At 70.3% G+C, this 56,466-nt stretch carries 50 protein-coding genes and 4 pseudogenes (2 of these 54 cut by a window edge); 25 read left to right on the plus strand and 29 right to left on the minus strand.

The features are described from left to right. Positions 1 to 43: the final stretch of a thiamine pyrophosphate-binding protein gene (locus tag AQJ91_RS15505; RefSeq protein WP_067021342.1), read on the plus strand. 1,646 nt of this gene lie to the left of the window's left edge; only the last 43 of its 1,689 coding nucleotides appear in the window; its start codon lies off the left edge, out of view; its stop codon occupies positions 41 to 43. 273 nt (positions 44 to 316) lie between these two features. On the opposite strand, the gene AQJ91_RS15510 is transcribed toward AQJ91_RS15505, so the two are convergent. After that, on the minus strand, positions 317 to 1,387 hold the full coding sequence (locus tag AQJ91_RS15510; protein ID WP_079084936.1) for a LacI family DNA-binding transcriptional regulator: 1,071 nt from the start codon (positions 1,385 to 1,387) through the stop codon (positions 317 to 319). Between the two features lie 852 nt (positions 1,388 to 2,239). Here AQJ91_RS15510 and AQJ91_RS15515 point away from each other — a divergent pair. Together AQJ91_RS15515 and AQJ91_RS55590 are read left to right on the plus strand one after the other, a co-directional pair. Further along, positions 2,240 to 3,274, plus strand: coding sequence for a LacI family DNA-binding transcriptional regulator (locus tag AQJ91_RS15515; RefSeq protein WP_067021345.1), 1,035 nt, complete (start codon positions 2,240 to 2,242; stop codon positions 3,272 to 3,274). Between the two features lie 546 nt (positions 3,275 to 3,820). After that, complete coding sequence (locus AQJ91_RS55590) at positions 3,821 to 6,499, plus strand: RICIN domain-containing protein (protein WP_067021347.1); 2,679 nt, start codon at positions 3,821 to 3,823, stop codon at positions 6,497 to 6,499. Between the two features lie 60 nt (positions 6,500 to 6,559). Here the strand turns inward: AQJ91_RS55590 and AQJ91_RS15525 are convergent, their stop codons facing one another. Beyond that, positions 6,560 to 7,204, minus strand: coding sequence for an SGNH/GDSL hydrolase family protein (locus AQJ91_RS15525; RefSeq protein ID WP_067021349.1), 645 nt, complete (start codon positions 7,202 to 7,204; stop codon positions 6,560 to 6,562). A 130-nt stretch (positions 7,205 to 7,334) separates the two neighbouring features. On the opposite strand from AQJ91_RS15525, the gene AQJ91_RS15530 reads away from it, so the two are divergent. Further along, a complete protein-coding gene (locus tag AQJ91_RS15530) occupies positions 7,335 to 8,045 on the plus strand; it encodes a cupin domain-containing protein (protein WP_067021351.1) in 711 nt (236 codons plus the stop codon). Here the strand turns inward: AQJ91_RS15530 and AQJ91_RS15535 are convergent. The 4 genes from AQJ91_RS15535 to AQJ91_RS15550 all read right to left on the minus strand — a co-directional run bounded on the left by AQJ91_RS15535 (position 8,033) and on the right by AQJ91_RS15550 (position 12,242). Then, complete coding sequence (locus AQJ91_RS15535) at positions 8,033 to 9,466, minus strand: MFS transporter (RefSeq protein WP_324618006.1); 1,434 nt, start codon at positions 9,464 to 9,466, stop codon at positions 8,033 to 8,035. The two genes, AQJ91_RS15530 and AQJ91_RS15535, sit on opposite strands and share 13 nt — an antisense overlap. 478 nt (positions 9,467 to 9,944) lie before the next feature. Next, positions 9,945 to 10,520: a transposase gene (locus AQJ91_RS15540; RefSeq protein WP_067021355.1), complete on the minus strand. Its 576-nt coding sequence runs from the start codon at positions 10,518 to 10,520 to the stop codon at positions 9,945 to 9,947. Further along, positions 10,514 to 10,867, minus strand: coding sequence for a helix-turn-helix domain-containing protein (locus AQJ91_RS15545; protein ID WP_324618007.1), 354 nt, complete (start codon positions 10,865 to 10,867; stop codon positions 10,514 to 10,516). Before AQJ91_RS15545 ends, AQJ91_RS15540 begins: the two co-directional genes overlap by 7 nt. Before the next feature lie 346 nt (positions 10,868 to 11,213). Beyond that, complete coding sequence (locus AQJ91_RS15550) at positions 11,214 to 12,242, minus strand: LacI family DNA-binding transcriptional regulator (RefSeq protein WP_067021359.1); 1,029 nt, start codon at positions 12,240 to 12,242, stop codon at positions 11,214 to 11,216. Between the two features lie 184 nt (positions 12,243 to 12,426). Between AQJ91_RS15550 and AQJ91_RS15555 the strand changes: the two genes are divergently transcribed. The 4 genes from AQJ91_RS15555 (at position 12,427) to AQJ91_RS15565 (ending at position 15,024) form a co-directional block, all read left to right on the plus strand. Further along, positions 12,427 to 12,714 (plus strand): carbohydrate ABC transporter permease, encoded by a 288-nt coding sequence (locus AQJ91_RS15555; RefSeq protein WP_067021361.1) that lies wholly within the window; start codon positions 12,427 to 12,429, stop codon positions 12,712 to 12,714. Beyond that, positions 12,711 to 12,884 (plus strand): hypothetical protein, encoded by a 174-nt coding sequence (locus tag AQJ91_RS53580; protein ID WP_159054566.1) that lies wholly within the window; start codon positions 12,711 to 12,713, stop codon positions 12,882 to 12,884. The genes AQJ91_RS15555 and AQJ91_RS53580 overlap by 4 nt, the downstream gene beginning before the upstream one ends. An 89-nt stretch (positions 12,885 to 12,973) precedes the next feature. Beyond that, positions 12,974 to 14,089: a Gfo/Idh/MocA family protein gene (locus AQJ91_RS15560; protein ID WP_067021363.1), complete on the plus strand. Its 1,116-nt coding sequence runs from the start codon at positions 12,974 to 12,976 to the stop codon at positions 14,087 to 14,089. Continuing rightward, on the plus strand, positions 14,086 to 15,024 hold the full coding sequence (locus AQJ91_RS15565) for a DUF6807 domain-containing protein (RefSeq protein ID WP_067021365.1): 939 nt from the start codon (positions 14,086 to 14,088) through the stop codon (positions 15,022 to 15,024). Before AQJ91_RS15560 ends, AQJ91_RS15565 begins: the two co-directional genes overlap by 4 nt. A gap of 100 nt (positions 15,025 to 15,124) precedes the next feature. On the opposite strand, the gene AQJ91_RS15570 is transcribed toward AQJ91_RS15565, so the two are convergent. The 4 genes and pseudogenes from AQJ91_RS15570 to AQJ91_RS15585 form a co-directional block, all read right to left on the minus strand. Continuing rightward, on the minus strand, positions 15,125 to 15,928 hold the full coding sequence (locus AQJ91_RS15570) for an endonuclease I family protein (RefSeq protein WP_067021367.1): 804 nt from the start codon (positions 15,926 to 15,928) through the stop codon (positions 15,125 to 15,127). Between the two features lie 222 nt (positions 15,929 to 16,150). Next, positions 16,151 to 16,534: pseudogene (locus AQJ91_RS15575) on the minus strand (mannosyltransferase YkcB-related protein); the annotation flags it as partial. Between the two features lie 247 nt (positions 16,535 to 16,781). Then, positions 16,782 to 16,997, minus strand: coding sequence for a DUF397 domain-containing protein (locus AQJ91_RS15580; RefSeq protein ID WP_067021371.1), 216 nt, complete (start codon positions 16,995 to 16,997; stop codon positions 16,782 to 16,784). Continuing rightward, the gene (locus tag AQJ91_RS15585; RefSeq protein ID WP_067021373.1) at positions 16,990 to 17,787 is read right to left on the minus strand and encodes a helix-turn-helix domain-containing protein; all 798 of its coding nucleotides are present in this window, start codon (positions 17,785 to 17,787) and stop codon (positions 16,990 to 16,992) included. The genes AQJ91_RS15580 and AQJ91_RS15585 overlap by 8 nt, the downstream gene beginning before the upstream one ends. Before the next feature lie 373 nt (positions 17,788 to 18,160). Here AQJ91_RS15585 and AQJ91_RS15590 point away from each other — a divergent pair, with 373 nt between their 5' ends. After that, complete coding sequence (locus AQJ91_RS15590; protein WP_407696862.1) at positions 18,161 to 18,487, plus strand: hypothetical protein; 327 nt, start codon at positions 18,161 to 18,163, stop codon at positions 18,485 to 18,487. 14 nt (positions 18,488 to 18,501) lie between these two features. Here the strand turns inward: AQJ91_RS15590 and AQJ91_RS15595 are convergent, their stop codons facing one another. Further along, positions 18,502 to 18,825, minus strand: coding sequence for a PIN domain-containing protein (locus AQJ91_RS15595; protein ID WP_234382286.1), 324 nt, complete (start codon positions 18,823 to 18,825; stop codon positions 18,502 to 18,504). Positions 18,826 to 18,884: 59 nt separating this feature from the next. Next, positions 18,885 to 19,148, minus strand: coding sequence for a hypothetical protein (locus tag AQJ91_RS15600; protein ID WP_067021378.1), 264 nt, complete (start codon positions 19,146 to 19,148; stop codon positions 18,885 to 18,887). Between the two features lie 134 nt (positions 19,149 to 19,282). Between AQJ91_RS15600 and AQJ91_RS15605 the strand changes: the two genes are divergently transcribed. The 4 genes from AQJ91_RS15605 (at position 19,283) to AQJ91_RS15620 (ending at position 26,587) form a co-directional block, all read left to right on the plus strand. Beyond that, positions 19,283 to 20,137, plus strand: a complete 855-nt coding sequence (locus AQJ91_RS15605; RefSeq protein ID WP_067021380.1) for a serine hydrolase — start codon at positions 19,283 to 19,285, stop codon at positions 20,135 to 20,137. 291 nt (positions 20,138 to 20,428) lie between these two features. Beyond that, entirely contained in the window at positions 20,429 to 24,154 is a 3,726-nt protein-coding gene (locus AQJ91_RS15610) for an ABC transporter ATP-binding protein (protein ID WP_067021382.1), read from the plus strand. Between the two features lie 423 nt (positions 24,155 to 24,577). Next, positions 24,578 to 24,943: a hypothetical protein gene (locus AQJ91_RS15615; protein ID WP_067021634.1), complete on the plus strand. Its 366-nt coding sequence runs from the start codon at positions 24,578 to 24,580 to the stop codon at positions 24,941 to 24,943. Positions 24,944 to 25,093: 150 nt separating this feature from the next. Beyond that, the gene (locus tag AQJ91_RS15620; protein WP_067021384.1) at positions 25,094 to 26,587 is read left to right on the plus strand and encodes an alpha/beta hydrolase family protein; all 1,494 of its coding nucleotides are present in this window, start codon (positions 25,094 to 25,096) and stop codon (positions 26,585 to 26,587) included. A 28-nt stretch (positions 26,588 to 26,615) separates the two neighbouring features. On the opposite strand, the gene AQJ91_RS15625 is transcribed toward AQJ91_RS15620, so the two are convergent. Beyond that, complete coding sequence (locus tag AQJ91_RS15625) at positions 26,616 to 27,251, minus strand: hypothetical protein (protein ID WP_067021386.1); 636 nt, start codon at positions 27,249 to 27,251, stop codon at positions 26,616 to 26,618. Positions 27,252 to 27,389: 138 nt separating this feature from the next. Beyond that, positions 27,390 to 29,186, minus strand: coding sequence for a glycoside hydrolase family 3 protein (locus AQJ91_RS15630; RefSeq protein WP_067021388.1), 1,797 nt, complete (start codon positions 29,184 to 29,186; stop codon positions 27,390 to 27,392). Between the two features lie 429 nt (positions 29,187 to 29,615). Between AQJ91_RS15630 and aroA the strand changes: the two genes are divergently transcribed. Next, positions 29,616 to 30,845, plus strand: coding sequence for a 3-phosphoshikimate 1-carboxyvinyltransferase (gene aroA, locus AQJ91_RS15635; protein WP_067021390.1), 1,230 nt, complete (start codon positions 29,616 to 29,618; stop codon positions 30,843 to 30,845). A 21-nt stretch (positions 30,846 to 30,866) separates the two neighbouring features. Beyond that, a pseudogene (locus AQJ91_RS15640) lies at positions 30,867 to 31,497 on the plus strand (GNAT family N-acetyltransferase). A gap of 838 nt (positions 31,498 to 32,335) precedes the next feature. Here the strand turns inward: AQJ91_RS15640 and AQJ91_RS15645 are convergent. Both AQJ91_RS15645 and AQJ91_RS15650 read right to left on the minus strand, forming a co-directional pair. After that, on the minus strand, positions 32,336 to 32,509 hold the full coding sequence (locus AQJ91_RS15645; protein WP_067021392.1) for a DUF397 domain-containing protein: 174 nt from the start codon (positions 32,507 to 32,509) through the stop codon (positions 32,336 to 32,338). Then, positions 32,506 to 33,324, minus strand: coding sequence for a DUF5753 domain-containing protein (locus AQJ91_RS15650; RefSeq protein ID WP_067021394.1), 819 nt, complete (start codon positions 33,322 to 33,324; stop codon positions 32,506 to 32,508). Before AQJ91_RS15650 ends, AQJ91_RS15645 begins: the two co-directional genes overlap by 4 nt. Before the next feature lie 126 nt (positions 33,325 to 33,450). Here AQJ91_RS15650 and AQJ91_RS15655 point away from each other — a divergent pair, with 126 nt between their 5' ends. Further along, entirely contained in the window at positions 33,451 to 33,849 is a 399-nt protein-coding gene (locus AQJ91_RS15655) for an ATP-binding protein (protein WP_234382290.1), read from the plus strand. Positions 33,850 to 33,851: 2 nt separating this feature from the next. Here the strand turns inward: AQJ91_RS15655 and AQJ91_RS15660 are convergent, their stop codons facing one another. After that, entirely contained in the window at positions 33,852 to 34,796 is a 945-nt protein-coding gene (locus tag AQJ91_RS15660; protein ID WP_067021398.1) for a LysR family transcriptional regulator, read from the minus strand. 51 nt (positions 34,797 to 34,847) lie between these two features. Between AQJ91_RS15660 and AQJ91_RS15665 the strand changes: the two genes are divergently transcribed. Beyond that, positions 34,848 to 35,429, plus strand: coding sequence for an RBBP9/YdeN family alpha/beta hydrolase (locus AQJ91_RS15665; protein WP_067021400.1), 582 nt, complete (start codon positions 34,848 to 34,850; stop codon positions 35,427 to 35,429). On the opposite strand, the gene AQJ91_RS15670 is transcribed toward AQJ91_RS15665, so the two are convergent. Then, positions 35,413 to 36,213, minus strand: coding sequence for a sugar phosphate isomerase/epimerase family protein (locus AQJ91_RS15670; RefSeq protein ID WP_067021402.1), 801 nt, complete (start codon positions 36,211 to 36,213; stop codon positions 35,413 to 35,415). The two genes, AQJ91_RS15665 and AQJ91_RS15670, sit on opposite strands and share 17 nt — an antisense overlap. A gap of 16 nt (positions 36,214 to 36,229) precedes the next feature. Further along, positions 36,230 to 36,367 (minus strand): annotated as a pseudogene (locus tag AQJ91_RS55595) (MarR family transcriptional regulator); the annotation flags it as partial. An 8-nt stretch (positions 36,368 to 36,375) separates the two neighbouring features. Here AQJ91_RS55595 and AQJ91_RS15675 point away from each other — a divergent pair. Further along, positions 36,376 to 36,717: an SRPBCC domain-containing protein gene (locus AQJ91_RS15675; RefSeq protein ID WP_079084940.1), complete on the plus strand. Its 342-nt coding sequence runs from the start codon at positions 36,376 to 36,378 to the stop codon at positions 36,715 to 36,717. Here the strand turns inward: AQJ91_RS15675 and AQJ91_RS15680 are convergent. Beyond that, entirely contained in the window at positions 36,692 to 38,269 is a 1,578-nt protein-coding gene (locus tag AQJ91_RS15680) for a DUF2336 domain-containing protein (protein ID WP_234382293.1), read from the minus strand. The two genes, AQJ91_RS15675 and AQJ91_RS15680, sit on opposite strands and share 26 nt — an antisense overlap. Before the next feature lie 140 nt (positions 38,270 to 38,409). Between AQJ91_RS15680 and AQJ91_RS15685 the strand changes: the two genes are divergently transcribed. Further along, positions 38,410 to 39,003, plus strand: coding sequence for a DinB family protein (locus AQJ91_RS15685; RefSeq protein ID WP_067021636.1), 594 nt, complete (start codon positions 38,410 to 38,412; stop codon positions 39,001 to 39,003). Positions 39,004 to 39,041: 38 nt separating this feature from the next. Here the strand turns inward: AQJ91_RS15685 and AQJ91_RS53585 are convergent, their stop codons facing one another. Beyond that, complete coding sequence (locus AQJ91_RS53585) at positions 39,042 to 39,179, minus strand: hypothetical protein (protein WP_159054567.1); 138 nt, start codon at positions 39,177 to 39,179, stop codon at positions 39,042 to 39,044. Between the two features lie 23 nt (positions 39,180 to 39,202). Here AQJ91_RS53585 and AQJ91_RS15690 point away from each other — a divergent pair, with 23 nt between their 5' ends. Together AQJ91_RS15690 and AQJ91_RS15695 are read left to right on the plus strand one after the other, a co-directional pair. After that, positions 39,203 to 39,979 (plus strand): DinB family protein, encoded by a 777-nt coding sequence (locus AQJ91_RS15690; RefSeq protein ID WP_067021404.1) that lies wholly within the window; start codon positions 39,203 to 39,205, stop codon positions 39,977 to 39,979. A gap of 4 nt (positions 39,980 to 39,983) precedes the next feature. Further along, positions 39,984 to 40,277 carry a DUF1905 domain-containing protein gene (locus tag AQJ91_RS15695; protein ID WP_067021406.1) on the plus strand — a complete coding sequence of 98 codons (294 nt, stop codon included), beginning with the start codon at positions 39,984 to 39,986 and terminating at the stop codon, positions 40,275 to 40,277. 319 nt (positions 40,278 to 40,596) lie between these two features. Here the strand turns inward: AQJ91_RS15695 and AQJ91_RS15700 are convergent, their stop codons facing one another. Beyond that, positions 40,597 to 41,643: a LacI family DNA-binding transcriptional regulator gene (locus AQJ91_RS15700; RefSeq protein ID WP_067021408.1), complete on the minus strand. Its 1,047-nt coding sequence runs from the start codon at positions 41,641 to 41,643 to the stop codon at positions 40,597 to 40,599. 322 nt (positions 41,644 to 41,965) lie between these two features. Here AQJ91_RS15700 and AQJ91_RS15705 point away from each other — a divergent pair, with 322 nt between their 5' ends. Genes AQJ91_RS15705 through AQJ91_RS15715 form a run of 3 tightly spaced genes read left to right on the plus strand, consistent with a single transcriptional unit; the run spans position 41,966 to position 45,098 of the window. Then, positions 41,966 to 43,123 (plus strand): Gfo/Idh/MocA family protein, encoded by a 1,158-nt coding sequence (locus AQJ91_RS15705; protein ID WP_067021410.1) that lies wholly within the window; start codon positions 41,966 to 41,968, stop codon positions 43,121 to 43,123. Further along, a complete protein-coding gene (locus tag AQJ91_RS15710) occupies positions 43,120 to 44,271 on the plus strand; it encodes a dihydrodipicolinate synthase family protein (RefSeq protein WP_067021412.1) in 1,152 nt (383 codons plus the stop codon). The genes AQJ91_RS15705 and AQJ91_RS15710 overlap by 4 nt, the downstream gene beginning before the upstream one ends. Next, complete coding sequence (locus AQJ91_RS15715; protein WP_234382303.1) at positions 44,268 to 45,098, plus strand: sugar phosphate isomerase/epimerase family protein; 831 nt, start codon at positions 44,268 to 44,270, stop codon at positions 45,096 to 45,098. Before AQJ91_RS15710 ends, AQJ91_RS15715 begins: the two co-directional genes overlap by 4 nt. Positions 45,099 to 45,114: 16 nt before the next feature. Here AQJ91_RS15715 and AQJ91_RS15720 read toward each other — a convergent pair whose 3' ends face one another. The 5 genes from AQJ91_RS15720 to AQJ91_RS15740 form a co-directional block, all read right to left on the minus strand. Next, positions 45,115 to 46,275 carry a hypothetical protein gene (locus AQJ91_RS15720; RefSeq protein ID WP_067021414.1) on the minus strand — a complete coding sequence of 387 codons (1,161 nt, stop codon included), beginning with the start codon at positions 46,273 to 46,275 and terminating at the stop codon, positions 45,115 to 45,117. Positions 46,276 to 46,311: 36 nt separating this feature from the next. Continuing rightward, the gene (locus tag AQJ91_RS15725) at positions 46,312 to 47,334 is read right to left on the minus strand and encodes a hypothetical protein (protein WP_159054568.1); all 1,023 of its coding nucleotides are present in this window, start codon (positions 47,332 to 47,334) and stop codon (positions 46,312 to 46,314) included. Further along, complete coding sequence (gene fxsT, locus AQJ91_RS15730) at positions 47,327 to 51,241, minus strand: FxSxx-COOH system tetratricopeptide repeat protein (RefSeq protein WP_159054569.1); 3,915 nt, start codon at positions 51,239 to 51,241, stop codon at positions 47,327 to 47,329. Before fxsT ends, AQJ91_RS15725 begins: the two co-directional genes overlap by 8 nt. Next, positions 51,238 to 52,539, minus strand: a complete 1,302-nt coding sequence (fsxC, locus tag AQJ91_RS15735; protein ID WP_159054570.1) for an FxsC protein — start codon at positions 52,537 to 52,539, stop codon at positions 51,238 to 51,240. Before fsxC ends, fxsT begins: the two co-directional genes overlap by 4 nt. A 220-nt stretch (positions 52,540 to 52,759) precedes the next feature. Beyond that, on the minus strand, positions 52,760 to 53,920 hold the full coding sequence (locus tag AQJ91_RS15740) for an FxsB family cyclophane-forming radical SAM/SPASM peptide maturase (protein WP_234382310.1): 1,161 nt from the start codon (positions 53,918 to 53,920) through the stop codon (positions 52,760 to 52,762). 259 nt (positions 53,921 to 54,179) lie between these two features. Here AQJ91_RS15740 and AQJ91_RS15745 point away from each other — a divergent pair, with 259 nt between their 5' ends. Next, entirely contained in the window at positions 54,180 to 55,268 is a 1,089-nt protein-coding gene (locus tag AQJ91_RS15745) for a TIR domain-containing protein (protein ID WP_067021424.1), read from the plus strand. Between the two features lie 187 nt (positions 55,269 to 55,455). Here the strand turns inward: AQJ91_RS15745 and rbsD are convergent. Continuing rightward, positions 55,456 to 55,845, minus strand: a pseudogene (gene rbsD, locus AQJ91_RS15750) (D-ribose pyranase); the annotation flags it as partial. After that, positions 55,842 to 56,466, minus strand: partial view of a ribokinase gene (locus AQJ91_RS15755; RefSeq protein WP_067021426.1) — the 3' portion only. Its footprint extends 278 nt past the window's final position; the window shows 625 of its 903 coding nt (coding positions 279–903); the start codon falls outside the window, past its right edge — the gene reads right to left on this strand; it ends in the stop codon at positions 55,842 to 55,844. The gene AQJ91_RS15755 and the pseudogene rbsD, both read right to left, overlap by 4 nt.

Consider the following 56,466-nt stretch of genomic DNA (forward strand, 5'->3'; position numbering starts at 1 on the left):
GGCGGTGTTGCGGATGTTCGCGGCGACGCACCTGGACGGCTGACGCTGCTTCGTGGTCGAGGGCCAGGACGACAGGCTGCGGCAACGCCCACGCGAGAACCGCGTTGACTGCGTCGGTCATGCCGATGGCATCGTGATCCGAATATTTCCGCATCAGTGATCCAGGCCGCTACGCCGGCCGCCGGGTAGCGGGTCGTCAGCACGACGGTGGGTCGCACGAACTCGCGCACACGACCGTACGGCGGCGCACCCCCGTACTTAGTTCTCCGGCCTGCGCCACCGCGAGCCGGAACCACCATCGCCGGACGACGGCACGTCATCGACGGGGTGTGCTTCCCCGCAGGACGACGTTCGTGGAGACCGGCACGATCCGCGAGGCGTGGTCGTCGGAGAGCGCGAGCTCCATCGCGTGGAGGCCGACCCGCCGCAGAGGGACGGTCACGGAGGTCAGCTCCGGGACGACGTCCACCGCCGGGCCGATGTCGTCGAAGCCGGCGACGGCGACGTCCTGGCCGGGGACCAGCCCGGCGTCCCGGAAGGCGGTCATCACGCCGATCGCCATGACGTCGTTGACGGCGAAGACGAGTTCTGTGCCGTCCAGTCCCCGCCGGACCAGCTCGCGGGCTGCCGCACTACCGCCTCGGCGGTTGAACTCGGCCTTGACCACGAACCGCTCCTCGATGTCGATGTTGAACTCGCCCAGGCCGTCCATGAAGCCATCGCACCGGTCACGGGAGGTCTTGAGCCCGACGTGCGCGCGCACCATCGCGAACCGTCGGTACCCAAGGCCCACCAGGGCACGGGCCAGCTGCCGCGCTCCGCCATAGTTGTCGATGCTGACGGTGTGGAACGGCAGGTCGTGCTGGCTGATCAGGACGACGCTGCCGCCTGCTTCCCGGTAGGCGTCGAGCTCTTGGGCGAGAGCGTCGCGGGTGCCGGGATCGTCGATGCGGCTGCCGGCCAGGATGATGGCGCGGGGCCGCATGCCGCGCAGCGTCCTGACGATCTGGAGTTCCCGCTCGGGGGAGCGGTCCGCGACCGCCATGGTCACGATGAGCCCGGCCGCCTCCGCCGCCTCGGTCACCCCGCCCGCGATGGAGGAGAAGTACGGGTCGTCGACACCGCTGACGACCAGCGCGGCGGTGTTCGTAGACCCCCGGGCGATCGCCTGGGCGGACAGGTGCGGCGTGTAGTCGAGTTCCGCGGCCGCGGCGAGTACACGGTCGACGTTCTCCTGCCGGACGTTCCGGATGCTGCCGTTGAGTACGCGCGACGCCGTCGCCTGCGAGACACCCGCCGCCCGTGCCACATCACGCAGGGTCGCCTGGCGCTCCCCGGATACGGTCTTCTGGCGCCGCCGCGGTGGCGCTGCCGACGCATCGTCCATGCCGCACATTGTGCACCGAGCTGCATGGTGCCTCGGCGGTGGCGGAGCGGTCACGGAGGGTCACTCCTCCCCTGTGGTCCGCTCACCCGCCTCGGAATGCGATTTCCGGACCTGAGGCCACCCCTATACCTGTTCCGTGGCCCCGCAACGGGGCGCCTGGCCCCCGGGTCCGGTATGGCTGTGTGCCCCCTGTCGTACGGATGACCTGGGGCGTGTTGCCGCCGGGCTTCGGGGCACCGCTTGACCGCTGATGTACGAACCCAGCACCCCACGCCTCACGATGGCGTCCCGCCGGGTGGTGTAGCCGATCAAGTCGCCGGAATCCGCAGGTCGGCGGCGGTGGCTCCGCACGACCGGTCGCTCAACTCGCCCCAGCAGGACACCTCGTGGACCGCTGGCTCGGCGAAGATCACCTGGAGCCTCGTACTGGAACGCCCAACGCTTGATCCCCTACACCACGACGCGGGACGCGACCCGCCTCACTCGACGAAGACACTGAGGCCCCCGCGCGCCGGGCATGAGCCCTGAAACGCGCATGCCTGGAGGAGCACCCGGGCCACCACACCGGGTCGACACGGCCACGTTCCGGCGACGACCCCACCCGGCCGTGTACGTCCCGCTGACGGGATCCCACTCGCCGTCCGCCCACCCGGGCCTCGCCCTCGGGTGCGGCGTCGGCCGCGAACACACCGACACGTCACTCTGCCGGGGAGTGCCTGCCCAAAGCTCCTCAGGCACCGTCGAGCCGCCGACACCGTCCGCGTCCCCGTCCCCGTCCGGCCACGGATATCCTCCGGTAGCGTCGACAGCAGCCATCTCTCGTGGTGCGGGAGGACGGGAGGGAACGGCACGATGCCCCATCCAGCCAGATCGACCGTCACCCTGCGCGACGTGGCGGAGGCCGCCGGCGTCTCGGTCGCGACCGCGTCACGCGTCCTGGGCGGCAGTTCCCGGACGGTCGCGCCCGAATATCATCAAAGGGTCCTCACCGCCGCCGCCGCGCTGCGCTACACCGCGGACGCCTCGGCCCGGGCGATGCGACGCGCGAACGACTCGATCGCGGTCGTCGCCGACGACCTCACGACCCCGTCGATGGGGATGGCCGCCGCGGCGATGGAACGGCAGGCACGCGACGCCGGGGCGTTCGTCACCGTCTCCTCGACCCACGGCACCGCCGAGCGCCAGCTGGAAACCGTCCGGCTGCAGCGTGCGCTCCGGCCGCGTGCGCTCATCCTGACCTCGAGCCGCCTTGCCGCGAACGCCCTGGGCGGGCGCCTGCTCGACGAGCTGCTCGGCTACGAACGTGAGGGCGGCCGGGTGGTGATCGTCGGCGACACAGACATGCCGTTCCACGCCATCGTCTTCGACAATCACGGTTCCGCGAAGGAACTCGCCACCCATGTCGCCGCGTCGGGCCACCGGCACGTGGCGATTCTCGCCGGGGCACGCGGGCGTGGGAACGTCTCCGCCCGCACCGCGGGCTTCGTGGCCGGGCTCCGTGAGAACGGCGTCGAGGAGCGGCACATCCGGATCTTGCACGGTGCGGTGAGCCGCCAGGGGGGATTCGACGCGGCGCGTCGGCTGCTCGCCGAGGGGCTCGAGCCGCCCCACGCGGTCCTTGCCGCCAACGACACCATCGCCATCGGTGCGATGTCCGCGTTCCGGGCTGCCGGGGTGGCGGTGCCGGCGGACGTCTCGGTGACCGGTTTCGACGACATCGAGCTCGCGACCGACGTGACACCGCGGCTGACGACCGTGTCGTTGCCGCTGGCCCAGGCAGGTGCCGAAGCGGTCCGCCTCGCACTCACGGCTCGTGCCGACGCCGCGCGTCTGATGATGCGCGGGCAGGTCGTGGTGCGCGACAGCACGGCGGTCCGCGCCGGCTGACCTGCTCCTGGTGCGGGCCCTCCACACCGCCGCCGGGTTCATCTGCTCGAAACCTTGACGCCCTCGATCACCGCTGGGCACACTGCGCGGAATGCGTTTTCCCAGTGCGACCTGAGGGGCATGCGTGAGGACTCCTGGCGAACTTCAGCCGTTGCGCGTCAGTGCCGACGACATGCCGCGCGCACGCGACAACAAGGCCGCCTTCGACCTCCCGCCGCTCTCGTGTACGGGTCTGTGCCCCAGCATGGTCGGGCCGTTCGTGGCGCCGCTGACGCCGGGGTTCACCGACCACCACCTGATCCGGCGGCCGGGGTGCGCCGAGCTCCCGGAGCCGCCTTCGAGCCCGGCTCCCGATGGGGCATATCGGGCCGAATCAGTCCTCATGTCGTCGCGTACCTGCACCCTTTCGTGTGTCCGACCCACGGACCCCATCCGCCCGCGCCCTGAGCCGTTACGCGATGTCTCGGCTGGAGGCGTCACGACGGGAGCCGGTACCGCCCAACCACAGAGGACAAGAAGAGGACAATGATTGCCAACCGAAGACTTGTGTCAAGAGCGACCGCAGCCGCACTCTGCGCGCTGGCCGTCGTGCTCGCGTCGATCGTGCTCATCCCCGCGCAGCGGGCTTACGCCGCAGGCAGCACGTACTACGTGAGCGCGAGCGGCAACGACAGCAACGCCGGAACCAGCAGCAGCGCGCCTTGGCGCTCGCTGAGCAAGGTGAACTCGACGACGTTCCAGCCCGGCGACACCATTCGCTTCGAGTCCGGTGACAGCTGGGTCGGGCAGCTGTGGCCGAAGGGGTCCGGCACCGACGGCGCCCCGATCGCCATCGACAGCTACGGAACGGGCGCCAAGCCGAAGATCGCCGGCCAGGGCACGGTCGCCGACGCGGTGCGGTTGCACAACCAGCAGTACTGGGAGATCCGCAACCTCGACGTGTCGAACGAGGTACCCACGGGGACGACAGACGGTTCGAAGCTCGGCGACTTCCGTGGCATCGGCGTGCACGGTGACAACGGCCAGACCCTGCGCCACTTCGTGATCGACTCGGTCGACGTGCACGACGTCACCGGCGAGATCAAGTGGATCGGCGGCAGCACTGCCGGCAACAAGCCGGGCATCACCTTCGCAACGGGCTGGGACCGCTCGAAGAACACCGGCGGCATCGCCTTCCTCACCGGCGTTCAGGACATCGCCGCGCCCGGCGCCCCCACGGTGCTCGACGACATCACGGTGGAGAACTCCACCATCAAGAACACATCGTTCGGCGGCATAGTCGTGAAGCAGTACGTCGGTGACGCACCCGGTGCCGTCGCGACGGGCTGGGGCAAGCGCGCCACGGCCGGCGACTCCAACTTCACCCCGCACACCAACGTCACGATCCGCGGCAACTACATCACGCAGGCGAACACCCCCTACGGTTGCAACGGCGTCTACCTCACCAACGTCCGGGGCGGACTCGTCGAAGGCAACGTGATCGACCGGGTCGGCGTCTCCGGCGTCGAGACCTTCATGGCCGACAGCGTCACCGTCCAGTACAACGAGGTCATGGGCACCCACCTCTCCTCGGGCGGTGCCGACCAGAACGGCCTGGACCCCGACATCGGCACCACCAACCAGGTGTTCCAGTACAACTACCTCCACGACAACGGCGACGGCATCCTGCTCTGCGCGTGCAACTCCACGTACAAGTTCGGCAGCGCGGTGATCCGCTACAACGTCATCACCGGCAGCACGCGGTGGAACATCCACATGTCGCAGCAGAGCGGCACGGTGGCGGAGATCTACAACAACGTCTTCGCCAACACCGATTCGTCGACCATGGTGACCGGCGGTGTCTCCGGCAAGGCGTGGTTCACCAACAACCTGTTCATCTCCGGAAATTCCGCACCTGAGTTCAGGCAGCAGTCGAGCATCGTCTACAACAACAACGGGTACTCGTCCAACCTGACCACTCGGCCCGCGTCCGACGTGAACGCCGTGGTCGGCGCTCCGCAGTTCGTGAATGACGCCGTCACGGGGCCCTACGGTGACGAGAACGGCCCGAGACTCGGCACGGCGGCGAACTTCGCGCTCCAGGCCGGATCGGTGTTCGCCGACGCCGGTGCCGGCGTCACCGGCAACGGCGGCCTCGACCTCGCCGGGACGCCGGTACCGACCGGGAGTGGTCCGGAGATCGGGGCCCTCGAACGCGGGGCGTCCGACATCGCGTTCACGGACTCGTTCGACGGCCTGGCGAGCGGCGCGCTCGCCGACGGTACGAACGGATGGCGGGTCGTCTCGACCAACAACGATGTCTCCGTGGTGGAGACGCCGTCCGCCTCCGACAAGAGCGTCCGTCTGACCCGCACCATCGAAGGCGGCGGCACCGACGGGACCAACCTCGCCCGGCTCTTCAGCACCCCGCTGCAGGGCGTGGTGACCATCGAGGCGCAGGTGATGCGCAATGACACGCAGGCGGGCTGGTTCGGGCTGCCCTACGTGTACAACTCCAGCGGCGCACCAGCCGTCAGCGTCGCGTTCGCGCGCGGCGAGATCCGCGCGTACGAGGGAAGTGCGAACCGTGTGATCGGTACGTACACGAATGGCCAGTGGTACCGGATCACGCTGGCCGTGGACACCGTGAACCAGCGCTTCGACCTGGACATCGACGGCCGGCGCGCGCTGAGCGACGCCGCGTTCCGCACCTCGATGCCGGAGATCGCGAAGGTGGCGTGGTACGCGAACGGCGGCGAGCGCGGGTCGGTGCACGTCGACGACGTGCGGGTCCGGCGCGGTGCCGGCTTCAGCAACGACGGCCACCGCAGGCTCGTGGCGCGGCATTCGGACAAGTGCGCCGACGTGACCAGCGCTTCGGCCGCCAACAACGCCCAGCTCATCCAGTACAGCTGCGGCAACGGGCAGAACCAGCAGTGGCAGCTGCGCGATGCCGGCAGCGGATACGTCCAGCTCGTGGCTCGGCATTCGGGCAAGTGTGCCGACGTGGCCAGCGCTTCGGCCGCCAACGGCGCCCAGCTCATCCAGTCCGACTGCGGCAACGGGCAGAGCCAGCAGTGGCAGCTGCGCGATGCCGGCAGCGGATACGTCCAGCTCGTGGCTCGGCATTCGGGCAAGTGCGCTGACGTGGCCAGCGCTTCGGCCGACAACGGCGCCCGGCTCATCCAGTACACCTGCGGCACCGGCCAGAACCAGCAGTGGAACATCAGTCCGCTGACATCCTGAGAGGAGATGCAGCTCTGCCGGGCCGTATCGGCCCGGCAGAGCTGCATCTTGCCGTACTCGTCAACGTGGTGACATCTGCTTCAGCTTTGCGCTGACCACCGGCACATAGAACGTGGTGATGCCCGCCATGTTGGGATGCGTTCCCGATCCGTCTGTGCCAGGGAAACCATTGACCAGATCGTCGAATGTGTATTTCGCCCGCTGGGCGTCATCGCGTGTGTCGAACGTGGTGTCCCCGAAAACGTCGGCAATGGCGACATCCCACTTTTGACAGGCCCGCAACGTCACCTCACGCAGCGCCACCTGAGTGTCCCAGTCCCTCGAACCGAGTTTGTGGGCGGCGACGTACACGATGCGGGCGGCCGGCCATTTCCGCTGCATCGTGTACAGCGTCTGCTCCAGCTCATCCGCGTAAGTGCCCACCGCGTAGCGCTGGTCCCTGAAGATCGACTGGGCGTCGTTGGTGCCGCCGTCAAGGAGGACAAAATCCGGCGCGATGTCAGTCGCCTCCTCGACCTGCGTGCGTATCTGTCCACCGGACGCATGTGGATCGACGCCAATAGTCGCGCCGTTCCGGGCGTACTTGGTAAGGGTCATGCTCTCGCGCTCGGCGACGAGATCCACGAAACTGCGCGGATACACGTGCCCGTGCACGATGCTGTCGCCGAAGGCATAGAGGCTTTTTCCTGCCAGCCCGTTACCCACGCCTATCTCCCTACAGCTCGCGATTTCTGACCTGATTTTAGTCCGAACATTGACCCGTTGGGCCAGAGGAACGTAAGTTCAGGAGCAGATAGTAAGCGCTTGCTGTCGCGAAATGGAGTGCTGACGAAACATGATCACAACCCACACCGGACTGCCCGGGGGTGTTGCCCTCTCGCATCTGTCGGTGTACGACTGGCCTGCCGCCGACGGGGCGTGCGGCGGCACCCCTCACATGCACCTCGCGTGCTCGGAGGCTTACGTCGTCACCGGCGGCCGTGGTGCCGTGCAGACGCTGACCGCATCCGGGTACGAGGTGACTCCCCTTCAGGCCGGTACCGTCGCCTGGTTCACACCCGGCACCATCCACCGGCTGGTCAACGAGAGCGATCTGCGGATCACCGTTCTGATGCAGAACAGCGGGTTGCCGGAAGCCGGGGACGCGGTCCTCACGCTGCCCCCGGAGTACCTGACCGATCCAGAGGCGTACGCACGCGCCACCGTCATCCCGGCCGACGCGCCCGAGGAGGAGAAGGAGCGCGTCGCCCGGGCCCGGCGCGACCTCGCCCTTGAGGGATACCGGGCCTTGCGCGAGGCCGAGGGGCCACAGGCCCTGGCCGCGTTCCACCGGGCCGCCGCCACGCTCGTACGGCCGCGCATCGCCGAGTGGCGCGAGCGGTGGCGACAGGGGGCCGAGGCCGCCGCGGCGGCAACCGCGGTGCAGCTCGACTCGCTTGAACGGGGGGAGTTCCCCCACCTCTCCGGTGCCGTCGTCCGGACGCAACAGCCCACGGCTCGCGGGAAGTTCGGCATGTGCGGGCGGCTTGACGTCTACCAGGACTGACGACGACAACGCGCACCCAGGAGCCCGTGACGGGAGCCTGCGCGGCCTGGTCGGGTGCCTGCCGTGCCGCCTCGCGGTTCGTAGCCGGCATCGGATTCCAGGTGATGGTCGGTCAGGGGGGCGGCGCCGGCCGAATCGGTCTCCGACGGCGACTGCTTGGAGGCCGTGGTACCCATAGTGAGCGCGTGACGGCTGGACCAGGTCAGGGCGGCCGTTGCGGTCAGGGCGAGGAGGGGGACGGTGAAACCGGCTCGTGCGCCGCCTGGACCATCGACGAGTCGTCCGACCACGGCGGCAGAGACGGCGACGCCCGCCGCGCTCGCGGAGTGCGTCCAGGTGAAGGCCTGGGTCAGGACCGACCGGTCCATGACCGACTCGATAAGCGTCGAGGAGACGATGATGCACGGAGCGACGCCCGCACCGGGAAGCAGGAGGGCAAGGCCGAGCTGCCAGGGGGTGCTGGCCAGGAGCGGCAGCAGCGATGCGCAGGCCAGAAAGGTCAGGATCAGGGGAAGTTGGGCCGCGGGCGGGGTGCGTCGGCGGTGTCGCCCGTAGGCCAGACCGGCCAGCAGGCTTGCCGCGCTCATCAGTCCGTACAGGAACCCGGCTGCCGCGGCGGCGTGGTGAGCGTCGGCGAAGGCGCTCACCGAGACCTGTATCGAGCCGAAGAAGACGCCCAGGGCCACATTGACCGCAACCAGCGTGGCGAAGTTCCGGGTCAGCAGAGTTCTCGTGCCCCGGGCGGCCGTACGATCCGGGGCGGGTGTTGCGGCGGGCGCCGGAGCCGTACGACGCAGCGCCGCGAAGACCAGTCCGGCGCCGACGACGAGCGCCCCCGCCAGCACCGTCCCCGCTGCCGGGTGCAACTGAGTTGCTGCCAGCACTGCGAGGGCGGGGCCGAGGAGGAAGGCGACATCGTTGCTGATCGTTTCGAGTGCGAAGGCCGGGGTGAGTTCGGCCCTGCCGTGCAGCAGGGCCGACCAGCGGGCCGCGGAGAGCGAACCGAACTGCGGGAGGGTCGCCCCGGCGGCGAGGCCGGCCGCCATCAGCGGCACTGCGGGCGCCCCCGTCAGGGCCAGCGCGACCAGGGCGGTGATCGCTCCGGCGTGGACGCAAAGGAGGGGGACGAGGATGCGCGGCTGTCCGAAACGGTCCATGAGACGGGCCGCCTGCGGGCCCACAAGGGTCTCCGCCACGGCGAACGAGCCAGTGACCAGGCCAGCTACCCCGAAGGACCCGGTCTCGGCATGGACCAGCCAGACGATACCGAGGCCGGCCATGGCCACTCCGACCCGGGCAGGAGCCGCAGCCAGGAAGAAGGCTGCCGCGCCGGGGGTCTGCAGGGCTGAACGGTAGGAGGCGGTTCCCGTCCGAGCCGGTACGGTACTGCGAAACCCTCGTGCGATACGGCGGAAATCCAGCGCGGTACGACAAAACCAGTGCCGCGGTGTCACAGTGAACCTTCCGCTGCGCGGTGGGACGGTCCGGGAGAACGACGCCCGTCGCGGGCACCGCCACCCGCCGCCAGGAGTCGTCCATGATGACGCAGACGGGACGGAATCGAAGTCCGCGTCGGCGTCGGCTCCAGCGCCGGCAGAAACGTTGAGTGCTGAGATCGAAGAGCGGATCGGGCGGAAAGACACACTAGCGGCGACGGGGGGCGGAGAGAAGACCGCCCCGGAGAAGTAGGTCGGCCCGTCCGGCGCAGCGGTCTCCTGCTCGACAGGCTCCCGCGCAGCAGTCCCGGACGGTTGGCCGCCCGGTTCCGTTCAGGGCGTCAGGACGCTCTCTCGTGCAGCGGCCCATCGCAGCGCGTCGTCGACTGCTTGGGCGAGGGCCGGCCTGGCCTGCCAGCCGAGCAGTTCACCTGCCGCTCCTATCTCGCCAGCTGAGAACGCATCAACCGTGCACCTCGGGGATGTCGGAGTCTGCGCAGCAGGTGAGGAACTTCCAGCGAGCGTGGCCGACTTGATGGCGGTCGGTGCCACTGCGGGCGCACGCGAGGAGGTGGCGGAGGTTCTCCTTGGCGATCCACGCCGTCAGCAGGGTCCGGCCGATCCTTCCCTCGCCCAGCAGTGCGTTCCACAGCGTGGCGAACTGTTCGTCGGTGAGGTCCTCTCGGTTGCGCAGCAGGCGCCGCCGGGCTTTCCGCTCCGGGTCACTGGCGCGTCCGCGCCGGCCGCGGGTCTTGGCGGTGGTGCGGCGCCTGACCGTGGACAGCATCTTCTTGGCGAGCTGGACGACGTGGAAGTGATCGACCACGACGGTGGCGTGCGGGAGGCCGGTGCAGAGGGCGGCGCGGTAGGTGGCCGACGTGTCGATGGCCACGTACTCGATGCTGTTTCTCCAGGCCGGCGAGGTGGTGGCGAGCCAGGCGGGCACATCGGCGACGGTGTGGCCCTCGACCTGGCCGAGCAGGCCGCCGGCGCTGAGCGCGTCGACGAACCCCGTGTGCCACCGATCGCGCGTCAGCATCCATTTGCCCGTGGCGGGGTCCTGTTCCCAGCGCGGCCGTCCGCGCCGTCGATGCCCAGCACCTTCACCTCGGGCAGCGGCGCCTGGGTGACCTCGTGTGCGGCGGTGCGGAAGGCGTCCATCTCGGTGGGCCAGGACAGGTGCAGGTCACGGGCGGCCTGGATGACGGTGGAGGCGGCGTCGCGTATCCGCCTCCCGGCGGCATCGCGCAGCCGCATGGTGATCCGCGCGCCGGCCGGTAGCTGCGGGATCTGCTCGGTGAAGGACCGGCGCGGGCAGCCGGGCTCCCGGCACCACCAGCGGCGTTTGTGCCGGCGGAACTCCAGCCCGCTCTCGCCGTACGGCAGATCGCGGGGCCGGGTCGTCGCGGAGCCCCTTCACCCGGGTGGCGAACACCCCGCACTCGGGGCAGGCCCGTGCCTGCTCATCGGCGGTGATCAGGTGCACCCGGCGGGTGCCGTCCTCCAGCCGCTCGACCCGCGCGACGGCCAGGCCGTCGAGGTCGAGCAGCAACGTCGTATCGTTGTCCGAGCCCGTGGTCCGGGTGATCGTTCTGCGTCGAGAACAGAAATGATCACTGATGGCCACGGGCATCCTGCTGCCAGGGCAAACTCCACCACCCGTGGCTCTCACGCAACGTGACAGCCAGCCAGTCCACTCGGGACGACACACCGCTCAAGTTCGAAGACCCGTTTACGGAGCAAGGCGGCTTCCAGGGGGCGGCTCGGCCGTCGACTCCCGCCAGATGATCCGGAACAGGGATACGTCGTTCGGCTCGGGCGCCGTGTTCGTCAGGCCCGCTATCAGCTTGGCCATGGCCTTGCTGCCGAGCCGTTCGAGATCCACGTCGACGGTGGTCAGGGAGGGGGTCATGAACTGCCCGACCCCGACGTTGTCCCAGCCGGTCACGCTGACGTCGCCGGGCACGTCCCAGCCGCGCTCCCGCGCGCCCCGGACGACGCCGGCGGCGACGAGGTCGTTGGCCGCGATCACCGCTGTCGGACGGGCATCGCTCGGGAGCGATCGGATCGCTTCGATGCCGGACTCGCCGGACCAGTCGCCGTCGAAGACACCGAGGGACTCGGCCCCGAGGCGTTCGACCGTGTCCAGGTAGCTCTGCCTGCGCGCCCTCGCCGAAGCGAAGTGTCCGTCGCCCGCCACATGAAAGAACCGGGAGTGGCCGAGCGCCACCAAGTGCTCGATCATCCGCACGATGGGCGTGGCGTCGGCGAGTTCCCCGATGCCGCGCATCTCGTCGTCGAAGTCGGCCGAGATCACCACGGTCGTCCTCTGGTGCAGCTTGTTCTCCATCGAGGGGAGCACGGGGGCGAGGGAGAGGATGCCCTCGTACTGTCCCGAGTCGGCGAGCTCCAGGAGGCGTTCACTCCTCGGCCGTACGCCGCCCCCTGCACTGACGACGTCCACGAAATACCCTGAGGCCTGTGCCGTCGCGCTGGCCCCCGCCAGCATGCGGGACGGGTTGAACGCCATGGCGGGCATGAGGATCGCCAGCCGGCCGGTCTTCTGCGTGCGCATGGACCGCGCCACCAGGTTGGGGCGGTAGTCCAGTTCACGGATCGCCTTCTCCACGCGCTCCAGGGTCGCCGGCTTGAGCCCGCCGTTGAACCGCAGATACCGCGACACCGTCTGGGGCGACACCTCGGCGAGTCGCGCCACATCGGTGATCGTCGGTCGTCGTCGCGCCGTGTCAGCGCCGTCCATCCGCTTCTCCCACCCGTCCGTCAACGTTGCGGAACTCAGAGCCTACACGCTATTGACGCAAAAAGTGATCGTTCACTATAGTCCTCGCAACCCAAAGAGTGAACGATCACTTTTTGGTCACGCGGGGCCCGGGGCGGGCCCGCACCACTGTGTTTCCGATGCCGCCGCTCAAGGGAGCAGTGCCGTGAGCTCCATCAACGAACTACGCCGGCTGCGCGGGTCCCAACGGGGCGCGCGACAGCAGAACAAGGCGGCGTTCTTCTTCCTACTGCCCTGGTTCGCCGGGCTCTTCGGGATCACGCTCGGCCCGATGCTGGCCTCGCTGTACCTCAGCTTCACCAAGTACAACCTGCTGCAGCCGCCGCAGTTCAGCGGACTGGACAACTGGACGCGAATGCTCCACGACGAGCGGCTGCACAAGTCGCTCGGTCGGCCGGGTGCTCGCTCTGGCCGGAGACCGCCCAGTACATGAACACGGTGACGCCGGGTGAGTCGCCGGTCGTGACCCCCAACGGCGGAAGTGGCATCGAACCGGCGCTGCAGCGCTACAGCCAGGAGGTCTACTTCAAGAAGACCTCGCCGGAAGCCGCCGCGGAGGCCTTCATCAAGGAGCTCCAGCGCGAGATCGACGCGGCCAAGTGACCCCGTCCCCGGGGGCCGTCGCCGCTGCCCACGGCCCCCGGGGAGCCCCGCCAAAGAGCGGGTCGGAAACCAAGAGAGAGTAACCACCCATGCCCAGCTCCCGGCCGCCGTACCGCGTGGCCATCATCGGCACCGGCGGAATCGCCCATGCCCATGCCGAAGCCCTCACCCACCTCTCCGAACGCGCCCGCCTGGTCGCTGTCGCCGACGTCGACCCCACCCGCGCCGCCGAGTTCGCCGACCGATTCTCCGTGCCGCACGTCTTCAGCGACCCGCAGGCCCTGCTGGAGAGCGGGAAGCTCGACCTCGTGCACATCTGCACGCCACCGCAGACCCACGCCCCCCTGGCTTCCCTGGCGATGCGGGCAGGCGTCACCGCCCTGGTGGAGAAGCCGACGGCACTGAGCCTGCGCGAGATGGACGAACTGGCCGAGGTGCAGGAGCAGACCGGCTCCAGGGTCCTGACCGTCTTCCAGCACCGCTATGGCGCGGCGGCCGTACGCCTGCGCCGGCTGGCCACGGCCGGCGTACTGGGCCGGCCGCTGGTCGCCACGTGCGAGACCCTGTGGTACCGGTCGGACGAGTACTTCGACGTGCCGTGGCGGGGACGCTGGGACGTCGAGGGAGGCGGCCCCACCATGGGACACGGTATCCATCAGTTCGACCTGATGCTGTCGGTCCTCGGCCCCTGGTCCGTGATCACCGCGCTCGCCGACCGCCAGGCCCGGCCCACGGACACCGAGGACGTCTCGGTCGCCGCCGTGCGCTTCGACAACGGAGCCCTCGCCACGGTGGTCAACTCCCTGCTGTCCCCCCGGGAGACGTCGCGGCTGCGCTTCGACTTCGAGTACGCCACGGTCGAAGTCGAGCACCTCTACGGCTACCGCGAGGAGCACTGGCGGTTCACGCCCGCCCCCGGCCATGAGGAGCTCGCGGCCCTGTGGGCCGACGGCGACGAGCCGGACATCATGAGCGGCCACAGGCTCCAGATCGAGGCCGTGTTCGACGCCTGGGACACCGGTCAGGAACCCGGTGTCTCCCTGCCGGACGCGCGCCGCACCCTGGAGTTCGCGGCGGCGACGTACGCCTCGGCGTTCCGCGGAGTCCGTGTCGCCGCGGGGGAACTGGAGGGCGACGACCCGTTCACGCTCAGCATGGACGGCGGCGCCGTGCCGTGGGATCGGGTCAAGGAGGCCCTGGTATGAACGCTCTTGACATCAGCCACGACGTCGGTGCCACGGTCACGGTCCGCGACGGCGGCACCGAGCTGTTCCGCTACGTGTACCACCCGGACACCGTCCAGCTGGAATCGCCCAAGCCCTACATCCACCCCCTGCGCACCCGGGCCGGCAAGGTGGTCAGCCTGTTCCGGCCCCACGACCACGTGTGGCACAAGGGCATCGCATGGTCCCTGCCCCACGTCGGCGAGGAGAACTTCTGGGGCGGCCCCACGTACGTCCACGGGCGCTTCTACGTCCAGCTGGAGAACAACGGGACCCAGGCCCACCGCGGGGTCGTCACCCTGAACCGGGCCGACGGTACGGCGACGTTCACCCACGACCTGGACTGGATCACCCAGTCCGGCAAGCTGTTCTTCACGGAACGCAGGACGCTGCGGGCGAGCCTGGTCTCCCCGCACGCCTGGGCGTTGACGTTCGAGACGCAGATGACGAACGTCTCCGGAACGGACGTCGCCATGGGATCGCCGACCACCAAGGGACGGGAGAACGCCGGCTACGGCGGTCTGTTCTGGCGGGGCCCGCGATCGTTCACCGGGGGGCAGTTCGTGACCGAGGAAGGCATGGGCGGCGACGAGGTCCGCGGGCGGCGCCTGCCGTGGATGGCTTTCGCGGGCCGCCACGACGAGACGGACGCACAGTCGCTGGTGCTCATGGTCGACGACGCGGCCAACCCGAACCACCCGCCCCAGTGGTTCGCCCGGACAGAGGAGTTCGCCTGCCTCAACCCGGCACCGTTCTTCAGCGAGGAGCTGACCGTCGAGGCCGGCGCCACCGTGCGGTTCCGCTACGGCGTGGGCATCGCCGACGCCGACGCGAGCGCGGCTCCCGCACTCGCGGACGCGGTGCGCGAGGTGCTCGCGCGATCCGACACGATCACCGCTGCCGGCGAACCCGCATGAATGCCCGGGAGCCCGGATCGGCCTAGGTTGACGGGGCGGTGTGGCCCGCTGGTTTGAACTCACCGGCTGTTGCCGGCGAGTTCAAACCAGCCACAGCTGTCTACCAGATCGCCTCGACCCACTCCGGGTGGTCGATGAACGGGTTCCGGTTGCCCTGGTAGTTGGTGTAGATGAGCTGGTTGCGGCGCTCCTCGAAGGCGTCCGGCGGGTCCTCGTCGTTCCACTGCTTCAGGACCGAGAGGCGGCCGTGGTACGGGGCGCTGCCGTTGCTCACCGAGTCGTTGGGCTCCAGGTCGGCCCAGCTGTCGTCGCCCTCGTAGCGGACGGCCATGTAGAGGATCATGCGGGCCACGTCGCCCTTGACGGCGTCACGGGGCTCGAAGGAGTTCGAGTCGGTGAGGCTGCCGCCGGAGTTGGTGAAACTGCTGCCGCCGTTGTCGAAGTCCTTGTTGCCGCGGATGGAGTTGACCTGCACGTCCTCCGGGCGGAGGTGGTGGAGGTCGGTGCCGGGGCCGGTCGCGGTGCCGAAGTCGCCGTGGGACTTCGCCCACACGTGCTCGCGGTTCCAGTCGCCGCTGTCGCCGCCGTTGAGGGACTTGCTGCGCGAGATGCCCGAGTACAGCAGCTTCACGTTGTTGCTGTTGTTCGGGTCCTGGTCCGTGACCTTCAGGGCTCCCCAGACCGCCGAGTACGACAGCTTCGTCTGGGGGCTGATGATCGTGTGCAGGGAGGACTTGAGGCTGGTGCCCGTCTTGCCGATCGCGTTCTTGTAGTACGTCGAGTCGTACGCGGTCGTGGTGGCGGCTGCCGGAGTCGCGGTCAGGGCCGGAGCGGTGAGGCCGACCAGGACGGTGGCGGTGGCCAGAGCCACCGACTTCCAGCGGCGTATGTGTGTCGCCGGCATGTGGGGTGTCCCATCTACGCGTGTTGAATGGAGGCGGCAAACGGGAGAGTGACATGGACACGTGGGTGTGTCCATGGCTTGTACGTGTCCATCAGGTGACGGGAACCGGCAAATTGCCCCTTGTCTACGCGAGTTGACAGCGTCTGGCATGCCAAACGGCCCCCGACCGGGCTTGAGTTCTAGTGGTCGAGGGTCGTTCCGCTGCCTGGGGGCTGGTCGGCGTCAGCTGACGTCCGACGGGTCCAGACGGTAGATCGTCGACGTCTCAGATGTGTCAGATGCGTCCGACGTCGCGCTCTTGCTGTACTCGCTCGCCTTCAACGCCGTCCCGTTCTTCTGCACCCACTCCGTCACCTCGGTGCTGAGGTTCGAACCGCCGCCGGGGCCGCCGCCCATGCCGCCGCCGGAACCGACCTGGACGTAGTGCAGTTCGCCGTCTTTCACCAGCTCCTTGAGCTTGGCCAGCGTCATCGCCTTGTCGCTGCCGGACCAGCCCCACATGGAGATGACGGGCTCGCCGCTGCCACTTGGGCCGTCCTGGTGCTCCTTCAGGCAGGCGATGAGCTCGGTGCTCGCGCCGCCTCCGCCCATACCGCCACCGAAGCCGATCGGTCCGGGGTACATACCTCTGAGCGCGGGCCGGTGCCGTTCGGCTGCGACGTGGCACTCTTTCACGCCAACAGCCTGCTCGTTCCGGCCGTAGCCGCCCGCATCCGCGAGGAGTTCGCGCTGCTTCAAGCCCTAGCCAGCCCGTGGCTGGTGCCCCGAGCTTGCGCTCCACCTTGTTGCTCGCGCGGAAGCTCTCACCCGTGTTTGCCCGCCCGTCCCCCTGCACTCTCAGGTTGTCGTCGGCTCAGGGCTGTGACTCTTTGACGGCTGTGACGAAGGCCGACCAGTTGGCGGCGGAGAAGATCAGTGCCGGGCCGTGCGGGGTCTTGGAGTCGCGGACGGGGACGCCGGAGGGGTGGTCGTCGAGGACTTCGAGACAGCTGCCGGCTTCGCTGTTGCTGTAGGACGACTTGCGCCAGCCACTCAGTGTGGCAGCGTTTGAGATGGTTCGGTCAGTCATGGTGTCCGTAGTCCTTCGCTGTTGCCCTCAGCAGGGCCAGTGACTCCTTCAACGGCAGTGCGTCGCTCAGCGCAAGATCGTATCGACTCTGCAACTCGTGGACCACGGATGGGGAGTCGTGCACCTTCCCCAGCCGCATCCCCTCGGTGTACGCCAGAGGTGGCTGGTCCTCGAACCACAGCAGCGTGAGCATGCTCTCCATCATTGGATGAGTGTCCACACCAAACGGCAACACATGTGCGCGGATGCGTCCAGTCTCGGTGAGATGAACGACGTGCATGATCTGCTCCGCCATGACGTCTGCGCCGGCCGCAGGGCGTCGCAGCATCGTCTCGTCCAGCAGCGCCCACACCACGGGAGTCACCGGGTCTTCGAGAATCCTCGCGCGCTCAAGGCGTGTGACGACGCGCCTGTCACGCTCCTCCTCGCTCACCGGAGGGAACGCCGAGCCCAGGACCGCACTTGCGTACCCTCTCGTCTGGAGGATGCCCGGGAAGTACGTCAGGCCGAACTCGCGGATTATCACCGCCTGTTGTTCGAGTACGAGCATCGCCTCGAAGTAGTCGGCGGTCGCCACGTCGTCGTCCTGTGGCAGGAAACTGCTCAGCACATTCCCCGTGTTCAGCGCCCTGTCCAGCCGCCGAGCGTCCTCCTTCGACGGCACCCTGCGCCCCGCCTCGATGTGCGCGATATGCGAACGCGTCATGATCGCCCGGTCGGCCAGCTGCTGCTGCGTCAGCCCCGCCGTCTCGCGCTGCTGCCTCAGCCAGTCACCGTAAGTGTTGCTCATGGCCAACTTCCTTGCGACGAATGCCTGGTCACACGCAACCCTCTGGCGAGCCTAGACCGAGGCATCTCACTCTGTGAGTGGATCGCTACACAACGCGACACATCGAGTGGAACAGGAACGGAGTTCACGACATGCGTCACCGCATCGCCCGCCTTTTCGAGCCGCTGCTGCGGTTCCTGCGCCGCCCCGGCCGGTATTCGTGCCGTTGCAACACCGCGTACGCCGAAACCCCGTTGGTGAACGGGCCGACCGTTCACCACACAGGTTCTCGCCCACTCCAGGCGACGCCTCCGGTCGCCGTATTCGGGATCGGTATCGGGTCGTACGGCATCCCCGCAGCGGTCGTTGTGAAGGGCGCCAGGTGACGGGAAGCATGAACCAGATGAACGGCGTGGGCGGCGCACGACTCCTGCCCTGGACGGGGTCGGGAGGCCAGCCCTGCTACCTGGTAACCGACGGGACCGGGTACCTCTCCCGGGTCGCCGACGACATCGAGAGCGTGCAGCTCGGTATGGCCGGCGAACTACTCGACCACGCAGCCGACATGCTCGCCGACCACAAGGTCACCCTCGCCCAACTCCACTTCCTGGCAGCCCGCATGAGCGAGGCGCTGCGCGACGTTCACCGCATCGCGGAGAGCCGTGGCGCCCGCCTCGCCACACCCGCCTACGACAGCCCTGATGGCATCGACGGAGTCTGAGTCGCCCGCCCTCGTCAGCGCGTGAGGTCGAAAACGGGAACCCCGCGCCCCTCGTACGCCTTCGGGGCGACAGTGGCGACCAGTGCGTCCGCGCCCCACTCGGGGAGGTGGCGTACGGCGTGGACGGTGGCCGCGATCCCGGGCGGAACGCCGTCTCTGCGCAACTGGGCGACGGCGAGCGCCGCCGGATAGTCGAGGTCGACGGTGTGGACGACGTCGAGCTGGCCGATGTGCTCGGCGATCCCCAGGTGTTCCGCGCCGGCCTCAAGGATCGACAGGACCGGTGCCCACAGCCGGGTCTCGGGCTCGAAATGCGCCCGGTGGATCAGTGCGGACACCTGACGATTTCCCGACAGCGCGAGCAACGTGGGAGTGTCCAGAACGAGATGGTGCTGGATCACGCGGCAGCGCCCTGCTGACGCGAGAAGGCGTCACGCAGCTTGCGGCCCATCGCCGCACTCTCCTCGTCCGTGACCTCGGCGCCGAAGTGCTCGGCCAGATAGGCGCGCGTCCGCTCCGCCCACTCGCGCCGCTCCTCATCGGTGAGCGTGCTCTCGGCGAACTCCTGGACCAGGGATCGAATCGACGTCCCACGGGACTCGGCGATGACCGCAAGGCGGTCCCGCACCTCGGCAGGCACGCGGATCATGGCATCAGACATGGGCTGAGTATACGCCCGCGTATACGCCGAGTCGGGCCGCTCGTGCTGAGCTCGACGAACTGGGATGTCAGCCTTTACTCAACCGTCCCCGGATGCGTACAACCTTTCGCTCGAACTCATGAGTCAACAGGGGTATGACTCACGGGATATCCAGACGCGCGAGATGGGTCGCGGGAGGAACGCTCACAGCGCTCGTCTCCTGCGTCGCCGCCGCCGCGCCCGCCGCCGCGGCCACCACGCCCACCGTCAGCTGCACGTCCGCCAGAGCCGGACTCGCCGACAAACTGAAGAAGGACATCACCGCCGCCCTCGCCACCCGCAAGGGCACCATCGCGGTGGGCCTCTACGACCGGACCACCAAGACCACCTGCACGCTCCGGCCGTCCACCGCCTACGACTCCGCCAGCGTCGTCAAGGTCACCGTCCTGGCCACGCTGCTCTGGGACGCGAAGAAGCACAACCGCTATCTCACCGACCGCGAGGCCACTCTCGCCAGGGCCATGATCACCAAGTCGGACAACGCCGCGACCAGCACCCTCTGGAAGCAGCTGGGCCTGACGAAGATCAAGGGCTTCCTCACCGCCGCCGGCATGACCCGGACCAAGCCCGGCACGGGCGGCTACTGGGGCCTGACCCAGATCACCGTCACCGACGAGCAGAAGCTCCTCAAGCTGATCACCGCACGCAACACGGTCCTCAGCGACAACGCCCGCGCCTACATCCTGAAGCTGATGGGCCAGGTCATCTCCTCGCAGCGCTGGGGCACCCCGTACGGAGTGCCGTCCGGTGTCTCCGTGGCCGTCAAGAACGGCTGGCTGCAACGCTCCACGCACGGCTGGCGCGTGCACAGCGTCGGCACTTTCAAGGGCGGCGGCCACGACTACATGATCACGGTGCTCACGCACGGCAACAGCACCATGAACTACGGCATCACGACCATCCAGGGCGTCGCCAAGGTCATCCACCGGGACCTCGCGTCCGCCTCCTGACGCCTTCCGGACTCCCGCATGTCACCGTCCCGCCCCACGGTGACCCCCATGCGCCTGAGAACCGTACTCGCGACCGCCACGGCCGGCCTGGCGGCCGCCACCTGTTGTCCGCCGCCGACCCGTCCTACGCGGGCCCGAGGGTGCTCCTGGTGAGCGACGACAACCAGAACCAGGTGCAGACGACCCGGTTCTATTACCTGCGGGTCCGAGTCTGAACTTCCCGGCGGGATGAAATCCGCCCCCGCCGGCGTTGGTGCCTTCCGGAAGATCAGGACAAACGGAGGGCACCGCGTGACACCGCAACGGGGATGGGCACGGAGACTGGCCGGATACGCGTGGCGATATCCCAAGGACGTCGTCCTGGCCCTCGGCTCCTCCCTCGCCGGCATGGCGGTCATGGCGCTGGTCCCGTTGATCACCAAGGTGATCATCGATGACGTGATCGGCGGCCACAGCCGCTCCATGGCGGTCTGGTCCGGCGCCCTCATTGCCGCGGCCCTGCTCGTCTACGTCTTCACCTACATCCGCCGCTACTACGGCGGCCGCCTCGCCCTCGACGTCCAGCACGACCTGCGGACGGAGATGTTCGAGACGATCACCCGGCTCGACGGCCGCCGTCAGGACGAGCTCTCCACCGGCCAGGTGGTCGGCCGTGCCACCAGCGACCTCCAGCTGATCCAGGGCCTGCTCTTCATGCTCCCGATGACCATCGGGAACTTCCTGCTCTTCCTGATCTCCCTCGTCGTGATGGCGTGGCTGTCGCTGCCGCTCACCCTGGTCGCCCTCGCCGTGGCCCCCGCCCTGTGGTGGATCGCGAGCCGCAGCCGCACCAGGCTGCACCCCGCCACCTGGTACGCCCAGGCCCAGGCCGCCGCCGTCGCCGGCGTGGTCGACGGCGCCGTCAGCGGCGTACGCGTGGTGAAGGGCTTCGGGCAGGAGGACCAGGAGACCGGCAAGCTCAGGGACGTCGGCCGGCGGCTGTTCGCGGGGCGGCTGCGGACCATCCGGTTCAATTCCAGGTACACCCCGGCCCTCCAGGCCGTCCCGGCGCTCGGCCAGGTCGCGATGCTCGCGCTCGGCGGCTGGCTCGCCGTCCGCGGGCACATCACCCTCGGTACGTTCGTCGCCTTCTCCACCTATCTCGCCCAGCTCGTCGGGCCGGTCCGCATGCTCGCCATGGTGCTGACCGTCGCGCAGCAGGCCCGCGCCGGCACCGAGCGCGTCCTGGAGCTGATCGACACCGAGCCGTCCCTCACCGAGGGCACCAAGGAACTCCCCGCCGACGCGCCCGCGACCGTCGAGTTCGACGACGTGTCCTTCGGCTACGACCACGCCTCCGGCAAAACCAGCCCTGTCCTCGACGGGCTGTCCTTCGAGATCCGCCCGGGCGAGACCCTCGCCGTCGTCGGCTCCTCCGGCTCCGGCAAGTCCACGGTCTCCCTCCTCCTGCCCCGCTTCTACGACGTGACGCGCGGCGCCGTCCTCATCGGCGGCCACGACGTCCGCGAGCTCACCCTCGACTCCCTCCGGGCCGCGATCGGACTGGTCCCCGAGGACTCCTTCCTCTTCTCCGACACCGTGCGCAGCAACATCGCGTACGGCCGTCCGGACGCGACCGACGAGGAGATCGAGACCGCCGCCCGCGCCGCCCAGGCAGACCGGTTCATCGCCGAGCTGCCCGACGGGTACGACACCAAGGTCGGCGAGCACGGCCTCACCCTCTCCGGCGGCCAGCGTCAGCGCGTCGCGCTCGCCCGCGCGATCCTCACCGACCCGCGGCTCCTCGTTCTCGACGACGCCACCTCCGCCGTGGACGCCAGGGTCGAGCACGAGATCCACGAGGCGCTGAAGCACGTCATGGAGGGCCGCACGACCCTCCTCATCGCCCACCGCCGCTCCACCCTCGGCCTCGCCGACCGCATCGCCGTCCTGGACGCCGGGCGCCTCGCCGACCTCGGCACCCACGAGGAGCTCCAGCAGCGGTCCGCCCTCTACCGCCGCCTCCTCACCGACCCCGACGAACTCGGCGGCGTCTCGCCCGGCCACGCCCAGCCCTCCTGCCCCCAGGAGGACACCTCCGTACGCGACGAGCTGGACGCCGAGTTCGACGCCGAACGCGGGGTCACGCCCCGGCTGTGGACCGGCGACCGCGAGCCCAAGGACCTGGCGCTGACCGAGTCCCCGGCCACGCCGGAACTCCTCGCCCTGGTCGAGGCGCTGCCCCCGGCCGACGACACCCCCGACATCGACGAGGCGCGCGCGGTCACGCCCGAGGAGTCGTACGGCCTGCGCAGGCTGCTGCGAGGCTTCGGGCTCCCCCTGCTGATCAGCCTCGGCCTCGTCGCCGTGGACGCGGGCATGGGCCTGCTCCTCCCCGTCCTGATCCGGTACGGCATCGACCAGGGCGTCTCCGCGGTCGCTCTCGGTGCGGTGTGGGCGGCGTCGATGCTGGGGCTGCTCGCGGTGACCGTGCAGTGGGCGGCGCAGGTCGGCGAGATGCGGATGACGGGGCGTACGGGGGAGAGGGTGCTGTACTCCCTCCGCCTGAAGATCTTCGCGCAGCTCCAGCGGCTCGGACTCGACTACTACGAGCGGGAGTTGACCGGCCGGATCATGACGAGGATGACGACGGACGTCGACGCGCTGTCGACGTTCCTGCAGACGGGCCTGGTCACGGCGTTCGTCTCGGTCGTCACGTTCTTCGGGATCATGGGCGTCCTGCTGGTGATCGACCTCGAGCTCGCCCTCGTCGTGTTCGCGACGCTGCCGCCGCTGATCGTCGCGACGTTCTTCTTCCGCCGGGCGAGCGTGAAGGCGTACGAACTCGCCCGTGAGCGGGTGTCGTTGGTCAACGCCGATCTCCAGGAGTCGGTGTCCGGGCTGCGGATCGTGCAGGCGTTCCGGCGTGAGCGGGACGGCGGTGCGAGGTTCGCGGAGCGCAGCGACAGCTACCGCAGGGCCCGTATCCGAGGCCAGTGGCTGATCTCGATCTACTTCCCCTTCGTGCAGTTCTTGGCGTCGGGGGCCGCGGCGGCCGTGCTGATCATGGGCGGCGCGCGGATCGAGGCGGCGACGCTGACGACGGGTGCGCTGGTGGCGTACCTGCTCTACATCGACCTGTTCTTCGCGCCGGTCCAGCAGCTCTCCCAGGTCTTCGACGGCTACCAGCAGGCGACCGTCTCGCTGGGCCGCATCCAGGAACTGCTCCAGGAGCCGACCTCGACGAAGGCGGCGGAGGAGCCGCGCGAGGTGCTGTCCCTGCGGGGTGAGATCGCCTTCGAGGACGTGCACTTCGCGTACGGCTCCACCGGCGAACCGGAGGAGGCCCTGAGCGGGATCGACCTCGTCGTCCCCGCCGGGCAGACGGTCGCGTTCGTCGGCGAGACGGGTGCCGGCAAGTCGACGCTCGTCAAGCTGGTGGCCCGCTTCTACGACCCGACCGGCGGCCGGGTCACCGTCGACGGCCAGGATCTCCGCACCCTGGACATCACCTCGTACCGGCACCGCCTGGGCGTCGTCCCGCAGGAGGCGTACCTCTTCCAGGGCACCGTCCGCGACGCCCTCGCCTACGGCCGCCCGGACGCCACCGACGCCGAGGTGGAGGCGGCGGCCCGAGCGGTCGGCGCGCACGAGATGATCGCGACCCTCGACGGCGGCTACCTCCACGAGGTCGCCGAACGCGGCCGCAACCTCTCCGCCGGCCAACGCCAGCTGATCGCCCTGGCCCGCGCCGAGCTGGTAGACCCCGACATCCTCCTCCTCGACGAGGCCACGGCAGCCCTGGACCTGGCCACGGAATCCCAGGTCAACCAGGCCACAGACCGCATCGCCGGCAAGCGCACCACCCTGGTCGTAGCCCACCGCCTGACGACAGCGGCCCGCGCGGACCGGGTCGTGGTCATGGACCACGGCAGGGTCGCAGAGGACGGCACGCACCAGGAGTTGCTGGCGCGGGGCGGCCGATACGCGGAGCTGTGGCGGACCTTCGTGGGGGAGGACGCGCCGGCCGCGGCCTGAGCGGCCTGCCGGTGGCCGACGCCGCGTCCCGCCGACCGGCACTTGCCGCCCGGGCGGGCAACCGCGACCGCGGCGCGGGCCCGCCGGGGCGGGTCGCCGATGGTGTGTGGGTCTGCGGCCGGGCGGACCGGTCGGGGAGGAGTCCGGTAGCGGGAGGTTCGGCTCACGGCTGGGCGGGCGAGACGGTCCGCAGCCAGGGTGCCGTCCAGCTCACCGGACAGGGCCCGGCTGCGGCACGCGCGAGGAGTTGTTGGCGCCGGTATGCGGAGTCGTGGCGGACGTTCCCGGGAGAACCGGTGAGCGCGTCATGGTGACGGTCGCGCAACCATGCGGCATACGTCCTGCGTCCGTACACCAGTACGCTCATCGCCGGGGTACGGGGAGGACGACACAGTGGACGACAGTGGTGCGATACACCGACGACTGGCGCTCGGCCTGGCCGTGTTGACCGCGTCCGGGCTGCTCGCGCTCGCCGCGCCCGGGGACGCCCATGCCGCCCCCTCCAACTGCTCGGGGCGCAAGGTAAGGAGCCTGTCCTTCTCCACCGGCGCCGTGCACGTCTACAAGCAGCAGCGCGGCTGGATCTGCGCCGTCACTCTCGCCAAGAACCCCGGCCGCGAGCGCTGGATGTCGGTCAGTGTGCAGGCGCGCGGCCAGCGTCCGGCCACCGTCGACGGGAAGGACACCCACCGGATGGGACCGGTCCGGGTGCACGCCGGGCACCGGAGCGTGAAGGTGAAGGGCCGGGTCGGCTCGGGGGCGGTCAGCACGGGCTGGATCCGGTTCTGATCCTTCGGTCCTGAGCCTTCCGACCCTCGGTTTCGGGGGTGAACTCCGGCCAACGTAGAGGGTTTTCCCCATCTACCCCGTCTTCCCTGGTGTGACTGCGAGTTGCTCCGATAGCTTCCGGGCGCACGTCTGTCTCACAGGGGAGGGTGCATGCGCAAAACGCTCAGATGGCTGCTGGCGCTGGCCGTGTTCATGGGCACGCTGAGTACGGCAGGGGCGGCCACCGCCGCCGAGCCGGAGGCATCTACCGCCACCGCCACCACCGCCACCGCCACCACCGCCACCACCACCGCCACCGCCACCACCGACATCAAGGAACGGCTCCTCTCCATACCGGGCATGAGCCTGATCGAGGAGAAGCCCTACACCGGCTACCGCTTCTTCGTCCTCAGCTACACCCAGCCCGTCGACCACCGGAACCCGGCCAAGGGCACCTTCCCGCAGCGGATCACCGTGCTGCACAAGGACGTCAGCCGCCCGACGGTCTTCTACACCAGCGGCTACCACGTCTCCACGACCCCCAGCCGCCGCGAGCCCACCCAGATCGTGGACGGCAACCAGGTCTCCCTGGAGTACCGCTACTTCACCCCGTCCCGCCCCGACCCGGCCGACTGGACCAAGCTGGACATCTGGCAGGCGGCCGGCGACCAGCACCGTCTCTTCAAGGCACTCAAGCCGGTCTATGCGGAGAAGTGGCTTTCCACCGGCGGGTCGAAGGGCGGCATGACCGCCACCTACTACGAGCGTTTCTACCCGCGCGACATGGACGGCGTCGTCGCCTACGTCGCCCCCAACGACGTCGTCAACCAGGAGGACTCGGCGTACGACCGCTTCTTCGCGAAGGTCGGCACCAAGGGGTGCCGCGACCGCCTGAACGCCGTGCAGCGCGAGGCGCTGGTGCGCCGTGAGCCGCTGGAGAAGAGGTACGCGGAGTTCGCGGAGGCGGAGGGCTTCACCTTCACCACCGTCGGCAGCCTGGACAAGGCCTTCGAGGCGGTCGTCCTCGACTACGTGTGGGGCTTCTGGCAGTACAACCAGCTCGAGAACTGCACCGACGACGCCGTGATCCCGCCGGACGCGAAGAACGCCACCGACGACCAGATCTGGAACTCGATCGACGCGATCTCCGGGTTCTCCTTCTACACCGACCAGGGCCTGGAGCCGTACACCCCGTACTACTACCAGGCGGCCACCCAGCTCGGCGCGCCGACGATCCACTTCCCGCACATCGAGCCGGGCCTGGTCCGCTACGGCTACCAGCCGCCGCGGACCTTCGTCCCGCGTGAGATCCCCACCAGGTTCCAGCCGTGGGCGATGCGGGACGTCGACACCTGGGTGAGGCACAACGCCCGCCACATGCTCTTCGTCTACGGCCAGAACGACCCGTGGGGCGCCGAGCCGTTCCGCCTCGGCAAGGGCGCGAAGGACTCGTACGTCCTCACCGCCCCCGGCGCCAACCACGGCGCCCGCGTCGCCGGCCTGGCCGAGGACGACCAGGCCCTCGCCACGGCCCGCATCCTGGAGTGGGCGGGCGTCGCCTCCGCCACCGTCCAGTCGAACCCGTCGGCGGCGAAGCCGCTGGCCAGGTTCGACGCGAAGCTGGACGCCCGGGACGTGGAGCGCGAGCGCACGCTCAGGCCGTAACTCCCCTACCGCTGCGCCCGGTCATCGGTTACACCGGCCGGGCGCAGCCCACCGGCTTCTCGCCGCCGAGCTGGACGTAGAGGGCCGTCGACAGCGGGCACTGCGCGCGCTTGTCGACGGCCTTCGTCACCCTGTACTGCGGCATCTTCTCGCCCTCGCCGTCGCACGCCGTCTCGCGGACCTGGCCGTCGCCGGAGCCGTAGACACAGTCCCCGACGATGGTGCGGGGACCGCCTCCGCCGCCGGGGTCGCCGGGATGCGGCGGCTCGAGGTTGCGCATACAGGCGTAGCCCTGCGGCACCGCCCCGTCGCCGTCCTCGTCGGACGCCGGGCTCTGTTCGCTGATGTGCAGCACGAAGTCCGTGGTCCCCGGGCACAGCGGCCCGTCACCCACCGTGCCGTCATGGCGTGCCACGACCCGCGCCGCCGCGCGCTCGCTCGTGCAGGACACCTCGGTGAAGCTGGTCGTCCCGAAGGAACTGCACTCGTCGACGCCGAGGAACACCGCGCCGTAGCCGGAGGGCAGCGTCGGCGACGGAGTGCCCCCCTCCCTCAGCCGGGTGTCCTCCTCCCCGCCCCCCGATTCGCTCTGACACCCCGTCAGCAGCGCGGTGAGCAGCATCAGCAACGCGCAGGCCACCCCCACGGCACTTCTCTCACGCATCGCGCTCCCCCCGGTTCCCCCGTCCAGCGTGGCCCGCCGCAGCGGGCGCACGCCAGACGCGCGGGGTGCTTTGGGCCCATTGGGGGGCGTACGCCGGGTGTGTGACGTACGCGGACTACGACCTGGAAGGCCGGCCGCCTAGTACGACAGTCCGTGTCCGATCGGATACAGCACCCGCGCCGGATCGTCCGCCCGCTGCACCGGCACCGGCAGCTTTCCGCGCGGTGCCACCCGCCCCGCGATCACCCGCGCGGCCGCCCGCAGTTCGACGTCGGTCCAGGAGTACGACGCCAAGTAAGCGCGGACGTCGGGCAGTTGGGCCACGTCGTACGGGTTCCGGACGGCGATCGCCACCACCGGCTTCCCGGTCCCGAGGAGCTGCGCGACCAGCGTCCGCTGCGAGCTGCTCGCCGTGACGTTGTACGTCCCGACCACCACGGCGTCCGCGTCCTGCGCCGCCGCGACGGCGTTGGCGATGGTGGTGGCGGACGGTGCCGTACCCGTCGACAGGGCGGTGGCCGTGAAGCCCAGCTCGGTGAGGGCGGCGGCGAGCACCCCGGTCGGCGGTCCGGTCGTGCCGGACGGAGAGGCCGGATCGGCGCCCACGACGAGCACCCTGGGGTACGTCCGCCGGGACAACGGCAGAAGGGCCCCCTCGTTCACGACCAGGGTCGTCGTCCGCTCGGCGACGCGGTCGGCCGCCGCCAGATGCTCGGGGACGCCGACGGTACGGGTGACGCCGGCCTGGCTGACGTACGGCTCGTCGAAGAGGCGAAGCTTCGCCTTCAGCCGCAGGACGCGCAGGATCGACGCGTCGAGCCGGGATTCCGTCAGCTCTCCGTCCCGTACGGCCTTCAGGACGGCGTTCCACGCGATGTCGAGGGACGGCGGGTTGAGGAGCTGGTCGGCCCCGGCCCTGAGCGCGAGCACGGGGACCCGGTCGTCGCCGTACTTCGTCCGCACCCCCTCCATCCCCAGGGAGTCGGTGACCACGACCCCGTCGTAGCCGAGTTCCTCGCGCAGGATGCCGGTGAGGATCGGGCGGGAGAGGGTGGCCGGGTCGCCGGAGTCGTCGAGGGCCGGGACCATGATGTGCGCGGTCATGATCGAGTCGATGCCGGCGGCGATCGCGGCGCGGAACGGGGGCGCGTCGAGCTTCTCCCACTCGGCGCGGCTGTGGGTGATGACCGGGAAGCCGTAGTGGCTGTCGACGGCGGTGTCGCCGTGCCCGGGGAAGTGCTTGGCGGTGGCGGCGACCTGCTGCGCCCGCTGGTACCCGGCGACCTCGGCGGCGACGAGGGAGGCCACGGCCGCCGGATCGGCACCGAACGAACGGACGCCGATGACGGGGTTGGCCGGGTTGACGTTCACGTCGGCGACGGGCGTGTAGTCCTGCCGCACCCCCATCACGCGCAGCTCCCGGCCCGCGATCCGGCCGAGCGTGCGGGCATCGGTACGGGATCCGCCCGCGCCGATGGCCATGGCGCCCGGGAAGAGGGTGGCGGGCCTGCCGACCCGCGCGACGATGCCGTGCTCCTGGTCGGTGGAGATGAGCACGGGCAGCCCGCGCGGCTGCTGGAGGGACGCCTTCTGGATACCGTTCGACAGGTCGGCGATCTGGTGCGGATCCCGGGTGTTGTGCGCCCAGGTGAAGTAGATGATGCCGCCGACCCGGTACCTGGCGATCAGCTCGGCGGCCGTACGGACGCCGATCTCCTTGAGGTTGGCGTCGATGTCGGCCTGGTCGGGGGCGGTGGCGGAGTGGCCGTAGACCCGCATGACGAACAGCTGGCCGACCTTCTCCTCCAGGGACATACGGGAGATGAGGGCGCGCAGCTTCTTGTCGTCGGGACTGCCGGCATGTGCGGTGGTGCCGGTCGCCAGGGCCGCGGTGACGCCTGCCGTGGCGGCCAGGACGGTACGTCTGGAGGGCACGTGCGCTCCTTCCGGAGGTGATCCACTGAAGGAAACTTCCGAGGAGTCACCAATAACCGGGAAGTTTCTGCCAGTCAAGGGGGTGAGGGAGAGCACCGTAACCGGAGGAGGGGCCGCCATCGGCGCTGTTGGAGGGGGGCGCGCCGATGGCGGCGTGCTGCCGGCCGCGGTACGGCGGAGAGGGTGGTCAGCGATCGCAGCCAGCAGCGAGGCCGACACCGCACCGCGGTGACTCTCCGGCAGCTTGCGGGTTGGACGGACGGGGGTGTGCCGGGGTTCCCGGGGATGGCCGGATTCCGCGAAGTTGGTAGCCCGGAGTTCAACGGGACGGATGGGGCCGCCGATCGTGGGCCAAGGGCGTCGTCGCACCGTGTTCCATCCCGTGGACGTCCGGGCGCCGGAGCCGCCCCCCGGGCGATCATCGGGGGCATGCCCGTAGTCGCCATCCCCGGTTCCAAGTCCATCACCGCCCGCGCCCTCTTCCTGGCGGCGGCGGCCGACGGCGTCACCACTCTCGTACGCCCCCTCCGCTCGGACGACACGGAGGGCTTCGCCGAGGGGCTGGTTCGGCTCGGTTACCGGGTCGGGCGGACGCCGGACACCTGGCAGATCGACGGCCGCCCGCAGGGTCCGGCGGTCGCGGAGGCCGACGTCTACTGCCGCGACGGCGCGACGACGGCCCGCTTCCTGCCGACGCTGGCCGCGGCCGGGCACGGCACGTTCCGCTTCGACGCGTCGCCTCAGATGCGCCGCCGCCCCCTTCTTCCCCTGACCCGCGCCCTGCGCGACCTGGGCGTGGACCTGCGGCACGAGGAGACGGACGGCCACCATCCGCTGACGGTACGGGCGTCGGGCGTCGAGGGCGGCGAGGTGGTCCTGGACGCCGGCCAGTCGTCGCAGTACCTGACGGCGCTGCTGCTCCTGGGCCCGCTGACCCGCACGGGCCTGCGGATCCGCGTCACCGACCTGGTGTCGGTGCCGTACGTCGAGATCACGATCGCGATGATGCGGGCGTTCGGGGTGGAGGTGACCCGGGACGGCGATGTCTTCGTGGTCCCGCCGGGCGGATACCGTGCCACGACGTACGCGGTGGAGCCGGACGCGTCGACCGCCAGCTACTTCTTCGCAGCCGCGGCCGTGACCGGCGGCGAGGTGACCGTCCCCGGTCTCGGCGAGGGCGCGTTGCAGGGCGACCTGGGATTCGTCGACGTACTGCGGCGGATGGGGGCCGAGGTGTCGGTGGGTGTGGAGGGCACGACTGTGCGGGGCACGGGTGAACTGCACGGTGTGACGGTCAACATGCGGGACATCTCGGACACCATGCCGACGCTGGCGGCGATCGCGCCGTTCGCGTCCGGGCCGGTGCGGATCGAGGACGTGGCGAACACGCGGGTGAAGGAGTGCGACCGCCTGGACGCCTGCGCGGAGAACCTGCGGCGGCTGGGGGTGTCGGTGGAGACCGGGCCGGACTGGATCGAGATCGGGCCAGGTGCTCCCGTGGGGGCGGAGGTCAAGACGTTCGGCGATCACCGCATCGTGATGTCCTTCGCGGTCACCGGGCTTCGGACGCCAGGTGTTTCGTTCGACGATCCCGGGTGTGTGCGGAAGACTTTCCCGGGTTTCCACGAGGAGTTCGGCGCGCTGCGCGCGCGGTTGTGAGGGGCGACGGGGGATGAGGGGATGACCTTCAAACTGGAGGGACCGGTGCTGGAGGGCGCGCTGGTGCGCCTGGAGCCGCTGGAACACCGGCACGCCGCCGAACTGGCGGTGGCGGCGGAGGGAGGACCGGGGGACGTACGAGTTCACCTGGGTGCCCAGGGCCGACGAGGTCGGCGAGTACGTCGACGCGCAGCTCGCAAGGGCGGCGGGGCATCTGGCGCCGTACGCGCAGGTGTCACTCGCGACGGGGAGGGTGGTCGGCGCGACGTCCTACTGGGAGCCGCGTTCGTGGCTGGCGGAAGGCCAACTCGACGCCATCGAGGTCGGATTCACCTGGCTGGCCAGTTCGGCGCAGGGTACGGGTGTGAACGCGGAGGCCAAGCTGCTGCTGTTCCGGCATGCCTTCGAGGAGTGGAGCGTGTCCCGGGTCGACTTGAAGACGGACGCCCGCAACAAGCGTTCCCGCGCCGCGATCGAGAGCGTGGGCGCCCGCTTCGAGGGCGTACTGAGGAACTGGTCCCGCTCCTGGGCACCGGGGGAGGCAGGGCGGTTGCGGGACTCCGCGATCTTCTCGATCACGGCGGGGGAGTGGGCGGAGTGCCGGGGGCGGTTGGAGGAGCGGGTGGCGGGGTTTCTGCCGCGGGGGAGCTGACGAAGGCACGCCGAAGGTGGGGTCGGTTGCCTCAACGGCGTTCATCGGCACCGTTGGGGCCGCCCGCTTCTTGGCCAGTGTCGTGCTTCCACGAGCCGAGTAAAGGGCACTCCACTCCGCTGCGCTGCGTTCCGCGTCGGCTGCGCCGATCGGCCTGCGGCCGACCCTTGACTCGGCTCGCTCCAGCACGGTCGAGAAGCGAGCGAGCGGCCCGGAAAGGCGGGTGGCCAGGGTCGGAGGGCCCATCGGTTGGCTGTGCGGTGCCCAGCGGAGGGGGCGCATCAGCGGCTCCCCAGCACGCCGGGCGGGCTTGGCGGCTTTCGGCCGGATGGGCGGGCGGATTCTGTGGCTCGGGCTGAAGTTGGAGCGTTTGGGCCGGCCCGGGTGGCCGCCACCAGGCCTTACCGGGGCAGGGTGTCACCCAAACGCTCCCAGTCCGCTGTGCGGGCGCGTTGGGGCGGGGAGGAGTAATTGGAGGTTCCGTCTCATAATCGCGAGGCTTAAGCCCTGGTCGGGGGGCCCGGCCGTGAGACAAATCCTCCAATTACTCGGTGTGGGCCTGCTTCTACCCGCCGGTCGCAAGTCGCTGGGCCCGCCCGGCGTGCTGGCGAGACGCGACCGCGTACCGCCAACCCGGCCCACCCCGCCACCGACAGCTGCCGCCAACGTGCCTCGGCCACCCGCCTTTCCGGGCCGCTCGCTTGCTTCTCACCCGTGCTGTCGCGGCCCAGGTCCAGGGTGGGCCGCAGGGCCATCGCCGAAGGCGACGCTCAGCGGAGCGCCCTTGACGCGGGTCGTGGAAGCACGACACTGACCAAGAAGCGGGCGGCCCCGACGGTCACTTCGTGACGTGCGTGAGGAAGTTGGCCCAAGTGGTGGGGGAGACGGTGACGTGTCGGGTGTCGGGCGTCTTGGAGTCGCGTATGTGGATGGCGGAGGTGGTGGCGACCTCGACGCACTCGCCGCCCCCCGAGTCGCTGTAGCTGCTCTTGAACCACGCCAGTTCGGTCATAGCTCACCTGCCAACTGCTCGATCAGGGCAACGGATTCCTCCTGCCGGAGGGCCTGTCGACTGATCATCGCATAACGGCGGGAGAGGACACCGACCTCGACAGGGTTGGATACCAGCAGGCTCTTTCCGAGGGCTTCCGTGTACACCAGGGAGGTCTGTTCGGGGGTCTCGATCACTGTCATAGGGCCGCGCAGCCCCGCGTGGGCGCCAACCTTCGACGGCATGACCTGAAGGATGACGTTGGGGCGCTCGGAACAGTCGAGCAGGTGCTTGTACTGGCTGCGCATGACGTCCGTGCCGCCGATCTGCCGCCTCAACGCCTCTTCTTCGAGGATCACGTTGATGACGCAGACCGGCTTGCGGTCGAAGAGCGCCTTGCGTTCCAGCCGGGCCTGTGTCAGTTCCTCGATCTCAGCCTCGTCCAGGGGCGGGAAATCGCACCTGAACAGCGCACGTGCATAGGCCTCCGTCTGAAGTAGGCCATGGATGAGCTGGGTGCCGTACGAGGACACGCTCAGCGCCTCCTGCTCCAGTTGCACGAAGCCCTGGAAGTACTCCGGATACCGCTCCAGCCGTAGGTACTTCTTCGCCGCCGCAATGAGTCCCCAAGCGCTCAGAGCCTTCTCTGCCGCATCGATGAACTCGTCCGTCGCAGGCTTGGCTCCGGTCTCCACCGCGCTCACCGCCGCGCCGGAGTACGCCATCAACTCACCCAGGTCGTTCTGCGAGAGCTCCCTCACCGTGCGCAGGATGTGCAGCACCTCGGCGAAGTACTGCGCGGCGGGCGATGACGACTTCTTCTTCGACTGGCCCATTACGGCAACCCCCTCAACCTCAACACGGCTCAACGTCAATCAACGCGCCCGCAACCCCAGTTGCCGTACCCGTCCGTCGACGCCCGATCACTACCGAAAGTAGCGACAGGGGCCGACAGTCGTAGCGTGAACACAGAAAGTAACCGCTCCTGGCGCCGCCAGTTCATGCCGGACGAGGAAAACGTCGCCGAGGCCCGCCACGGCGCACGGATCGTTCTCGCCTCCTGGGACGTTCCCGAAGACGCCGTCGAGACGATCACCCTGGTCATCTCCGAGCTCGCCACGAACGCCGTCCGGCACGCCCGCCGCCCCGGCCGCACCTTCGACGTCGCCCTCACCTGCAACGGTGAGAAGGTGATCGAGATCGAGGTGTCCGACGGCTCGCCGCACCACCCGGCCACGAGGCCCTACGACCCCGACGCCACATCGGGCCGAGGACTTCTCCTCGTCGAGGCCCTCTCCGAGGACTGGGGGGTCGGATACCGGGAGTTCGGCAAGGGCGTGTGGGCCCGCGTCCTCAGCTGACGTCAGTCAGGACCCGTCAACTCACCCGCACTCACGACCAGTTGCTCCCGCACCGCCCCCAACACCGGATCCGCCTCCGCCCCCGCCCGCACGGCCGCGAAGACGTTCCGCGACGGTGCCTCCCCGTCCGTCGTCAGCAGGGCCAGCCGGCGATGCGCGTACAGCGGCCGCACCAGCCGGGGAACCAACGCCACCCCCTGCCCCGCCTCCACCAGCGCCGTCAGCGCACCCCAGTCGTTGACGGCGTGCCGGATCTCCGGCGTGAACCCGGCCGCCGCGCACACCGACCGCGCCACCGCACCGCAACAGCTCCGCGCGTCGCCCACGATCCAGGCCTCCTCGGCCAGCTCCCGCAGCCCGATACGGCCGCGACCGGCGAGGCGGTGACCGGGCGGGACCGCGATGTCCAGGACGTCGGTGAAGAGGTCGGTCCGGCTGTAACGACGGTCCGTGTACGCCGGTGTCGCCGCGAAGTCCACCGCCACCGCCACGTCGATCTGACCCCCGTCGAGCGCCGTGAACAGGTCCGGCGGTTCCGCCTCCACGACGTCCACCTTCACCTGCGGCAGGCACTCGCCCAGTGCCCGCAACGCCCCCGGCAGCAGGCCCAGGATCCCGCTGGAGAAGCACCCGATCGTCACCGACCCGCGCCCGCCGCCCTCCCCGTACGCCGCCAAGTCGGCCCGCGCCCGCTCGAGTTGGGCGGCGATCAGATCGGCGTGGGCGAGCAGGACGCGGGCCTGACCGGTCAGGCGTACGCCCCGGCCGTCGCGCTCCGTCAGAGGGACGCCCGCCTCCCTCGCCAGCGCGGCGATCTGCTGCGAGACCGCCGACGGCGTCAGATGCAGGGCCTCGGCGGTCCTCGCCAGACTGCCCCGGCGCCGCAGCTCGCGCAGGACGGTCAGACGGCGCAGGTCCACTGTGAAGGACTGACTTACCTGTTCCACCGTAAAAGATTAACTGGACCTGCCGAGCGGTGATCGGAAACGATCGATCCCATGACCGCCTACCTCATCCTCCACGGCTGGCAGAACCACCGCCCCGCCGAGCACTGGCAGCACTGGCTCGCCGACCGTCTCACCGAACTCGGCCACGACGTCGCCTACCCGCAGCTGCCCGACCCCGACGACCCGGAAATCGACGTCTGGCTCGGGGAGTTGGCCCGTCACCTCAAGGCCCTCGACGGGAGTGGCCGGCGGGTCGTCGTCGCGCACAGTCTGTCCGTCGTGCTGTGGCTGCACGCCGTGGCGCGGGGGCTGCCGGGGCTCGGGGACGTCGACCGGGTGCTGCTCGTCGGCCCGCCGTCCGGCTCCGTGCTCGTACGGCATTCCGAGGTCGCCGCCTTCGCCCCGCCGCCGCTCGGCTCCCTCACCATGCCCGGGCCGACCCGCCTGGTCGCCGGGGACGACGACCCGTACTGCCCGGAGGGCGCCGCTGTCGGCTACGGCGATCCACTCGGCATCCCCACCGACCTCCTGGCCGGCGCCGGCCACCTCGACCTGGACGCCGGGTACGGGCCGTGGCCCGCGGTGCTGGAGTGGTGCCTGGACGCCGGCGCGAAGTTCAAGCCGAATCGTTGAGCAGTCGGCCCAGGTGCTCGCGCCCCGCGCTCAGCAGTTCGGGAAGCGGCGCGGCACCCTCGTACCACCGCTTCTCGTACTCCCAGCACAGCCAGCCGTCCCAGCCGTGCCGGGACAGCACCTCCACGCACTCCGCGAGCGGCAGCACCCCGGCGCCCAGCGGCAGCGGGGTCGTGTCCTCGGTGGAGGCGATGTCCTTGACCTGGACGTAGCCGAGGTACGGGGAGAGGGCCGCGTAGGTCTCCGAGGGCTGCTCGCCGCCCAGCCAGGTGTGCATGACGTCCCAGAGCGAGCCGACGTTGCGGTGGCCGACCAGGCCGAGGACGCGGATCGCGTCGGCTCCCGTGCGGTGCGAGTCGTGGGTCTCGAGGAGGATGCGTACGCCGAGATCGGCCGCGTACTCCGCCGCCGTACCGAGCCGCCGGGCCGCCGTCGCGTCGGCCTCCTCGCGGGGCTGGCCGTCGGCCGCGCCGGGGAAGACCCGGACGTAGCCGGCGCCCAGGTCGCGGGCCAGGTCGAGGAGGGTGCGGATCTCCTCGATCACCGGTTCGTCGGCGCCGGGCGCGGCCACGCGCGCGTACCCGGCGAGGCCCAGCAGCTCGATGCCGGATGCCTTGAACTCGGCCGCCGCTTCGGCCCGTTGGCCGGCGTCGAGGCCGGGGTGCACCGGCTCCTCGGCGTGAGCGCGCAGCTCGACGCCGTGGTAGCCGTGTGTGGTCGCGAGTCGCAGCACGTCCGGGAGGGGCAGACCGGGGACGCCGAGGGTGGAGAACGCCAGCTTCATATACCGGACCCTACTGTCACTCCGGCGTGCCGTGCAGGTCCAGGCGCCAGTGCTGTCCCACGAGGTCCTTCCCGAAGGAGCGGTGCGGTTTCTCGGCGGCCAGGACGAAGCCGTGGCGCTGGTGGATGCGCCGGGTTGAGGCGAGGACGCCGTTGGCAGGACATGGCAGCCACGGTCGTACGCGCCGAACCGCCGACGCTCCTGGAGTACACCCTCGGCACCGACCTGCTGCGCTGGGAGCTGGCGGCCACCGGCGCCGGCACCCGGCTGACACTCCGGCACACCGTCAAGGACCGCGAGTGGATCCCGAAGGTCGCGGCCGGCTGGCACCTGTGCCTCGACGTGGCCGAGAAACTGCTCGAAGGGCGGTCGATCCCGCCGATCCGCGGCGCCGCGGCAGTCGACTTCGGCTGGTCCGAACTCAACGACCGGTACGCACAGAAATTCGACATCCCCAACACCGGTCTGCCCGAGCACCTCACGGATGAGGACGAGACGCCCTGACCGGGAGGCCGGGCTGGTGTGGCCGACTGTCCTGCGCGGACCGGCGCACCAGCTCCGACATCACGGCAAACGGCAGCGACGGGTTGGCGGCCGCCGCTTCGACCACCTGCCCGTCGGTGTCGGTGAGCAGCTCTGCGACGACCTGCGGCGGGAGGGAGGGATGGCCGGCGGCTATCGGCCTTGCCCGATTGTCTGCCAGGCAGGCGAGCAGTGCCGGGGCTGTCGCACGGCGATGCCGGGCGACCTCGCGGAGCGCCTTCCGTACCGATGGTTCGCGCCGGGTCAGGTCCTCCAGCAGCGCCGGAGTCGCGTCCGGGTTGGACGCCACCTTGGCGACGACCTGAACGCCGTGTCTGTCGACCATGGCGCGCAACTGCGCTTCGGAGAGGCCCGGATGCGCGGCGACGGACTTGACCACTTTCGCGTCGGGGTCGATGGCCAGCGCGTCGCGAATCCCGGCCGGCAGATCGCGCCTTTGGGCCAGGAGCATCCGCACCGCCGGGTCCGGTGACTGGGCCAGCTCCTCGACCTCGACGGGAGAGGCGGCGGCGATCCGCGGCAGCAGGGTGGCGCCGATCTTGGTGTTGTCGGCCAGGTAGGTGAGCACGTCGAGCGGCACGCGTGGGTTGTGTGCGAGCCCGCGCCGCACTTCGTGGTCACGGTCGCCGGCCAGCACGCGGATCACGGCGTCGTCGATCGTGGGATTCTCGGCGAGGTCGGCTCGAACACCGGGAGCGGCATCCACGGCGAGCCGTTCGCACACCTCCGGGGGCAGGTCCGGGCGGGCAGCAAGTGCCCAGCGCAGCAGCATCGAAGGATGGTCGGCGAAGCCGACGACGGCCTCGGCGGGTGTGGCCGGGTTCCGCAGTGCCGCCCGCCGTATGTCGTGCACGGTGGACTCGTGGGAGCCGTCGCAGGAGGCGCCCGGCAGCAGATCGCAGTCGAGCCGGCGGCATCGCGGATCATGCATGAACGGCGTCTCCTCGCGGTCGCAGACCAGACACCACTGCGCGGGAGGCAGCCCTGCGCCGGTTGCCATCGCCGCCAGTACGGCCGGGGGCGTCGCCTCGTTGACGGCCACCGCGCGGCGGACCTCGGCATGCGGATGTCCCGCGAGCCTGGCGGCCACTTCCGGCGTGGTCCACAACGCGAGCTCCGCGACGACTCGTACGTCCGAGTCCGCAGCGAGTGTCTCCACCACATCGGGCGGGAGACCGGAGCAGGCAGCCAGCTTTTCCCGGCGCTCGGAAGCCGGATCCGCCGCGAGGAGGCGCGCCCACTCCGGACTCCCGGCCCGCTCATGGAGCAGGGCGAGGGCGGCGTGCGGCTGCGCCACGGGATCGATGTCGGCGGCGGTCAGCCGGCCCGCGTACGCAAGCCGTCCTGCGCTCTCTTCGACGCGCGAGACCAACGCGACCACCTGCGCATGGCTGAGGTCCGCGCGGTCGGCGAGGTCCGCGGCGATGTCGTCGTCCGCGACCGCGATCAGCTGGTCGACCAGCTCGGACGGCAGGGCCGTATTGGCGGCGAGCCCGCACAGGACATGGTTCACGGAGGGCATCCTGCCTGGACCGCGACCGAGTGGCTCGTGGATTTCGACGTCGACGGGTTGGCGAAACCGGCAAGTCGGACGGCTGAGGAACGTCAGGAAAGGAGGTGGACGAAGATCGCGCCGGCGGCAGACTGGTCCCCATGACCGCAACGGATGCCAAGGCCGACCTTCACTTTTACCTGCAGTCCGCCCGCGATGCCCTGCTGTGGAAGCTCGAAGGGCTCTCGGAGTACGACGTCCGCCGCCCGCTGACGCAGACCGGCACCAACCTCCTGGGCCTGGTGAAACACGTGGCCGGCGTGGAACTGGGCTACCTCGGCGACACCTTCGGACGCCCGTCCGGCGAGCCGCTGCCCTGGCTCGAAGACGGCGCTGAGCCCAACGCGGACATGTGGGCCACCGCCGACGAGCCACGCGAGCACATCGTGGAGCTCTACCGCCGGGCGTGGGCGCACGCGGACGCGACGATCGACGCGCTGCCACTGGACACGGTCGGCAGAGTGCCGTGGTGGCCCGGCGGCAGGGACGAGTTGACGTTGCACCATGCCGTGGTGCGCGTGATCGCCGATACGCACCGGCACGCCGGGCACGCCGACATCATCCGGGAACTGATGGACGGCGCGGTGGGGATGAACAAGGGCAACGACAGCATGCCGCCGGGCGACTCGGCGTGGTGGGAGAACCATCGAAGCCGGCTTGAGCGCACAGCCCGGGAAGCCGACCGGGACGCTTGACTTCGGACCAGATCGGCCGGCCGGGTTCCGGCGGGCCGTCAGAGGACGGCGATGAAGACCTCGTAGTACATCTCCAGGCGGTTGACCTTGGCGTAGGCGGCACTGGTCGGCACGGTCATCACGTCCGTTCTGGAGGAGCCGTATACCAGGGAGACCGATCGGAAGCGAGAACTCATCGGTCCGCCCTAGCCTGACCGCCATGAGCGACAGTGACTTCACCGACCTGCGCGGCAAGGAGCATGAACGCGCGGACATGACGGGGGCGCGGTTCACCACGGTGAGCCTCAGCGGGGCGACGTTCCGGGCCTGTGAGCTCAACCAGGTCGTGATGCGCGGCGTCGAAATGGTCGACACCACCATCGACGGCGAGATCCAGAACCTCGTCATCAACGGGGTCGACGTCGCGCCGCTGGTGGAGGCCGAGCTGGACCGCCGGCACCCCGACCGCCCCAGGTTCCGGCCGACCACCCCCGAGGGGTTCCGGGAGGCCTGGAACCTCAACGAGCGGCTGTGGGAGGCGACCGTCGCACGGGCACGCCGGCTGCCCCCGGAGACGCTGCACGCGTCGGTCGACGGCGAGTGGTCGTTCGTCCAGACCCTGCGCCACCTCGCGTTCGCGACCGAGTCCTGGGTCGGCCGCTGCATCCTGGGCGATCCGAGCCCATGGCACCCGCTGTCCCTGCCGTGGGACCAGATGGCGCCCCGGCCTGGAGTGCCGCACGACCGTGACGCGCGCCCGTCGCTCGACGAGGCGCTCGCACTGCGGCTGGCGGCGATGACGCTGATGCGGCGGGTCGTCGACGGCCTGACCGACGACCGGCTCGACAGCCGGACCGAGCCGCTCGTGGGTCCCGGCTGGCCGGACGAGGGCGAGACCTCTCCCGTCCGCGAGTGCCTGCTGGTCGTCCTCAACGAGGAGTGGTGGCACCGCATGTACGCCGAGCGCGACCTGGCCGTCCTCGAGGAACGGAACTGACGGCATGGAACTCGCCTTCACCGGCCGGGTGATCGAATGGCGCGGACCGTCGCCGTACTACTTCGTCCCCGTGCCCGACGAGGAGTCCGCCGACATCCGAGAGGTGGCCGCGATGGCCACATACGGCTGGGGCGTGATCCCGGTCGAGGCCCGGATCGGCGAGGTCGCCTTCAGGACGTCGCTCTTTCCCAAGGACGGCGGCTACCTGCTGCCGCTCAAGGACGCCGTGCGCAGGCCGCAGGGCCTCTCGGCGGGCGACGACGTGACCGTGGAGATGACCGTCCACCTCCAGCGCTGAGGGCTGTCCCGTAACCGTCAGCGTCGCTGGGTGCTTGAGCTCGTCAGCTTCACACCGGGCGCGCGGGCGACCGCTTGCCGCGGGCCGCCAGTCCGAGCCCCCTCGGCCCGAGCCCCCTCAGAGCCTGTGTCACATCCCCGGCCGGGCGCCCGCCGCCTGGCACGCACGCTCGCCGCGTTGCCGAAACGCCCGCGTGGCTCCTCCCCCACGCTCGAACAACCTCGCGCGGGGGGACCCCCATCGAGGGCGGCTCCGGCGCCTTGCGATCGCACGCACCAGACGACGTGCGCTGATCCGGCCGGGGATGTGACACAGGCTCTCAGCCCCGAGGCCCCCCGGAAGACCCCCGCACCATCAACTCCCCCCGAATCGTCGCGATCTCCCCTGGCGGCGGCTCCTCCCGCCCCATGGCGATCCGCCCGGCCCGCGCCCCCGCCTCCGCCAACGGCAGCCTCACCGTCGTGAGCGAAGGCACCGCGTCGACGCTGAACGGCAGGTCGTCGAAGCCGGCCACGGAGACGTCGTCCGGGATGCGCAGGCCGGAGTCACGGAGTGCCGCGCACGCACCCAGGGCGACGGAGTCGTTCGCGGCGACCACGGCCGTCAACGTCGGGTCGCGGCGCAGGAGTTCCAGTGTCGCCTCGTAGCCGGCCTGCCGGTCATAGCGGCCGTGGACCGTCCAGCGCGGGTCCTCCTCGATGCCGTGGTCGGCGAGCGCGGCACGGTGGCCTTCCAGCCGGTGCCGGGTCGTCGTGCGCTCCTCCGGACCCGCGATGTACCCCAGCCGTCGATGCCCGAGGCCGATGAGGTGCTCCGTCAGTTCGTGCCCGCCCCCGCGGTTGTCGAAGGTCAGCGCGATCGCGCCGGTGTCCGGGGCCGGCGGGCGCCCGCACAGCACCACCCTCGTCCCGGCGTCGTGCAGCTTCCGCAGCTTCGCCGCGACCGCCGCCGCGTGCGGGGCGTCCTCCACCGCGCCGCCGGTGAGTACGACCGCCGCCGCGCGCTGCCGCTGGAGCAGGGTCAGGTACGTCAGCTCGCGCTCCGGGGAGCCGCCGGTGTTGCAGACGACCGCGAGGCGCTCACCGCCCGCGCGCCCGCCGGGACCCCCGATCTCCGCCTGGATCGCGCTCGCCATGATCCCGAAGAAGGGGTCGGCGATGTCGTTGACCAGGATGCCGACCAGGTCGGACGTCGCCGCGGCCAGCGCGCTCGCGGGGCCGTTGAGTACGTAGTCCAGCTCGTCGACCGCCCGCAGCACCCGTTCCCGGGTGGACGCGGCCACGGGGTAGTTCCCGTTCAGTACGCGCGACACCGTCGCGGGGGAGACCTGCGCGCGGGCCGCCACGTCCGCCAGGGTCACCGTCATCTCGTCGTCCTCCGGTCGCGCATCGTGTCGTACCTCGTCGTGTACGGGTATTCACAGGCATCCGTGGCCTGCACAGACGTCTCACAGTCACGGTTCCGACCAGACCCTACGGCCCCAGCCCCCTGTTGTTCGCCCCCTCGAACAACTCGACCCCGTCACGGTCTTGTCCCGACCGCTGGTCAGAGGCTAGCTTCTCATCAGATAGAAAGCGCTTGCTGTGACGCTCATCGGCAGGCCCGACCGGGCCTAGGCGTACGCGGCGCGCACAACCGCGTACGGATCGCGCACGAACGCCGCGTACGACGCCTACGAAGGGAATGACGTGACACGCAAGACGGTGCGTATCGCCATGAACGGTGTGACCGGGCGCATGGGCTATCGCCAGCACCTGGTCCGCTCCATCCTGGCCCTCCGTGAGCAGGGCGGTCTCGACCTCGGCGACGGCACCGTGCTGTGGCCGGAGCCGATCCTGGTCGGCCGCCGTGAGCACGCGCTCAGGGCGCTCGCCGAGCAGCACGGCCTGGACGCCGAGAACATCTCGACCGATGTCGACGCTGTCCTCGCCGACCCGACCGTCGACATCTACTTCGACGCCCAGGTGACCTCGGCCCGTGAGGAGGCGATCAAGAAGGCGATCGCCGCCGGCAAGCACATCTACACCGAGAAGCCGACCGCCACGGGTCTGGACGGCGCCCTGGAGCTCGCCCGGCTCGCCAACGAGGCCGGCATCAAGCACGGCGTCGTCCAGGACAAGCTGTTCCTGCCGGGCCTGCTCAAGCTGAAGCGGCTCATCGACGGCGGCTTCTTCGGCCGCATCCTCTCCATCCGCGGCGAGTTCGGCTACTGGGTGTTCGAGGGGGACTGGCAGACCGCTCAGCGCCCGTCCTGGAACTACCGCGCCGAGGACGGCGGTGGCATCGTCGTCGACATGTTCCCGCACTGGGAGTACGTCCTGCACGAGCTGTTCGGCCGTGTGAAGTCCGTCCAGGCCCTCACCGCCACCCACATCCCGCAGCGCTGGGACGAGAACGACAAGCCCTACGACGCCACCGCCGACGACTCCGCCTACGGCATCTTCGAGCTGGAGGGCGGCGCGATCGCCCAGATCAACTCCAGCTGGGCCGTCCGCGTCAACCGCGACGAGCTCGTCGAGTTCCAGGTCGACGGGACGGAGGGCTCGGCCGTCGCCGGGCTCCGCAACTGCCGTGCGCAGCACCGCTCCGCCACGCCCAAGCCCGTCTGGAACCCGGACATCCCCGCCACCGAGGTCTTCCGCGACCAGTGGCAGGAGGTGCCGGACAACGCCGAGTTCGACAACGGCTTCAAGGCCCAGTGGGAGCTGTTCCTCCGGCACGTCTACGCCGATGCTCCCTACCACTGGGACCTCCTCGCCGGCGCCCGTGGCGTCCAGCTCGCCGAGCTGGGCCTGAAGTCCTCGGCGGAGGGCCGTCGTCTCGACGTACCGGAGATCGCGCTGTGACCATTCAACTTCCCGACTTCAAGGGCGGGTTGAGGGCGTACGAGCCCCGTCAGGAGCCCCTCGCCCTCACCACCGGCTCGCCCTTCACCTCCCGGACGGTCTTCTCGGCGGCGCATGTCGTCGCCGACCCGTTCGCCGACACCAGCCCCGACTCGTCGGCCGCCGTCGACTGGGACGCCACCCTCGCCTTCCGCCGTCACCTGTGGTCCCACGGGCTCGGTGTCGCCGAGGCGATGGACACCGCTCAGCGCGGTATGGGCCTGGACTGGGCGGGCGCGGCGGAGCTGATCCGGCGGTCCGCTGCCGAGGCCAAGGCCGTCGGTGGGCGTATCGCGTGCGGTGTCGGCACCGACCAGATCGCCGCGGGGACTTTGGAAGAGGTCCGCGCGGCCTACGAGGAGCAGCTCGCCGTCGTCGAGGAAGCGGGCGCGCAGTCCATCCTGATGGCGTCCCGGGCGCTCGCGGCCGCCGCCAAGAGCCCCGAGGACTACCTCGAGGTCTACGGCCATCTCCTCCGCCAGGCCGCCGAGCCCGTCGTCCTGCACTGGCTGGGTCCGATGTTCGACCCGGCGCTGGAGGGCTACTGGGGGTCGAGCGACCTCGACGCGGCCACCGACACCTTCCTGGAGGTCATCGCCGCCCACCCGGACAAGGTGGACGGCATCAAGGTGTCGCTGCTGGACGCCCAGCGGGAGGTCGACCTGCGCCGCCGGCTGCCCGACGGCGTTCGCTGCTACACCGGGGACGACTTCAACTACCCGGAGCTGATCGCGGGCGACGAGAAGGGCTTCAGCCACGCGCTGCTGGGCATCTTCGACCCGCTGGGGCCCCTGGCGGCCGAGGCGGTACGGGTGCTGGACACCGGGAACACGGCCGGGTTCCGCGAACTCCTCGACCCCACCGTCGAGTTGTCCCGCCACCTCTTCCAGACCCCGACCCGCTTCTACAAGACGGGCGTGGTCTTCCTGGCCTGGCTGGCCGGTCACCAGTCGCACTTCACGATGGTCGGCGGCCTGCAGTCGGCCCGTTCCCTGCCGCACTTCGTACGCGCCTACGAACTCGCCGACGGACTGGGCCTGTTCCCGGACCCGAAGCTGGCGGAGGAGCGGATGAAGAACCTGCTGAGCCTGTACGGAGTGACCCAGTGACCGGCCTCGAACGCTTCTCCATCAACCAGATGACGGTCAAGCAGCTGTCGATGCCCGAACTGGCCGACGCCTGTGGTGAGTTGGGTATCACCAACGTCGGTCTGTGGCGGGAGCCGGTCCAGTCGTACGGCCTGGAGGCGACGGCCAAGCTGGTCCGTGACGCGGGGCTGACGGTGACGACGTTGTGCCGGGGCGGCTTCTTCACCGCGATCGACCCGACGGAGCGTGCCCAGGCGCTGGACGACAACCGGCGGGCCGTCGACGAGGCCGCGACGCTCGGCACCGAGGTGCTGGTCCTGGTCTCCGGCGGGCTGCCGGCCGGCTCCAAGGACCTGTACGGCGCGCGGGAGCGGATCGCCGACGCGCTGGGCGAGTTGGGCCCGTACGCGGAGCAGCACGGCGTGAAGCTGGCCATCGAGCCGCTGCACCCGATGTTCGCCTCCGACCGCTGCGTGGTCTCCACCCTCGCCCAGGCGCTGGACCTCGCGGAACGCTTTCCGGCCCGGCAGGTGGGCGTGACCGTGGACACGTACCACATCTGGTGGGACGACACGGCTCCGGCGCAGATCGCCCGGGCGGGCGCGGGCGGCCGTATCCACACCTTCCAGCTCGCCGACTGGACGACCCCGTTGCCGGAGGGCGTGCTCACCGGCCGTGGGCAGATCGGTGACGGGGCGATCGACATGCGGGAGTGGAAGGGCTACGTCGAGGCCGCCGGGTACACCGGTGCCATCGAGGTCGAGCTGTTCAACGACGTGCTGTGGGCGCGGGACGGGCGGGAGGTGCTGGCGGAGACGGCGGCGCGGTTCGTCGAGCACGCAGGCTGAGACGTCGGGCACAAGGTCAGTAGGCCTCGGGCACGGGTGATGAGTCACCGGTGTCCGGGGCCCGCGCCGTTTTCCGGTCGGCAGCCGCGGCGTTCCGGCGGGCGCGGCCGAGCAGGCCGTTGGACGCCAGGTGCAGGACGTTCACCACGAGGATCGCGGGGGCTACGATCGCGACGGCCTGGGACAGCCGGGGTTCCAGGAGCAGTGCGAGGATGATCGCCGTGATGCCGTTCTGCTGGCTCAGGCACAGGGACGCCCGGTCGGGGCGCGAGTAGCCGAGCGACACCACGGCACCGACGAGGATCTGCGCCGTGAACGTGGCCAGACCCAGCACGGCACCGACGGCGAACTCGGCGCCCCGGGCCAGCAGCATGCCCAGCAGGAAGGTCGCCACGAACAGGGCCGTGTTGGTCGCCCGGCCCAGCCACCGGCCGAGCGCGGGCCGGAAGAACAGCGCCGCCAGGGCCAGCCCCAGCATCAGGAACTGCCAGGTGGCAACGGCCAGCAGCGCCACCAGAGCGGCGATCTGCACCGCCCTGCGGGTGCCGCTCACCGGCGGGCCGGCGGGGGCGCGGCGGCGGATCACGAGCCAGACGAGCGCCGCTGCCGTCAGGAGCAGCAGGTTGCCGAGGAGGGTCTGGGCGTAGTCGGCGGTGCCCGAGGCGACGCTGCCGGTGCCCTTGAGGACCATCGAGCCCAGGACGACGACGAGGACGGTGGTCACCGGGTCGTCGAAGGAGGCCCAGGCGGCCAGCAGCGACTTCGCGCGCCGTGACATGTCCCGGCTCTCCAGCATCGCCGACACCGACAGCGGATCGATCTGCGCCATGGCGACGGCGAGGACGAGGTACTCCGGCCGGTCCCGGTAGGCCAGGTACAGGGCTCCGGCGATGAACGCGGCCTTGACGACCACGCCGAAGGTGATGGCGACGACGATGCGGTACACGTCGCCGCGGGCGTGCGGCCGGGCGATGCCGGCGGCGCTGCCGTACAGCCCGACGGCGAGCAGCGCCGACGTCAGCCAGCCGTAGAACCCGCCTCCGGCCCGGACGTCGAGGGTCAGCCACTGCCCGGCCAGGACGCCCGTGCCCGCGACGGCGACGGGCAGCAGGAGGGGCAGGAGGAGGGCGTCCAGGACGGCCCGGGACCGCTCGGAGCGACTTGCTGGAGAACCCACGCCCACATCCCCTCGGCCGGCCGCAGCGGCGGGTGGTCAGTCGCCCGTCAGTTCGCGTCCGAGCCGCACGACGCGGTGGTCGGCCTCGGTCACCCTCGCCTGGTCGAGGGTGACGCCCACGAGGAAACGCCCGCCGGGCAGCGTGTGGAAGTACACGGCGCCCTGCTCCACGTCGAGGACCACCTGGAGGACCTCGCCGCGCAGGACCGTCCGCAGGGACATGTTCATCCGGCGGGTGATGCCGGGCAGCAGCCGGCCCATCCGGCCGTACTTGTCCCGCCGCTGGTCCGGGGAGCGGGCCATGAAGTAACGCCCGAGGACGGGGTGGTTGAAGAGGTCCGCGGTGCACAGGGAGGCCGGGTCGGTGTAGTAGGCGACGTAGTGCAGCCCGTCCACGTCGAGCGCCGCCCGCAGGATCTCCTCGGTGCCGGCCGGTATGCGGGCGGCGTCGGTCACGTCCCCGAAGACGTAGGCGCCGGACGGGTCGGCGGGCTCGGTGGTGCTCGCCCGTGGGGTGTCCGCGGGCGGCGGGAAGTCCTCGGCGGCCGGTTTCCCGGTCCAGACGTCGTCGCCGAACCAGGCGCCGTAATTGAGCGGGCTGTACCGTACATCGGTCCGCAGGCGGTTGACGCATTCCGCCATCCTGGTGTCCAGCTCATTCAGCCGGTTCAGGGCGGCGGTGGCGCCGTAGAGATGGAATCCCGGTTCGACGAGGTAATAGAGAACGGCGCCTTCGGGGACGCGTAAAACGGTGCGGATAAGTGCGCCGGTGCGCAACTCCGCGAAATCCGGCGCGAGTTCCTCGAGAATGTAGTAAAGCTGGCGCCCGGCGCGTTCATGGGCGCGCGACTGTGGTGAAAACGCCGTTTTCTCCGCGCCCGGCGGAGCGTCGGCGTCGAGGACGACCTTCGGTATGTCGCGGTCGTAGAGCACCAAATGCGCCAGGCCCTCCGAGTGGAGCAACTGGCTTAGTTTTAACCCTAGTTCGGCCATCTGTGGAGTCTCCCCGTCCGGATATCGCACGCTGCCCGTCGCGGTGGCGCCCGAGGGGTCAGACATCCTGCACCTCCAGATCAGCGCCGACCCTGTGGTACGGCTCGGCCAGCAGTGCCGCCCCGAGCCGGTGTCCTTCTGTGAAACATTCGGGGACCTTGTGCTGGAGTCTTGCCCGCAGGGCGGCGGAGTCATCCGGGCGCGAGGCCACCAGGTTCGCCAGCGCGGTCAGGGTCACCGGATGGGCGTCGCCCCACGCGAAGGGCTGGGCGCAGCTCTCGTGGATGCCGTTGTCCTCGGCCGCCCGGGTGCCGCTCTGCAGGCCCAGCGCGTCCATGCAGTTGTTCAGGTTCATGCGCGCGACGAGCGTGTAGCGGTGCTCGTACCCGAACACCGCTCCGAGCTCGGAGGCGGCCGTCCGCGCGTGGGCGAGGGCCGGGTCGTGGTCCTCGACGCCCAGCAGGTACAGCGCGAGGTTGCTGCGGCAGATGCTGGTGAAGGGGTGCTTGGGCCCGAACACCTCGACGTAGCGGTCGAAGACCTCCCGGGTGCGGACCGCCGCGTCGCCCGTCCGCCCGGCCGCGTGCAGGCCGATCGCGATGGACAGCTCGCAGGCCATGGTGCGCGGATGGCGTACGCCCCACTGGTTCTCGAAGCCCTTGTAGGCGTCCTGCAGCCGCTTCAGGCCCTGCTGTGCCTCGCCCTTGCGCACCATGGTCATGCCCAGGCTGGCCAGCGCCCGGAGGTAGTGGTAGTCGTCCGGGCCCACCAGCTCCAGCAGCCGCTGCCAGGCCCGGGTCAGATACAGCTCGGAGTCGGCCAGTTCGCCCAGTTCCCGGAAGTAGGTGCCGAGCGCGGCGTACGACATCCAGGGCCGGTGGTCGTCCTCGCCGAACAGCCGCCTGCGCGCCACGTAGGTGTTGCGGTCCTGGTCCACGGCGGCCTCGATGGTCTCCATGTAGAACCGGGACACCGCGAGGTTGCCCGAGGCCTCCAGCGTGCCGTTGTGCTCCCGGCCGATCGCGTTGACCAGCCCGGAGTAGGTCCGCTTGTCCTCGTCGTACGCCTCCTGGAAGCGGCCGGTGGCCCGCAGGTCGGCCGCGTAGCCGCGGGCCGCCAGCAGGGTGTACGTGTCCTGGCTGTCGCGCTCGCGCTGGATCCGGACGGCGTGCGAGGACAGTTCCAGGGCGGCCTTGTACCGGCCGAGCAGCCGGCAGGCGGCGGAGACCTGTGTCTCCATGCGCAGCACCATGGTGTCGTCGGGGCCGAGCGCCGGCCGCCACCGGTCGAGGACGAGCTCGCCGAGCTCCCGGGCCGCGGTCCACCGGCCGGAGAACCAGCGGTGGTAGACCTGGCTGACCAGCCAGCGGTGCACCTCCGGGTCGGCGCTGTCCAGCGCGCCGCACGCGAGGACGTGCCGGTCGAGTTCGGCGAAGTCCTCCTGGTGCCGGCTCTCGTGCCGTTCGAGGTCCATCGGCACCATGGAGGCCAGGACGCCCAGCACCTCGGCGCGGGTGCGTTCCCGCTCCTCGGGGGTCATCCAGCCGCGGACCAGGTCCTGCACGACCCGGTGCACCTTGAGCTTGCGGGTCTTGTGGTCCACCGCGGCCAGCTCCTGCTCGACGAGCCGGTTCATCACCCTGCGCAGCCGCAGGGAGTCCCGCAGGCGTTCGTCCAGCTGGGAGAGCAGCCGCAGCATCGCGGGCGACTGGATGACGTTCATGCCCACGCCGTCCGGGGACAGGAAGGCGCACAGCTCCAGCAGCCGGGCCGCGGCCACGGACTGCCGGCGCAGCTTGTCGAAGGCCAGCTGGTAGACCGCGTCGATCGACCCGTACCCGGGCAGGACCTCCTCGCGTGCGTCGGCCTCCCGGCTGTCCAGGAGCTGGATGTAGTCGTCGATCCGCTCGGGGTAGGCGCTCAGTCCGGCCACGGCCGCCCGCAGCAGCAGCGGCAGGTCGCCGACCCGGTCCGCGAGCCGGTCCAGTGCGCTGTCGTCGGCTCCGGAGATGCCCTTGCCGAGGAGGAGCAGGCTCTCCTCACGGGTGAACTGTTCCACCTGCTGGGTCTCGTACTCGGCCGGCCACTGGGAGTTGAGCGAGGTGATCAGCACATGGCCGGTGCCGCCGCCCGGCAGGAACGGCTCGACGGTCTCGTGGCCGTCCGCGCCGTCGAAGACGAGCAGCCAGCGGGGACAGTGCCGGCCCAGCCGCAGTTCCTCCCGCAGGGCGGGCAGGTCGTCTCCCGAACGGGCTCCGCCGGAGTGCGCGTTGATCGCCCGGGCGAGCTCCCTGAGCGAGGCCTGGATGCCGTCCGGGCTGGTCGCGGGGACCCACCACACCAGGTCGTACTGGGAGGCGAAGCGGTGCGCGTACTCCAGGGCGACCTGGCGTTTGCCGGCGCCCTTCATGCCGTACAGCACGCGCGGCGCGGTGTGGTCGGCCATGGAGAAGCCGAACCCCTGCTGGATCTCCCGTAGTTGGCGGGCCCGGCCGATGAAGCGGGCGTTGCGCATGGGCAGCGACCACACGTCCGGCTGGCGGCCGGGGAAGCGCGGCCCGTGCCCGGGGACGAACCGGGTGTCGGCGCTGTCGCTCAGGCTGAACCGGGACAGCAGGACCCGGTGCGCGGTGAGTTCGTCAAGGCCGGCGAGGCTTGCCGCGTCCGGCAGGTCGTAGTGCGGGGCGAGCCGGGCCGTGCTGACCCGCAGGCCCACGAACTTCTGCCGCGGTGCGGTGCCCGTGGGCGCCACCGTCAGGCGTTCGATCGCGCGTCCGGCCGGGGTGCCCGGCAGCCGCGGGGTGAGCAGCGCGACGACGTAGTCGGTGTCGGGGAGGGAGTCCTCCAGGCGTTTGTCGTCGGGCTGCGGCTGCACCACGTCGACGCCGGCCGGTGCCAGCTGGGCGGTGATCCAGTCGGCCCACATCTGGTCGTCCGGCGCGTTCAGGATCGTCATCGTGAGGCGGTCGGCGGGCCGCTCGAAGCGGAACTGCCAGTCCCGGTACTCCTCCACCAGCTGCTTCGGCACCGGTTCGAACCCGTTGACGGTGCCGTCGGTGATCCGGTGGGCGGCCTTCACATAGCCCGCGAGCACGGTGTGCGTCTGGCGGGGGTTCTCCACCATCACCGCGAGTTCCTCGCCGTAGGCGAAGTAGGCCCGGTAGGGGATCTGCACCTCGCCCCAGTACGCGTCCAGGGCGTCCTCGCCGGTGACGCCGAGGAACGGGTCGAGGGCGGCGCGGGCGTCGGCCAGGGTGCGGTCCAGGCGCAGCTTCTCGGAGATGTCGACGCGCATCGGCACGATGTGCAGATCGATGGCTCTGTGCTGGCTCGTGATCCGCTCGGCGATCTCCCGGGCGCCCTCGATCGCCTGCCGGTTCATGGCGAGGCCGATGACCACGGTGTCGGGCAGCGCGAGGGTGCAGATGCCCGCGCCCTCGGAGAACCCGGTACGGCTGTCGATGAGGATGTAGTCGTAGTCGCTGCCGTGCATCCGGTCCCGCAGCGCCGCCAGGAACTCCCGGCCGTCGTCGCTGGTCTGGAACGTGCCCCAGTCGAAGCCGTGCAGCCGACTGGCGTAGCCCCCGTCCATGCGGCCGGGACCGATGTAGTGCAGCTTGCCGCCCTGCGGGAACGGATGGTGGACGTCGACGGAGTAGCGCTCGAAGTTGGTGTGCACGTCGTGCAGCCCGCGCAGCGTCTCCTCGGAGAGCGCCTCGTCGCTGTTGGCGGCGTCCGCGAAGGCGGTGAACATGTCGAGTATCCCGGCGCCGTAGCTCAGGTCGGCGATCGGAATGTACTTGGCGTAGTAGAGGTGCAGCCCGGGAGCCTCCAGATCCCAGTCGACGACCAGGACCGATTTCCCCTGACTGGCCATGATCCAGGCGATGTTCGCCATCGCCATGGTGCGTCCCGCGCCCCCCTTGAACGAATAGAACGTGATGATCTTCGCCGGACGACTGGTACCGCTCATCCCCCGCCCCATGACTCTCTGGGTGTCCCGCTGAACAAGGGAGGCCAGGGCCCCCTGCCTCGTTTGAGCCAGCCGGCGCGCTCGCGCCGTCTGCGGATGAGCCGCTCCGCCGGGTCCTCCAGGGGCAGCTCATCCGTCGTGCCCCAGGGAGGGTCCTCCTCTCTGGCGTCCGCGAACGAGTCGGCCATCACGGCGGCCACGGTGTGTGTCAGTGACTCCGGCGACCCCACCTCGTGGTGCGAGGCGCCCAGCAGCCGGGCCGGGGTGCGCGACAGCGCCTCCCGCAGCCGGGACGCGGCCAGCCGGCTCTCCTCGTCCAGCCGGGGCAGCACCACCACGACGGCCGCGACCCGCGCCCCGCACCGCGCCAGCCGCTCCCACAGCACCGGGAAGCCGGGATCCCCCGTCATCCACGGATCGACCAGCACCAGCACGACGGCCGACGCGTCGGCCTGTGCCAGTGAGTCCGGGTCGCTGCCGTCGTGGGTGACGACGGTCAGCCGGTCGATGCCGCAGGCGTGCGCGGCCCAGCTGGCGGTGGCGGAGGCCGGCTCCTCGCTGTACGGGCGAAAGGGGCGCCACTCCTCGGGCGTCTCCCCATAGGCGTCGACGGACTCGCGCAGCCGTTCCATACGGGACCGGGTGCCGGCGACCAGGACCAGCAGGACGTGCCGCTCACCGGCCCGTGGCGCCTGATCGGCCGCGGGTGTCGGCCGGTCCGGGCGCTGCTCCTGCGCCGGGACCCGGGTGGGGCCGAAGTACGGCTCCACGGTGCGGCTCTCGGCCGCGTCCATGGCGGCCAGCGGAGTCTTCCCGGCCCGCGTCAGCCGCTCGGCGACGCGCCGCACGAGCGTCCGGTAGCGCTCCCGCAGGCCGGGGTCGCGCTGCATGCCCAGGACGCCCGGGCCCTGGTACCCCTCGCCGAAGTCGTCCAGCAGTTGGCCGGTGTTGGCCACCGCGCGGGGCAGCACCAGGGACTCGGCCCGCCACAGCACGCCGACCAGGGAGTCGGCCGGTTCGCCGGTCTGCCACAGTCTGCGGTCCATGCGCTCGCGGAAGACGGACCACTCCGTGGCGCACTGTTCGTCGTTCAGGTAGTCGGCCGAGTAGAGCACCAGCAGGGAGCGGCAGTCGAGGACAGCGGGATCCGGTCCGGGCGCGGGTTCCGCGTGCTTGAGCCGGCCCTCGGTGGTGGGGTGGCGGCCCAGCACGTTGTAGATCTCGTTCTGGACATCGAAGTGGAACCGCTGGACCGGTCCTCTGTCACCGGTCGAACTGGCGTAACTGGTGTAGAACAACGGCCCCACAGCAACCCCCCAAGGGACCAGCCTCCCGAACTCATTGGTCGGTCCGAGCGTGCGCAACGGTGCCAATTCACGTCTATCATAGGCATTTTTGCCCTGCGCGAAGCCGCTTTGAAACAACGACATCTTCTCGGGTCCCTCTGAAGTGGCGCAATATGCCGGACATTTGTGCTGATCGGGGCGCTGATTTCGGGCGTGCGTTCCACCGGTCCCCTCATGGGCCCACCCGGCTTTTGATGTGCCGGATGAGCAGAGAGAGGTCCAGACAGTACACCGACGGATTGTCGAAATGTCCCTGTCCGAAGCGGTGGGCTCGCAGGCCGCCGCCGCACACGGCGACCAGGGGGCAGCGCCGGCACTCCGCGCTCAGCGAGCCGACGCCGTGCCGGGGGGCGCCGGGCAGCGCCAGCACCGCGTCGAAGGAATGGCTGAATATGTCCGTGCCGGTGTGGGCGGCGCCGTCCGCGACCGCGTTCAGGGACTCCGTCCAGGTCACGGCGCCGTCCGCCTGGACCACCACGGCCGCGGCGGGCAGCGTGCCGAGCAGCTCGGCGCTGCCGCCCGTCCCGTACGGGCGGTACGGGCCGTACGGGCTCAGGGCGATGATCGACTCGAACAGCCGGATCCGCACCGGCCGGCCGTCCGACCACCACCGGTCGAAGACCGTGCGGAGCCACTCCCCGTACGGCGCCTCCGTGCCGCTCGCGCCGGCCGGCGGAGTGTCCCAAGTCCCGTGCGGCAGAAGGAAGTCGACGGCCGGCGGGCGGTGCGCCAGTAGGGCGTCGTAGGTCCGCTCCGGGGCGGCGGCCGGGTCGACCGTGCACAGCAGGCCGCCGAAGAGGCCGCGGTAGCGCGGTGCCGCGAGCCGGGCGAGCGCGGCGGCCACCTGTGCGTGGCTGCCGGTCCGGGCGCCACTGCCCGGCCCGGGTCGGCCCCGGTGCCGGTCGTGGGTCTCCTGGTCGCCGTCGAGGCTGACCCCGACCTGGATGCCGTGCCGCAGCAGGGCGTCCAGTACGGCGTCCGTGAGGAGGGTTCCGTTGGTCTGCAGGGCGAGGTGCACCTCGGCGCCCGCCGCGCCCGCCGCCCGGCGGACCGACGCGGCGAAACCGCTGATCACCTCCGGGCCGGCGAGAAGCGGTTCACCGCCGTGCAGGATCACCCGGATGCGGCGCAGCCGGTGCCGGCGCACATGCTCGGCGATCCGCCCGACGAGCCGGTCCCGGACCGCCGGGGGCATCGTCCGCGGGCGCGACCGCCATCCGGTGTCCCGCAATTCGTAGACGTAGCAGTAGTCACACGCGAGATTGCATCTGCTGTGCAGCTTGACGATGAATTGGTCGAATGCCGTCAGTGTGGTCGTGCCGTCGGAGGTCACGGAAATCCGAGGCTTTGGCCAATGCACCGAAGGGGGTGAGGAGTCGCCCCAAGTCGGCCCCTGTGGAGCGTGCGCGACCGCCGTCCGGCCGACCGGTGCCCGCTGGTTCCGAGACCTCTCCACTGCTGCCCCCGTTCGTCCCCCCGTTTACCGTACGCAGGGTGATTCGTGTGCGGTGAGGCATCAACTGGCCAACGTTCGGGACCCTTTCGGCGTGACTTCGGCGCCGCTGGGCAAAGGGGAGTGAAAGGGGGTGCCCATGGCGATCGACTTCGTCACGAGTTTCGCGGCCGAGGAAAACCTGATGTATGCGGCACGGTTCCATCAGGATCTGGCCACGGAAGTGGCCGGTCAGTTGCGGCGGCCCGTCCACGCGGAGAAGTGCACCGCCGAACTGACGCGCGAGGCCCGCCGGGCACTCGTCGCCGAGGCCCGCGTCCTGGTCGCCCTCTGTTCCCCGCAGTACTACGCGGACCCCGGCTGCGGCCGGGACTGGGCGCTCTTCCAGCACCGCCTGAACCAGACGGGCCTGTCCTGCCCCGCCGACGCCCCGACGCGGGTGCTCGTCCGCTGGCAGCCGGTGGAACCGCCGCCGCCCGGACTGCCCATGGCCCCCGTGATAGGCGCCGCCGTGGTCGACCAGTACGCCGAGACAGGCCTCTACGGAGTCGCCCGGGCGCCGGGTATGGGCCCCGAGTCGGAGCCGTACTGCCGGGCCGTGCGCGAGATAGCGGCCGGTGTCTGCAAGGGCCACGCGGCGGACCTGCCCCCGCTGCCCGAGGACGACCGGCCCGACCTGCCGCCGGCGTTCCCGAAGGTCGCCGTGGTGAGGGTGCCGAAGCCGAGGAAGGAGACACCGTCGGTACGGCCCCGGCCCCGGGTGTTCATCTCGTACGCCCAGGACGAGGAGAACAACCCCGGCCACGGGGCGCGGGTCGCCGCCTTCGCGAACCTCCTGCGCCGCAACGGAGTGGAACCGATCCTGGACCAGGACGCCGAGCGCCGGCCCCAGAACTGGTCGCGATGGATGCAACGCCAGTGCGAGGAGGCGGACTTCATCATCGTGATCGCCTCACCGGCGTACCGGCTCCGGGCCGAGCACCGGGAGCGGCGCAGCGCGGTGGGCAAGGGCGTGGCGTGGGAGGGCGGCTACATCTGGGACTACGCGTACGAACACCGCGAAACCTGGCACCTGCGCGTCCTGCGCGTCGTCTTCCCCGAGCACGACGTGGAGGACCTGCCCCGCTTCCCGGGCAGCGGCTCCGTGTCGTGGTACCCGATCGACCCCGAGACCGGGAAGGGCAGGCTGGACCTCCTCCTGGGCTACCTCAAGGGCGACGAAGAGTGACGGCCGGCGCGGGCGGAAAAAAATCTTGGGATGCCGTACAACCCTCCCCGTACCTCGCGGGTCGTACTTGGCATCGGGACTTCTGGGGGAGGGATCTGGGGGGATCGCGGGGGTTCTGATATGGGGAGGGAAACCCGAGGGGGCCCGGTCGATCGACCGGGCCCCCTCGAAACATGCCGGGTGCCTGGAAGAAGACCCCGCAGCTCAGCAACACATTCGCGTACGGCCGCGCCTCGCCCGTCCGTACGACCAGCCGCGCCCCCGCCGACAGCTCCTTGAGCTTCTCGTGCGACACCAGTGTCAGGCCGTCGGGGAAGCGCCCGTCCAGCAGCACGGAAGCCGCCGGGTTCGCGTCCCGTACCTCCGTCGCCGCGGTCGCGCCCGCCACCACCAGCTCGGCCAGCAGCCCGTCCAGCACCTCGGCGAAGGACGGCACCCCGGCACGGAAGGCGAGGTCCACGACCCGGGGACCGTCCGGTATCGGCATGCCCGCGTCACAGACCAGCACCCCGTCGCCGTGGCCCAGCTCGGCGAGGGCGCCGGAGAGATGACGGTTGAGGATTCCGGCCTTCTTCACAGGGCCGCCACCTCGTCCGCCGTCGGGAAGGACACCTGCGCGCCCTCCTTCGTGACGGCGGCCGCGCCGACCCGGGCCGCATGGGCCGCCGCCTCCGCCAGACCGGCGCCCGTCCCGAGCTGCCAGGCCAGCGCCGCCGTGAACGCGTCACCGGCGCCGGTCGTGTCCACCGCCGTCACCTTCACGGACGGGACCCGCGCGACACCCTCCGAGGACGCCACCAGCGCACCCTCCGCGCCCAGCGTGACGACCACCGACTGCGGGCCCTTCGCCAGCAGGAGCCGCGCCCAGTCCGCCGGTTCCTCGCTCACGCACGCGTCGCCGAGGATCACCTTCGCCTCGTGCTCGTTCACGATCAGCGGGTCGCAGGCCGCCAGCACCTCGGCGGGCAGCGGACGCGGCGGCGACGGGTTCAGGACGAAGCGGCTGCCGTCCGCGAGACCGCGTACGACCTCCACGACCGTCTCCAGCGGGATCTCCAGCTGGGCGGAGACCACCCGCGAGGCCTGGAAGAGGCTCGCGGCTGCCCGGACGTCCTCCGGGGTCAGCCGGCCGTTCGCGCCCGGCGACACCACGATGCTGTTGTCCCCGGACGGGTCCACCGTGATCAGTGCGACCCCG

Origin of the sequence: Streptomyces dysideae, assembly GCF_001514305.1 — a bacterium.
GTDB classification, from domain to species: Bacteria; Actinomycetota; Actinomycetes; order Streptomycetales; family Streptomycetaceae; genus Streptomyces; species Streptomyces dysideae.

Bases quoted from the DNA above. Each gene is read 5' to 3' on its own strand.
- AQJ91_RS15665 (WP_067021400.1), top strand. From the start codon at position 34,848: ATGACCGCCTACCTCATCCTCCACGGCTGGCAGAACCACCGCCCCGCC.
- AQJ91_RS15645 (WP_067021392.1), bottom strand. From the start codon at position 32,509: ATGACCGAACTGGCGTGGTTCAAGAGCAGCTACAGCGACTCGGGGGGC.
- AQJ91_RS15600 (WP_067021378.1), bottom strand. From the start codon at position 19,148: ATGTCTGATGCCATGATCCGCGTGCCTGCCGAGGTGCGGGACCGCCTT.
- AQJ91_RS15565 (WP_067021365.1), top strand. From the start codon at position 14,086: ATGAACGCTCTTGACATCAGCCACGACGTCGGTGCCACGGTCACGGTC.
- AQJ91_RS15685 (WP_067021636.1), top strand. From the start codon at position 38,410: ATGACCGCAACGGATGCCAAGGCCGACCTTCACTTTTACCTGCAGTCC.
- AQJ91_RS15700 (WP_067021408.1), bottom strand. From the start codon at position 41,643: ATGACGGTGACCCTGGCGGACGTGGCGGCCCGCGCGCAGGTCTCCCCC.
- AQJ91_RS15625 (WP_067021386.1), bottom strand. From the start codon at position 27,251: ATGCGTGAGAGAAGTGCCGTGGGGGTGGCCTGCGCGTTGCTGATGCTG.
- AQJ91_RS15570 (WP_067021367.1), bottom strand. From the start codon at position 15,928: ATGCCGGCGACACACATACGCCGCTGGAAGTCGGTGGCTCTGGCCACC.
- AQJ91_RS15725 (WP_159054568.1), bottom strand. From the start codon at position 47,334: ATGTCTGACCCCTCGGGCGCCACCGCGACGGGCAGCGTGCGATATCCG.
- AQJ91_RS15530 (WP_067021351.1), top strand. From the start codon at position 7,335: ATGATCACAACCCACACCGGACTGCCCGGGGGTGTTGCCCTCTCGCAT.
- AQJ91_RS53585 (WP_159054567.1), bottom strand. From the start codon at position 39,179: ATGAGTTCTCGCTTCCGATCGGTCTCCCTGGTATACGGCTCCTCCAGA.
- AQJ91_RS15670 (WP_067021402.1), bottom strand. From the start codon at position 36,213: ATGAAGCTGGCGTTCTCCACCCTCGGCGTCCCCGGTCTGCCCCTCCCG.
- AQJ91_RS15580 (WP_067021371.1), bottom strand. From the start codon at position 16,997: ATGACTGACCGAACCATCTCAAACGCTGCCACACTGAGTGGCTGGCGC.
- AQJ91_RS15540 (WP_067021355.1), bottom strand. From the start codon at position 10,520: ATGCTGACGCGCGATCGGTGGCACACGGGGTTCGTCGACGCGCTCAGC.
- AQJ91_RS15690 (WP_067021404.1), top strand. From the start codon at position 39,203: ATGAGCGACAGTGACTTCACCGACCTGCGCGGCAAGGAGCATGAACGC.
- AQJ91_RS15515 (WP_067021345.1), top strand. From the start codon at position 2,240: ATGCCCCATCCAGCCAGATCGACCGTCACCCTGCGCGACGTGGCGGAG.
- AQJ91_RS15605 (WP_067021380.1), top strand. From the start codon at position 19,283: ATGACTCACGGGATATCCAGACGCGCGAGATGGGTCGCGGGAGGAACG.
- AQJ91_RS15550 (WP_067021359.1), bottom strand. From the start codon at position 12,242: ATGGACGGCGCTGACACGGCGCGACGACGACCGACGATCACCGATGTG.
- AQJ91_RS15590 (WP_407696862.1), top strand. From the start codon at position 18,161: ATGAACCAGATGAACGGCGTGGGCGGCGCACGACTCCTGCCCTGGACG.
- AQJ91_RS15510 (WP_079084936.1), bottom strand. From the start codon at position 1,387: ATGGACGATGCGTCGGCAGCGCCACCGCGGCGGCGCCAGAAGACCGTA.
- AQJ91_RS53580 (WP_159054566.1), top strand. From the start codon at position 12,711: ATGAACACGGTGACGCCGGGTGAGTCGCCGGTCGTGACCCCCAACGGC.
- AQJ91_RS15695 (WP_067021406.1), top strand. From the start codon at position 39,984: ATGGAACTCGCCTTCACCGGCCGGGTGATCGAATGGCGCGGACCGTCG.
- AQJ91_RS15560 (WP_067021363.1), top strand. From the start codon at position 12,974: ATGCCCAGCTCCCGGCCGCCGTACCGCGTGGCCATCATCGGCACCGGC.
- AQJ91_RS15745 (WP_067021424.1), top strand. From the start codon at position 54,180: ATGGCGATCGACTTCGTCACGAGTTTCGCGGCCGAGGAAAACCTGATG.
- AQJ91_RS15585 (WP_067021373.1), bottom strand. From the start codon at position 17,787: ATGAGCAACACTTACGGTGACTGGCTGAGGCAGCAGCGCGAGACGGCG.
- AQJ91_RS15620 (WP_067021384.1), top strand. From the start codon at position 25,094: ATGCGCAAAACGCTCAGATGGCTGCTGGCGCTGGCCGTGTTCATGGGC.
- AQJ91_RS15650 (WP_067021394.1), bottom strand. From the start codon at position 33,324: ATGGGCCAGTCGAAGAAGAAGTCGTCATCGCCCGCCGCGCAGTACTTC.
- aroA (WP_067021390.1), top strand. From the start codon at position 29,616: ATGCCCGTAGTCGCCATCCCCGGTTCCAAGTCCATCACCGCCCGCGCC.
- AQJ91_RS15675 (WP_079084940.1), top strand. From the start codon at position 36,376: ATGGCAGCCACGGTCGTACGCGCCGAACCGCCGACGCTCCTGGAGTAC.
- fxsT (WP_159054569.1), bottom strand. From the start codon at position 51,241: ATGAGCGGTACCAGTCGTCCGGCGAAGATCATCACGTTCTATTCGTTC.